Source organism: Providencia sp. PROV032, assembly GCF_028484875.1.
GTDB lineage: Bacteria > Pseudomonadota > Gammaproteobacteria > Enterobacterales > Enterobacteriaceae > Providencia > Providencia rettgeri_E.
Map to the genome: position 1 here is coordinate 57672 of NZ_JAMPSX010000011.1, position 57671 is coordinate 115342.

Annotated in this window: 43 protein-coding genes (2 of these 43 cut by a window edge); 11 read left to right on the forward strand and 32 right to left on the reverse strand. The window is 42.0% G+C overall.

Annotated features, from left to right (window positions below; all coding sequences use genetic code 11):
* The 3 genes from uriH to PSF42_RS10140 form a co-directional block, all read right to left on the reverse strand.
* Positions 1 to 117, reverse strand: partial view of a uridine-preferring nucleoside hydrolase UriH gene (gene uriH / locus PSF42_RS10130; protein ID WP_272679951.1) — the beginning only. It extends 819 nt beyond the left edge of the window; 117 of the gene's 936 nt are visible here — the first part of the coding sequence; its start codon is at positions 115 to 117; the stop codon falls past the left edge of the window.
* 97 nt (positions 118 to 214) lie between these two features.
* The gene (locus tag PSF42_RS10135) at positions 215 to 2374 is read right to left on the reverse strand and encodes an ornithine decarboxylase (protein ID WP_272679952.1); all 2160 of its coding nucleotides are present in this window, start codon (positions 2372 to 2374) and stop codon (positions 215 to 217) included.
* A 272-nt stretch (positions 2375 to 2646) separates the two neighbouring features.
* On the reverse strand, positions 2647 to 3666 hold the full coding sequence (locus PSF42_RS10140; protein ID WP_125892859.1) for a mechanosensitive ion channel family protein: 1020 nt from the start codon (positions 3664 to 3666) through the stop codon (positions 2647 to 2649).
* 143 nt (positions 3667 to 3809) lie between these two features.
* Here PSF42_RS10140 and PSF42_RS10145 point away from each other — a divergent pair, with 143 nt between their 5' ends.
* Positions 3810 to 4217, forward strand: a complete 408-nt coding sequence (locus tag PSF42_RS10145) for a DUF2750 domain-containing protein (RefSeq protein WP_272679953.1) — start codon at positions 3810 to 3812, stop codon at positions 4215 to 4217.
* 32 nt (positions 4218 to 4249) lie between these two features.
* On the opposite strand, the gene PSF42_RS10150 is transcribed toward PSF42_RS10145, so the two are convergent.
* The 3 genes from PSF42_RS10150 to rbsK form a co-directional block, all read right to left on the reverse strand.
* The gene (locus PSF42_RS10150; RefSeq protein WP_272679954.1) at positions 4250 to 5266 is read right to left on the reverse strand and encodes an aldose 1-epimerase family protein; all 1017 of its coding nucleotides are present in this window, start codon (positions 5264 to 5266) and stop codon (positions 4250 to 4252) included.
* Positions 5267 to 5329: 63 nt separating this feature from the next.
* Positions 5330 to 6637, reverse strand: a complete 1308-nt coding sequence (gene fucP, locus PSF42_RS10155) for an L-fucose:H+ symporter permease (protein ID WP_272679955.1) — start codon at positions 6635 to 6637, stop codon at positions 5330 to 5332.
* 108 nt (positions 6638 to 6745) lie between these two features.
* Complete coding sequence (rbsK, locus tag PSF42_RS10160; RefSeq protein WP_272679956.1) at positions 6746 to 7675, reverse strand: ribokinase; 930 nt, start codon at positions 7673 to 7675, stop codon at positions 6746 to 6748.
* 168 nt (positions 7676 to 7843) lie between these two features.
* Between rbsK and deoC the strand changes: the two genes are divergently transcribed.
* Both deoC and deoR read left to right on the forward strand, forming a co-directional pair.
* Positions 7844 to 8512 carry a deoxyribose-phosphate aldolase gene (deoC, locus tag PSF42_RS10165; RefSeq protein ID WP_140172627.1) on the forward strand — a complete coding sequence of 223 codons (669 nt, stop codon included), beginning with the start codon at positions 7844 to 7846 and terminating at the stop codon, positions 8510 to 8512.
* Between the two features lie 55 nt (positions 8513 to 8567).
* Complete coding sequence (deoR, locus tag PSF42_RS10170) at positions 8568 to 9347, forward strand: DNA-binding transcriptional repressor DeoR (RefSeq protein ID WP_125892869.1); 780 nt, start codon at positions 8568 to 8570, stop codon at positions 9345 to 9347.
* A 42-nt stretch (positions 9348 to 9389) separates the two neighbouring features.
* On the opposite strand, the gene rnz is transcribed toward deoR, so the two are convergent.
* Positions 9390 to 10304: a ribonuclease Z gene (rnz, locus tag PSF42_RS10175; protein WP_272679957.1), complete on the reverse strand. Its 915-nt coding sequence runs from the start codon at positions 10302 to 10304 to the stop codon at positions 9390 to 9392.
* 234 nt (positions 10305 to 10538) lie between these two features.
* On the opposite strand from rnz, the gene PSF42_RS10180 reads away from it, so the two are divergent.
* The 3 genes from PSF42_RS10180 (at position 10539) to PSF42_RS10190 (ending at position 26958) form a co-directional block, all read left to right on the forward strand.
* A complete protein-coding gene (locus PSF42_RS10180) occupies positions 10539 to 12719 on the forward strand; it encodes an inverse autotransporter beta domain-containing protein (protein ID WP_272679958.1) in 2181 nt (726 codons plus the stop codon).
* Between the two features lie 281 nt (positions 12720 to 13000).
* Positions 13001 to 25786 (forward strand): invasin domain 3-containing protein, encoded by a 12786-nt coding sequence (locus tag PSF42_RS10185; protein WP_272679959.1) that lies wholly within the window; start codon positions 13001 to 13003, stop codon positions 25784 to 25786.
* Positions 25783 to 26958, forward strand: coding sequence for a hypothetical protein (locus tag PSF42_RS10190; protein WP_272679960.1), 1176 nt, complete (start codon positions 25783 to 25785; stop codon positions 26956 to 26958). Before PSF42_RS10185 ends, PSF42_RS10190 begins: the two co-directional genes overlap by 4 nt.
* 66 nt (positions 26959 to 27024) lie before the next feature.
* On the opposite strand, the gene rtcR is transcribed toward PSF42_RS10190, so the two are convergent.
* Positions 27025 to 28614 (reverse strand): RNA repair transcriptional activator RtcR, encoded by a 1590-nt coding sequence (gene rtcR / locus PSF42_RS10195; RefSeq protein WP_272679961.1) that lies wholly within the window; start codon positions 28612 to 28614, stop codon positions 27025 to 27027.
* Positions 28615 to 29109: 495 nt separating this feature from the next.
* Between rtcR and PSF42_RS10200 the strand changes: the two genes are divergently transcribed.
* From PSF42_RS10200 to PSF42_RS10210, 3 genes are read left to right on the forward strand one after another with little or no spacing between them, the layout of a single operon-like run.
* A complete protein-coding gene (locus PSF42_RS10200; protein WP_272679962.1) occupies positions 29110 to 30228 on the forward strand; it encodes a slipin family protein in 1119 nt (372 codons plus the stop codon).
* Between the two features lie 3 nt (positions 30229 to 30231).
* Positions 30232 to 31458: an RtcB family protein gene (locus tag PSF42_RS10205; RefSeq protein WP_125892882.1), complete on the forward strand. Its 1227-nt coding sequence runs from the start codon at positions 30232 to 30234 to the stop codon at positions 31456 to 31458.
* A gap of 24 nt (positions 31459 to 31482) precedes the next feature.
* Positions 31483 to 32277, forward strand: coding sequence for a nucleotidyltransferase domain-containing protein (locus PSF42_RS10210; RefSeq protein WP_272679963.1), 795 nt, complete (start codon positions 31483 to 31485; stop codon positions 32275 to 32277).
* 101 nt (positions 32278 to 32378) lie between these two features.
* Here PSF42_RS10210 and PSF42_RS10215 read toward each other — a convergent pair whose 3' ends face one another.
* From PSF42_RS10215 to PSF42_RS10245, 7 genes are all read right to left on the reverse strand, one after another.
* A complete protein-coding gene (locus PSF42_RS10215) occupies positions 32379 to 32672 on the reverse strand; it encodes a type II toxin-antitoxin system RelE/ParE family toxin (RefSeq protein ID WP_125892886.1) in 294 nt (97 codons plus the stop codon).
* 2 nt (positions 32673 to 32674) lie between these two features.
* The gene (locus tag PSF42_RS10220; RefSeq protein ID WP_125892888.1) at positions 32675 to 32944 is read right to left on the reverse strand and encodes a type II toxin-antitoxin system Phd/YefM family antitoxin; all 270 of its coding nucleotides are present in this window, start codon (positions 32942 to 32944) and stop codon (positions 32675 to 32677) included.
* Positions 32945 to 33124: 180 nt separating this feature from the next.
* A complete protein-coding gene (locus PSF42_RS10225) occupies positions 33125 to 33547 on the reverse strand; it encodes a DoxX family protein (protein ID WP_125892890.1) in 423 nt (140 codons plus the stop codon).
* A gap of 203 nt (positions 33548 to 33750) precedes the next feature.
* Positions 33751 to 34323 carry a molecular chaperone TorD family protein gene (locus tag PSF42_RS10230; protein ID WP_125892892.1) on the reverse strand — a complete coding sequence of 191 codons (573 nt, stop codon included), beginning with the start codon at positions 34321 to 34323 and terminating at the stop codon, positions 33751 to 33753.
* Positions 34324 to 34360: 37 nt separating this feature from the next.
* Positions 34361 to 35257 (reverse strand): dimethyl sulfoxide reductase anchor subunit family protein, encoded by an 897-nt coding sequence (locus tag PSF42_RS10235; RefSeq protein ID WP_272679964.1) that lies wholly within the window; start codon positions 35255 to 35257, stop codon positions 34361 to 34363.
* Entirely contained in the window at positions 35254 to 35892 is a 639-nt protein-coding gene (locus PSF42_RS10240) for a DMSO/selenate family reductase complex B subunit (protein WP_248467536.1), read from the reverse strand. Before PSF42_RS10240 ends, PSF42_RS10235 begins: the two co-directional genes overlap by 4 nt.
* Positions 35889 to 38306: a DMSO/selenate family reductase complex A subunit gene (locus PSF42_RS10245; RefSeq protein WP_272679965.1), complete on the reverse strand. Its 2418-nt coding sequence runs from the start codon at positions 38304 to 38306 to the stop codon at positions 35889 to 35891. The genes PSF42_RS10240 and PSF42_RS10245 overlap by 4 nt, the downstream gene beginning before the upstream one ends.
* A 192-nt stretch (positions 38307 to 38498) precedes the next feature.
* On the opposite strand from PSF42_RS10245, the gene PSF42_RS10250 reads away from it, so the two are divergent.
* Complete coding sequence (locus PSF42_RS10250; RefSeq protein ID WP_272679966.1) at positions 38499 to 39272, forward strand: AraC family transcriptional regulator; 774 nt, start codon at positions 38499 to 38501, stop codon at positions 39270 to 39272.
* Positions 39273 to 39296: 24 nt separating this feature from the next.
* On the opposite strand, the gene PSF42_RS10255 is transcribed toward PSF42_RS10250, so the two are convergent.
* The 9 genes from PSF42_RS10255 to PSF42_RS10295 all read right to left on the reverse strand — a co-directional run bounded on the left by PSF42_RS10255 (position 39297) and on the right by PSF42_RS10295 (position 47075).
* Complete coding sequence (locus PSF42_RS10255) at positions 39297 to 40307, reverse strand: adhesin (RefSeq protein ID WP_272679967.1); 1011 nt, start codon at positions 40305 to 40307, stop codon at positions 39297 to 39299.
* A 160-nt stretch (positions 40308 to 40467) separates the two neighbouring features.
* Positions 40468 to 41001 (reverse strand): fimbrial protein, encoded by a 534-nt coding sequence (locus PSF42_RS10260; RefSeq protein WP_272679968.1) that lies wholly within the window; start codon positions 40999 to 41001, stop codon positions 40468 to 40470.
* A complete protein-coding gene (locus PSF42_RS10265) occupies positions 41001 to 41516 on the reverse strand; it encodes a fimbrial protein (RefSeq protein WP_272679969.1) in 516 nt (171 codons plus the stop codon). The genes PSF42_RS10260 and PSF42_RS10265 overlap by 1 nt, the downstream gene beginning before the upstream one ends.
* Positions 41509 to 41919, reverse strand: coding sequence for a hypothetical protein (locus tag PSF42_RS10270; protein WP_272679970.1), 411 nt, complete (start codon positions 41917 to 41919; stop codon positions 41509 to 41511). The genes PSF42_RS10265 and PSF42_RS10270 overlap by 8 nt, the downstream gene beginning before the upstream one ends.
* Positions 41920 to 41966: 47 nt before the next feature.
* Entirely contained in the window at positions 41967 to 42671 is a 705-nt protein-coding gene (locus tag PSF42_RS10275; RefSeq protein WP_248468410.1) for a fimbrial biogenesis chaperone, read from the reverse strand.
* 47 nt (positions 42672 to 42718) lie between these two features.
* On the reverse strand, positions 42719 to 45271 hold the full coding sequence (locus PSF42_RS10280; RefSeq protein ID WP_272679971.1) for a fimbria/pilus outer membrane usher protein: 2553 nt from the start codon (positions 45269 to 45271) through the stop codon (positions 42719 to 42721).
* Between the two features lie 88 nt (positions 45272 to 45359).
* Positions 45360 to 45962, reverse strand: a complete 603-nt coding sequence (locus PSF42_RS10285; protein WP_254879812.1) for a fimbrial protein — start codon at positions 45960 to 45962, stop codon at positions 45360 to 45362.
* A gap of 37 nt (positions 45963 to 45999) precedes the next feature.
* The gene (locus PSF42_RS10290; RefSeq protein WP_125892978.1) at positions 46000 to 46515 is read right to left on the reverse strand and encodes a fimbrial protein; all 516 of its coding nucleotides are present in this window, start codon (positions 46513 to 46515) and stop codon (positions 46000 to 46002) included.
* A gap of 230 nt (positions 46516 to 46745) precedes the next feature.
* Positions 46746 to 47075 carry a helix-turn-helix domain-containing protein gene (locus PSF42_RS10295; RefSeq protein ID WP_248467529.1) on the reverse strand — a complete coding sequence of 110 codons (330 nt, stop codon included), beginning with the start codon at positions 47073 to 47075 and terminating at the stop codon, positions 46746 to 46748.
* 625 nt (positions 47076 to 47700) lie between these two features.
* On the opposite strand from PSF42_RS10295, the gene PSF42_RS10300 reads away from it, so the two are divergent.
* Complete coding sequence (locus PSF42_RS10300; protein ID WP_125892915.1) at positions 47701 to 48321, forward strand: flavin reductase family protein; 621 nt, start codon at positions 47701 to 47703, stop codon at positions 48319 to 48321.
* 55 nt (positions 48322 to 48376) lie between these two features.
* Here the strand turns inward: PSF42_RS10300 and PSF42_RS10305 are convergent, their stop codons facing one another.
* The 8 genes from PSF42_RS10305 to PSF42_RS10340 all read right to left on the reverse strand — a co-directional run.
* On the reverse strand, positions 48377 to 48889 hold the full coding sequence (locus tag PSF42_RS10305; RefSeq protein ID WP_272679972.1) for an AAA family ATPase: 513 nt from the start codon (positions 48887 to 48889) through the stop codon (positions 48377 to 48379).
* A gap of 252 nt (positions 48890 to 49141) precedes the next feature.
* Positions 49142 to 50788, reverse strand: coding sequence for a Na+/H+ antiporter (locus PSF42_RS10310; protein WP_248467528.1), 1647 nt, complete (start codon positions 50786 to 50788; stop codon positions 49142 to 49144).
* Between the two features lie 302 nt (positions 50789 to 51090).
* Positions 51091 to 51603 (reverse strand): MarR family winged helix-turn-helix transcriptional regulator, encoded by a 513-nt coding sequence (locus PSF42_RS10315; protein ID WP_272679973.1) that lies wholly within the window; start codon positions 51601 to 51603, stop codon positions 51091 to 51093.
* A 79-nt stretch (positions 51604 to 51682) separates the two neighbouring features.
* Positions 51683 to 52438 carry a maleate cis-trans isomerase family protein gene (locus PSF42_RS10320; protein WP_272679974.1) on the reverse strand — a complete coding sequence of 252 codons (756 nt, stop codon included), beginning with the start codon at positions 52436 to 52438 and terminating at the stop codon, positions 51683 to 51685.
* Positions 52435 to 53466 (reverse strand): carbon-nitrogen hydrolase family protein, encoded by a 1032-nt coding sequence (locus PSF42_RS10325; protein WP_272679975.1) that lies wholly within the window; start codon positions 53464 to 53466, stop codon positions 52435 to 52437. The genes PSF42_RS10320 and PSF42_RS10325 overlap by 4 nt, the downstream gene beginning before the upstream one ends.
* A 9-nt stretch (positions 53467 to 53475) precedes the next feature.
* Complete coding sequence (locus PSF42_RS10330) at positions 53476 to 54387, reverse strand: fumarylacetoacetate hydrolase family protein (protein WP_125892927.1); 912 nt, start codon at positions 54385 to 54387, stop codon at positions 53476 to 53478.
* A 99-nt stretch (positions 54388 to 54486) separates the two neighbouring features.
* Positions 54487 to 55614: a cupin domain-containing protein gene (locus PSF42_RS10335; protein WP_125892929.1), complete on the reverse strand. Its 1128-nt coding sequence runs from the start codon at positions 55612 to 55614 to the stop codon at positions 54487 to 54489.
* A 29-nt stretch (positions 55615 to 55643) separates the two neighbouring features.
* Positions 55644 to 57671, reverse strand: the 3' portion of a protein-coding gene (locus tag PSF42_RS10340; protein ID WP_272679976.1) for a bifunctional salicylyl-CoA 5-hydroxylase/oxidoreductase. It continues 270 nt past the right edge of the window; the window shows 2028 of its 2298 coding nt (coding positions 271–2298); the start codon falls outside the window, past its right edge — the gene reads right to left on this strand; its stop codon occupies positions 55644 to 55646.

Sequence of the window (57671 nt, forward strand, 5' to 3'; positions counted from 1 at the left end):
ATTGCCGGCAACCGTTGTTACCGCCAATAATTCAATGTCAGGGTTACCATAGGCCAGTAATAACGCGATAGCATCGTCATGGCCGGGATCACAATCGAGGATTATTTTTTTGCTCATACCTTACCTTCTTAAATTGGAGTCAGAAATGGCACTGACCCCAATTTAGCGAGCTAGCAAGGCAAAATCTATGCTTAATATCTGAATACTTGGAAATTTATTTCAAAACATGCGCATAGACACGTTTTTTCTCACCTTCATTTTTCGAAATATACACACCTTGTAGCTCAGGCGCAAAGCCCGGTAATGCATTAATCCCCGTTTCTAGTGCCTTGAAATAGCGCAGTACTGGGCCTGACCACACTTCCCCTGGCACCACACACAATACACCCGGTGGGTACGGTAGCGCACCTTCAACAGCAATACGTCCTTCTAATTCATCTAACGGCAATAATTCACAGTTACCACGAATAAATTCTAAATGCGCTTGCTGAGGCGCCATTTTCACTTCAGGGAAGTGATTTTTACGGAACATCTCTTTTTGCAGCTGTTTAATGTTGTCATTAACGCTGAGCTGATGCATTTCTTGGCACAGGCGACGTAATGTGTAGCCTTGGTAATGTGCCTGATAACGTTGATAAACCGATGGCAAAACCTCTTCCAATAGTGCGTCTTCATCCAGTAACTGTTCGAAACGGACTAAATGAGAGACTAACAGCTCCAGTTTTTCACGGGTTTCTGCGGGAGTTAACAAAAACAAAATTGAATTTAAGTCGCACTTCTCAGGGATCACACCGTGTTCACGTAAAAAATGCGCCAAAATCGTCGCAGGAACGCCAAAAGCGTCATATTCGCCACTTTCGACATCAATACCCGGGGTTGTTAGCATCAATTTGCAAGGGTCAACGAAGTATTGGTCCTGTGAATACCCCTCAAACGCATGCCAACGCTCTTGCGGTATGAAATTAAAGAAGCGCTGCTGCGCAGCGATTTGCTCCGTTGGGTATTCATGCCATGCCTTGCCATCCACCATTTCAGGGACAAAAGGCTTAAAATAACGGCAATGCTGAAGTATCCATTTTCTTACCTCAATCCCCACTTTCACACAGTCCATCCACATCATTTTTCCTGCATCACCTTGGTGAATACGTGCATTCACATCTAAAGAGGCAAATAAGGGATAAAATGGGCTGGTAGAGGCGTGCATCATAAAAGCATTGTTGAGTTTTTTGTGTGAAACAAAACGCTCTTGTCCTTTGATGTGGTTATCTTTTTTATGGATTTGTGAGGCTTGAGAAAAACCAGCCAATTGCTTATGAACCGACTGAGTCACCATAATCCCAGGGTCGTTTTCATTTAATTCAAGTAGCAATGGCGAGCACTGGCGCATCATTGGAATAAATTGTTCATAGCCCACCCACGCAGAATCAAATAAAATGTAATCACATAAATGACCTATTTTATCAACGACTTGCCTTGCGTTATACACTGTACCGTCATAAGTCCCTAGCTGGATCACCGCTAAGCGGAATGGCCGCTTGGCCTGAGCTTTTTCCGGCATCACTTCTTGGATAAGCCCACGTAAATAATGATCATCAAAACAGTGCGCATCAATTCCTCCGATAAAGCCAAAAGGATTACGTGCCGTTTCAAGGTAAACTGGTGTGGCTCCCGCCTGTATCAGCGCCCCATGGTGGTTTGATTTATGATTATTACGATCGAACAAAACCAAATCACCCGGTGTTAATAGCGCATTTAGCACCACTTTGTTGGATGATGAGGTGCCATTTAACACAAAATACGTTTTGTCCGCATTGAACACTTTCGCGGCGAATTTTTGTGCCTCTTTCGCGGCACCTTCGTGGATCAATAAATCGCCCATTGCCACATCGGCATTGCATAAATCGGTACGGAACAGGTTTTCGCCATAAAATTGATAAAATTGTTCCCCTGTCGGGTGGCGACGGAAAAATTGGCCGCCTTGATGCCCCGGACAGGCAAAAGTCACATTATGACCCGCAGCATAATCCATCATTCGAGCAAAAAATGGCGGTAATAACTGTTTAAGATACTGATCCGCAGCATCGAGCAATTGACGGCTATTTTCTTCACGAGCAGCGGGCGCTGGCGGTAATAACGCTGTTAAATAAGGTGGTAAGTTTCCATCGGTTGGCAGCTGTTTATCACTGATGATAAACAGCGGAATACTTAGCTGGCTCTCAACGACTCTTTCCCACAGGCCTTGGTTGGCATCTTGTTCAGATAGCACAACAGCAGCAATATTGTTTAACTGTGCATCGCGAATATCTACCCACTGAAATTGATTAGTGAAATAGATTGCGACCCCCTGGCTACATGCCACATTGATTTTGTTCATAGCAGTCTGGCTCTTAGTTAGCTGAGGAAAAGAGGCGGACAATATACTTGATAGATCAGGGAATTGAAATGATTAGCATGGGCAGAAAAGATAGCCAGATTTGGAAAGTTGAATATATTTTATAAGCCACTGGTTAATAGCATAAAAATTCTATCTCATCACAACCCACCCCTCCATATTTCAGGCCATCATAAAGATAATAAAAAGATAAATTAACCAATTAACCTGGTGATCACCACCAATTAATCGGCCAATTTATCCGTAATGGGACGTTAGTTGTTTTTTTCTACATACAAAGTCTGTGATGGGAATGCAAAGTCCGCATCGTGGCGTTTAACTATCTCAATGATCTTCAAATACACCGCTTGCTGAGCGGCTAACCATTCAGCCCAAACTGTTGTTTTGGTAAAGCAATACACCATAATATTTAACGAAGAATCGGCAAACGTATCGAAATAAACTAATAAAGTTTGGCTGGTATCGATATTGGCATCTTGTTGCAACATCGTGCGGATATCGTCGACAATCGCCCCAATTTTGTCTGAATCTTCATAACGTAAACCAATTTCAGTTTTGATGCGTCGGTTAGTCATGCGCCCCGGATTTTCCACACTAATAGAAGAAAAAACCGAGTTAGGAATGTATAACGGGCGGTGATCAAACGTAATAATCTTGGTGATCCGCCAGCCAATTTCAACCACCGTGCCTTCAATATTTCTATCCGGTGAACTGACCCAATCACCAATATTAAAGGGCCGGTCAAAATAGAGCATTAACCCTGAGAAAAAGTTACTTAAGATATCTTTGCCGGCCATACCGATAGCAATACCGCCAATCCCACCAAATGCCATCAAACCAGACAAGCTCATCCCAAAATGCTCACCAAACAGCAGCACCATAATGACAAATATTGCGGTTTTAAATACGCGGGCGACAATACGAGCCGAAGTGGGGTCGCTGCCTTTTTTAATCTGTGTTTTTTCTAGTCGGTTCGCCAACTGGAACAGTTTTCTCATTAAAATCAATGCAATCAATGAGATAGTGACAAAATTAACCAAAGAGGTTGAAATAAACGTTAAATCAAAATCCGTTGCTGCCATATCGACATATTGAGCAATAACAATAACTACGCCACACAGCACTAGGGTTTGAACCACATGGATCAAAATACTTTTGCGCTTATGTTTATGTTTACGTCGTTTATGTACAATCTCAAAAGCTAAATAGATTGCGAGAAAAGCGGCAATCAGTGTCATGCCAATCGCATATTTTTCAAGTAGTGCTTCTATCATTTCTAACCGCCCTAAAATTTACCTGATAGGCTTTATTTTTATTTGTTTTACTGTGTATTATTTCTCGTTATCTTATTATTAAGATAACAATTATAAAGATAATTTTCCCAATAATTATCAGTTACTTTTTAGATTATCCAATAATGAATAAAAAGCTATTTTCCCCAAACGACAAAGAAATACACAATGTTTATGCGCTTAGGCCGCACCAGCAGTATGGCTATTTTGTCAGTAAAATCGCTGACTGGGAGCAGGTATGGAGCCTCGGCGATGGGCAAAACCTCGTTACCGCATGGAATGATGAAAACTGCCTCTTTCTGCCCCTATGGCCGGCCAGAGCGTATGTTGAGTTATGTTTAACGGGTGAATGGGCGAATTTTACGCCAATGTCATTTACGCTTGAACACTTGATGACAGAAATGCTACCTGATATGCATGACGCAAATATTAAGGTTGCTTTGATGATGCAATCTGATGGGAAAAAAACACTGATTTATGATGCTGCGGCGCTTCTCGCTGATTTGGAAGAAGAATGTCAGCAATATGAGTAAAAGGCAGCAATGCTGCCTTTTTGAGATAAAAACTACTTTTCAACACCGGTAGTAACAGTAAATTCACGGGTTTGCCCCGCCTCCAACCAAATCAGTGTTTGGCTATTTTTTGCCGCTAAGAAACCTTCTGGACGACACGTTGCAGGGAGGACAAATGCGCCAACTTTTTGGTCACCATTATACAAAATCCAACGGGTCGCATAATTTAGTTCATTAGATTTAAAACGAGTGACAAACGTATCCCCTGAGGGTGAAACCATTCTAAACTCAGGCGTTGCGGTATATTGGCTAAGATCATCCATAAAAAAGACAATTTCAGGGTCACACATTTGTGGCTGATTAAGCTGATTTAATGTGACTTTACCGGATTTCAGCGCTTCATTAAATTCGAGCCATTTTTCAGTTGGCTGAACATGCCCTGGTATTGATTCACGCAATTTAATCGCATTTTCAGGGATATTTTGCGTCAGTGTTGCATTCTCCACGTAAGCATAATTCATATGGCACATATATTGGAGAGGCATAGGCACCGAGGCTAAATTGGTGACTGACATATGAATATCAAATAATGCGCTATCTGAGTTTAATTGCACTGACGGTGTCGCACGATAATGATGACCAAAACCCATCACATACTCATATTCACCGACAACTTTTAAACTTTCGCCTGTCAGTTCAAGCCAAGCGCTATCCATTGCTGCACAAGGCATTTCTCCATGTAATGGGTGAGAATCTTCTGGGGAAGGACAGCCATTGCTGATTAAGCCTGAGTGAAAAGCAAAACAACCATAGGTTTCAACGACCGTTGGAACACGTTTTGGCGCTGAAAACATGTTTTCCATTTTCAGATTTTGGCCACAAAATTCTGCATCCCAAATCATTTGCCCTAAAAAAGGTAAAATCGTTAAATACCCGTGTTGATTTTCAATTCGTAGCCCTTCCACGCCAGTTTGGTAACGAAATGCAGTGGCCGTAAATTGGTTATTTTTTAAAATAAGCGTCGGGGTTTCCGTAAATAAGCTTTTGTGAAGAGGTATCAATGTATTCATTTTCATACTCACGGTTTAATGAGGTAAATGGAATTGGGTAGCTCACACTACCCAATTTAGGCACTATTTCGCGGCTTGTTTCGCTTTAAAACGGCGTTCACCAATAAAGTAAATACCGACATACACGAAGCACAACATGGAAACAAGGAATGAAAGTTGTAATGAGTGAAGCATATCTGCAACATAGCCTTGAACCGCAGGAACAACCGCAGCACCGACAATCGCCATGACAATGACCGCTCCAGCCATTTCAGTGTGCTCATTATCAACAGTATCCAAAGTACCTGCATAAATGGTTGCCCAGCAAGGTCCAAACAAAATACTCACCATGACCGCTGCATAGACCGCGGTGAAATTCGGAATAAATGCAACATACATCAGGAACAGTGCACCAATCACCGAATAGATAATTAGGACTTTCTCTGCATTAAATCGGGTCATTAGAATATTGGCGATAAACTTACCAATAAAGAAACAGGCAAAGCTGTACACCATGAAATTCGAGGCATCACGCTCGTTAATATCCCCCAACTCTAGCGCGAGGCGAATGGTAAATGACCACACAGCCACTTGCATTCCGACATATAAGAACTGGGCGATAATTCCTTTTCTAAAGCGGCTATTTTTCGCTAAATATTTTAAGGTTTCTAACGCCGTAGGACGCTTATGATCTTGCGTTTCTGCCACTTTACATTTAGGAAACTTGGTAATAAGGAATAAAATCATTACCACCACCAATACCATAATCATGTAACGGTAAGGTTCGAGGGTATTTTCCAACATGGCTAAACGGAATTCATGGATTTGTTCCGCATTCATTCCCGCCATTTGGTTTTGTAAACTCTCTCCTTCGGAAAATACCAGATATTTACCCAGTAAGATCCCACCAGCTGCGCCAATTGGGTAGAAAGTTTGGCTAATATTTAAACGCAATGTGGCGTACTGTTTAGGGCCTATCATTGAGCTGTAAGTATTCGCTGCGGTTTCAAGGAAGCTTAAACCAATCGCAATGGCGAAAATAGCAGCCAAGAACATGGTGTAAGTCGCCATATGAGATGCCGGGAAGAACATACTGCAACCCGCGATGTATAGGATCAGCCCGACCATAATGGCATATTTATAACTGGTTTTTTTGATCACTAACGACGCAGGGATAGCGATTAAGAAATAACCTCCATAGAATGCGCTTTGTACTAAAGCAGAGGCGAAGTTGCTGAGTTCAAAGACACTTTTAAACTGTGTGATTAAAATATCATTTAATGCTGCTGCGCATCCCCACAATGGGAACAGGCACGATAGTAGGATAAATTGGAATAGAGGTGTCTTACTCAGGTAGCCATCCGGTAACTGAGTGATGTTCTTAATGTTCATAGTAACCCTTATATTTTTATAATTTATACCCGATGAGTGGCTATGTGGCTCTGATGACCACTTAATTTTTCAAAGGGTATATAGCTACGTTGGACTATTATTATTTAGCTATTCATTAGCTGTGTTGATTTGTACAAATTCATTAAATTGCTCAACACTTGGATAAGAAGATTGAGTGCCTTTCCCTGTTACACTGAAAGCCGAAAACATCACAGCTTTTTTCAGTGCTTCTTCAATATTCCCCGTATGGACATAGTAATGAGAGAAACAGCCGATAAAGGCATCCCCTGCACCACTGGTGTCAATCGCATTCACTTTAATTGCGGGTATGTGTAACTCGCTGTCGCGGGTCATCCATAACGCCCCTTTTTCCCCTAATGTCACGATGACGTTTTTTAACCCTTTATCCAGTAAAGACTGCGCAGCACGACGAATGTTATCCATCGTGTCGACTGGCATATTGGTTAAAATTTCGAGTTCAGTTTCATTCGGGACAAAAAAATCACATCGGCAAGCAAAATCCAGATCGAGAGTACGCTGTGCAGGCGCTGGGTTAAGCAACACAGGGATCCCATGTTTATTACCGAATGAAATTGCGTGATAAACGGTCTCAAGTTGGACTTCTAATTGCAGAACGATCAATTTACATTTTTTCAGATTTTCCGCTGCGCGATCGATATCTTCAGGGGATAAAAACTTATTCGCCCCTTTGACGATCAAAATACTATTTGATGAATTTTGATTAACAAAAATTGGCGCAACACCACTGGAGGTACAAGGTACTTTTTCCACATAACGGGTGTTAATGCCATAAGACTCTAGATTGCGGATCGTATTATCTGCAAAAATATCATTACCGACTTTGGTTAGCATGATCACTTTTGAATTTAACTTAGCAGCAGCAACCGCTTGGTTCGCACCTTTACCACCGCAACCAATTTTGAAAGCTGGCGCTTCTAACGTTTCGCCTTCTTTTGGCATTTGATCGATGTAAGTGATCAAATCAACCATGTTTGAACCAATAACTGCTATATCCATAATGTCCCTCGTGTTAAATAAATCACATAATGATATGATGGTAACATTATCATGTTGCAAAAATATCATTTGTGATTAGGATCTCGAATAACGAATGATCAAGTGTTATATCTACCACATTTCCTCATTCTTTGTTGTCTATCCCACATTTATATAGGAAAGTTGAAAATGCAAGACTTAGCAAAATATATTGATCACACTTTACTTGCTGCGAATGCGACTGTCAGCGATATTACTAAACTGTGTACAGAAGCTGCAGAGCACCATTTTGCATCTGTCTGTGTGAACACAGGTTATGTTCCTTTAGCCAGCGAACTTTTAAAAAACAGCGACGTTAAAGTTTGCTGTGTGGTAGGCTTTCCACTAGGGGCATGCTTAACAGAAGCCAAAGCATTTGAAGCCGCAGAAGCTGTACGCCGTGGTGCTGATGAAGTCGATATGGTGATCAACATTGGCATGCTCAAAAGTGGCGACTTAGACTTTGTCCGTCGTGATATCGAAGCTGTATTTGCCGCCTGCGGTAAAGCAACATTAAAAGTTATTTTAGAAAATTGCCTGTTAACTGATGAAGAAATTACCCAAGTTTGTGAAATTTGCCGCACAATTAAAGTCGGTTTTGTGAAAACTTCAACAGGTTTCAGTACAATGGGGGCAACTGAACACCATGTCGCCCTGATGCGTAAAGTCGTTGGCGATGAAGTCGGTGTAAAAGCCTCCGGTGGTGTACGTGACCGCGAAACAGCAATTAAAATGATTGAAGCGGGTGCAAACCGTGTAGGTGCAAGTGCGAGTGTTGCCATTGTCACAGGCAATAACACCAAACCAAGTGACTATTAAGTCAATGGGCGCGGTCTAACCGCGCCAATTTTGTATCTCATAAAAGGATTGTAGGGTGATAGAAACTAAACAAAAAGAACGCCTTCGCCGTTTAAGTGAATGTTTAAAACGCTCAGGACGCATTCATTTAAAAGAAGCAGCTAGAATACTCGAAGTCTCAGAAATGACTATTCGACGAGACCTAAGCGCTGACACCGAAGGCCCCATCCCAATGTCGCTCCTTGGCGGCTATATTGTTTCTGTTACCCAACCTGCCAATTTAGTTACCCAAGAGCCGCATGCGGATGTTTTTACGCCAGATCAAACTGAAGAATTATATATTCCTAATCTTGCAGCAAGCATGGTAACTGAAGATGATGTCATCTTCTTTGATAATGGCATTGAAATGGCCACCTTGATTTCACTCATCCCCGAAGAGATTAATTTCACTGGTATTTGTTACTCTCATAACGTTTTTCTCGCCCTTAGCCAGAAAAAAAATGCGACCGCGCTACTGTGTGGCGGGGAGTATCGCCCTAAAAGTGACTCTTTTTACAACCCTTCACTCCCTTCATTACTGGATTCAATCAACCCCAAAAAAGCCTTTATTTCAGCGGCCGGTGTACATGGGAATTTTGGTGTAACTTGCTATAATCTCGATGATTTACCCATGAAGAAAAAAGCCATGGAGAAATCCATCCGTAAGATTTTATTAGCGCCCTATAACCTGTTTGATGAAGTCGCTACCGCTAATATGGGGGAATTATCACAATTTGATGTGATTGTCACAAACCGGCAGCTTTCTGATGAATATGAAACATATTGCCGTAATGGCTTTGTGAAAGTGATTTATTAAAATCGCCGATAGATTTAGCGGACAATATCTTGCCCGCTAACATTAAATCTTCACGGTTAAATAGTCTTCTGCGATTTCTGTTGCGGGGAACACCGATTGGCACTCTGCAAGCAATCTCGGTATATCTTCACTCAGGTAGCGACCACTCAAATGAGTGGCAATAAATCGTTTGACTCCCGCTTCACGTGCTAACTCCGCCGCTTGTACCGTAGTCGAGTGCCCACGCTCATTGGCTTTTTCGGCAAATTCAGCCTCTAAGGTCGTTTCGTGGATCATCACATCCGCATTTCTCGCGAGTGCCAGCGCTTGTTCCGTCGGTTGCGTATCACCAAAAATCGCAATAACCTTGCCGGGGATCCGCTCACCTAAGTAATCAGCGCCATTGATTGTTCGCCCATCATCAAGAACTATCGTTTCCCCCGCTTTAAGCGCTTGCATCCAAGGGCCTCGGGGAATATTGTCACTGGCTAATTTTGCTGCATCTAATGCACCACTCTTTGGGTATTCTTCAATACGATAGCCGTAGCACTCAACACGGTGGTCAAGGGCATAAGCCGTCACAATCAGCTCCCCATCGTCAAATAACTGCCCAGCTTCAATTTCAACGATTTCCAACGGGTAGGTCATATAAGACATACTCACGGCTAGCACCGTTTCAATGTATTGCTTTAACCCTTTTGGGCCATAAACCGTCAGTGGGTCTGTCGCCCCGCCCATTGAGCGGCTACATAACAAACCGGGCAGGCCAAAAATGTGGTCGCCGTGTAAATGGGTAATAAATATTTTCTCAATTTTTGGCGTTTTAAATGGGCTATTTAAAATGCGATGCTGTGTTCCTTCGCCACAATCAAATAACCAATAGCTTTTACGAATACCGACTAAATTTAATATCATACTGGTGACATTGCGCTCTTTTGTCGGCACGCCAGCACTGGTTCCTAAAAATGTTAGCTCCATAACTTCCTCATCTAATTTGTTGTTTTTATTATGGTAAGATTTTTTCCAATAAAAAAATCATTTATTTTAATCTGTATAGTATTCCGTATTTTTTGATTATCAACCAAAGCCCGTTATTCCAAATATTTCCAATATATAAATCTCACTTCCGCATTCATCCAATCAATTCACAAGCACTGACCACTGCCTGCCCTGAAAATAGCCATGTTAATATTGATATCAGGAATATGTTCGATGAATCCCCCTTCGTCAAAATTGAAACCGAAACAACCGAACCGTTTGCTACTTTCAATGGCAATTTGGTCTACGGCAATAGTACCAATGATGCCAAGCTATGCCCAAATCGTCCATTTAGACGATTTACCGACACTCGGTAGTCAAGCCATTCAATTTGAAGGAACCCAACCCAAAGCCCAACCTGAAGATAGTACAGAACGTTTTTTAGCGGAATATGGGCAAAATGCCGCAAACTTTGCTTCTGAAGAAAAAAATACCCAAAATCTGGCGGATATGGCACAAGAGTACGCTCGCCATAAAGCCGCAAATATGGCGACGGATGAAATAACACATTGGTTATCCAAAGCCGGTAATGCCAGACTCAATATTAACCTAGATAAAAAATTGTCAATTAAGACCTCTCAATTAGATTGGTTAGTCCCTTGGTATGAACAGCAAAATTTGTTGTTATTTTCTCAGCACAGTATTCACCGTACTGATGGCCGGCTACAAACCAACAACGGTATCGGTTTACGTTATTTCCAAAAAAGTAGCATGATGGGGGCAAATGCTTTCTTTGATCATGATTTGTCCCATTATCATTCTCGCTTAGGGTTTGGTGTGGAATATGCTCAAGATTATGTTCGAATGAGTGCGAATAGCTATTTGGGGCTATCGACTTGGCGTAGTGCATCCGAATTAGCCTATGATTATAACTCGCGACCCGCTAACGGTTGGGATATTCAACTTGAAGGCTGGCTACCCACGTATGCGAATTTAGGTGCGAACCTAAAACTAGAACAATATTACGGTGATGACGTCGCTTTATTTGGCAAAAATGCGCGCCAAAAAGACCCAATGGCGGCTACCGTCGGCGTCAATTGGTCTCCATTTCCCCTGCTCGCGATAAATGCGGAGCATAAAATAGGTAATAGTGGGACAAATGAAACAAGTGCAAAAGTGGCGTTTAATTGGTTACTAGGAAGAAGCTTAGCCCAACATCTTGATGCTTCCGCGATAGAAGCTACTCGCCATATTTCCAGTAACCGCTATGATTTTGTTAACCGTAATAACAATATTGTGTTGGAGTACCGAAAAAAAACGTTAATTTCACTCTCATTACCAAAAGTTATTCAGGGTGTGACAGGAGAAGAGCTTTCTATTATCCGCAATTTAACCACGAAATACCCGCTAGAAAAAATAGTGATAGAAGCCCCTGAATTGATCGCCGCTGGGGGGGAAATTCACCTTAATGGCACAGAAAGCTCGGTAAAATTACCATCTTACAAAATTGCTAACAACGCATTAAAAAACCAACGGCTCAACTTCTATCGTTTAACCGTAACGGCTTATGACACCCATGGAAATGTTTCTCCACAAGCGGAAACGTTAATTGAAGTTACCAATACAGGTGCTCTCACCATCACCCATAAAAATACCGTAAAAAGAAATAATGCCGTCGCTAACGGTAAAGACGCAAATACATTCACCGTAGTAATTAAAGATACTCTTGGCAACCTAGTACCCAATGCAAAAGTCAATTTCACATTGCCTGCAAGTCTTAATTCTATTGATCAAAAAAATATGGGGTATTATTCATTACTTAATCACTTTATGTGGAAAGCCCAAGCGACAAAATCTGTTTATGAACAACCCTATAGCATCGTTGCCAATAGTAAAGGTGAAGCCACTATTCAATTTACTAGTTTAGTATCAGGAAGCTATGCCATAAAGGCAAATACGGACCATGGTGTAGAAATTAATGAAATATATAACTTTAAACCCGATATTAGCCAGTCATTTATTGGTAGCATTGATATCATCCAAGATAATGCAGTCGCAGATGGGATCAGTAAAAACAAAATTAAACTGCATATTGTGAATAATAGCCGACAAAGCATCGCTGGGGCACGGGTTCATTTTGAAGCACCAAATGGCGTTATCTCACCAACTAAATTGACTGATGAATATGGAAATACAGAATTAGAAATCAGCAGCTTAGCCGAAGGTTCCATGGATATCATTGCTACCTTAAATGGCGATAGTCGAACAATACAAGTTAATTTTCTAAGGAATGCATCTGCGATAAATATTCAGCCAAGCACAGGGACTCTTTTCAAATCGCCAGTAAATGAACAAAACAGCCATCCACGCACCCCACTAGGTTTGCTAAGGCAGCTATTTCAAAAAATGGGATAATACTGCTAACAATAAAATAGACTTAATTTAGTTGTTTTTACAGTATTAAAATTGCCCCTTATGGGGCTTCTTAAATTCAACTAAGGTTTATTCCCAATCGATAAAAATACTTTAATGTAGGCGAGGAAACTATTTTTTAGTATTACCAATAAAAGCCGTCCATTCCGGTTTTTTCCACCTTGTAAATTCTGCTTCTGTTTAAGTCAAACTAATTCACAAGCTCTTACCACTATAAGCATTCAACAATAACCCAGTTAATATTGAAACTAGGAATAAATTGAATGAACCCCGCTATGTCAACCACAAAGCCAACAATGAGACATAAAATCTCAAATGGTTTTGTGCTCTTTACTGCAATATGGTCTTCGGCCATTATGCCGGTTATGCCAAGCTATGCAAAAATGCTCACGCCTGATGACCTACCTATATTGGGTAGCGACCACTTACTAACAGATGATAATAAGGCTGAGAAGTTTGTTGCTGAATATAGCCAAAGCGCTGCGCGCTTTATCTCTGATAAGAAAAAAGCGGCAGATCTTGCTGATATGGCACAAGACTTCGCCCGCAGTAAAGCGACAAATGCGGCAACAGATGAAATACATCGTTGGTTATCCAAAGCTGGTAATGCCAAATTCAGTGTTGACGTAGATAAAAAATTATCCATTAAAAATACCCAATTAGATTGGTTAGTTCCTTGGTATGACAGTACCGATTTATTATTGTTTACCCAACATAATCTTCATCGTACTGATGGCCGCTTACAGACCAATAATGGTATTGGGGTTCGTCGCTTTACCCCAGAGAGCATGATGGGCATCAATGCCTTTTTTGACCATGATTTATCTCGCTACCACTCTCGCCTAGGGTTTGGGGCCGAGTACGCACAAGACTTCTTAAAACTGAGTGCCAATACTTATTTGCGTACATCAGCATGGCGTAGTGCGCCTGAATTAAAGAATGACTACAATGCCCGCCCGGCTAATGGATGGGATTTACACGCTGAGGGCTGGTTGCCCTCTTACCCAAATATTGGCGGAAACCTTAAATTTGAGCAGTATTTTGGCGACGATGTCGCCCTATTTGGCAAAGATAAGCGCCAGAAAGACCCTCTTGCCACAACGGTTGGCATAAACTGGACTCCATTCTCACTGGTAACTTTAAGCGCAGAACAAAAAATCAGTGGTGGATTAAGTGAAACTAATGCCAAAGTCCAGTTTACTTGGGCACTGGGTAAGAGCCTCGCAGAACAGCTTGACCCAAGTAAAGTGGGCGATGCTCGTCGTTTAATGGGCAGTCGCTATGATTTTGTGAATCGTAATAACAATATCGTACTGGAATACCAAAAGAAAACCCTGATAACCCTATCCTTACCCTCAATAATCCAAGGAAAAACAGGGGAATTATTACCTTTAATTAATACCCTCAATACCAAATATCCGTTAGATCAATTGGCTGTACAAGCGCCTGAATTTTTAGCTGCTGGGGGCGAAATAATCCTCGACGGTACGTCTACAAGAGTCAAATTGCCGTCTTATAAAGTGGCAATGACCGAACAAGAAAGGAAGAAAATCAACCTTTACCGATTCACGGTAACAGCCTTTGACAGTAAAGGAAATGTTTCACCACAAGCCACAACTTTGGTTGAAGTTACAAACTCAGGCATATTATCAATTAACCCAAGTGAGGTTATCAAGCAAGGAAATGCGATTGCTAACGGCCAAGATATTAATACATTAACGATTACGGCCAGAGATAGTTTTAATAATATCGCGCCAGACTCAACAGTGACATTTATTCTCCCTGCGGGACTTAAATTCGTCACACAAAAAGCCACCTCTTCAAGAATGGCATTTAGCAATTTATTCAAAAAAATGCAGGCGGCAAAATCAACTGACAAACAAAAATATAAAATTGTCACCAATATAAAAGGGGAAGCTTCGATTCAATTCACCACTTTAGCTACGGGTGAACACCGAATTCAGGTAGTGCCAAATGGTGGTGCTCCTATTGAAACCACTTTTTTCTTTATTGCCGATACGCACCAAGCACATATTAATCATTTCAATGTTCTTAGTGATAATGCGATTGCCGATGGTAAATCTAAAAATAAAATTCAATTCCATGTTACTGATAATAATGCACATCCCATTAAAGGGGCTGTATTGCAACTTGAGGCAAAAAATGCAACAGCCAAACAATTGAGCCCAACCGATGAACAAGGTAATACTGATGTCGAAGTAAAAAGCCAAGTCGCAGGGCCTGCCAAAATAACAGCAACACTGAATGAGCAAAGTGTCACGGTAGAAACCCATTTTGTATTTGGCCAATTAGCCCATGTCACGATTGTCGACCTTGCGCAAGCCGCTGCTGGCACAGACAGCACTATCACCATTTCACTGACTGATACAAACAACAACCCTATTTCTGGCGCTGATGGTTCTGTCATCGTGAACATCGATGGCAAACCAACACCAATTACGATCACTGAAAGCCATCCTGGTAGTGGTATCTACACCGGAAAATTACCGGGACAACATACTGGTACGCCAAGTATCACCGTCACCATTGATGGGCAAACCTCCTCTCCAGAAACGTTAATTGTTGAGCCGCCAAAACCAATTTCCCCAAACAACTCAAACGGCACAGGCCAAAAAGGGGAGAAAGGCGTTATTGAAAATATCGTCGTCACGCCAAACCGAACCCACGGTTTACAATCGGGAGATACTCTTGACGTCACTGTCACCATTACTGATGCATTTAATAATGGACTTACGGGTTTAAATACCAATGACATCGATATTGGTCAACATAAAGGCGATAAGCTGATATGGACAGATAATGGCGACGGGTCTTACACCACCACGTTGCCATTAACGGAGATCGGTACCAATGATTTAACCGCTTCTATTAATGGCACCACTAGCTTAAAAACTGATATTCAGGTCGGTAATGCCACTGGGACTATCCATGTTGATAAAGTCAAAATCATTAAAGTAGAAAAGCCTGCGGCAGGTATAGATAGCACTATAACCTTCGAGTTAACAGATAAACATAGCAACCCCGTTGTTGGTGAAACAGACGTGATTGTCAATATTGATGGCCAACCACATACTTTACCAGTGACAGAAACATCTCCAGGTATTTATGACGTCATTATTCAGGGTCAACTCGCAGGCAACCATATTGTTTCTGTAATCGTTAACGGGAAAGGATCACCAAAAGAACCACTTATTGTTGATAAACCACGGCCTGTTAAACCTAAAAACCCAAGCGGTACAGGGCAAAAAGGCGAACTAGGTGTTGTCGATAATATTGTTATCACGACAGGCGATACTAGCCATCTGCAATCTGGCGATAAACTTAAGGTCGTCGTATCCATTACAGATGCCTTTAACAACGGCTTGTTAGGCTTAGACACCAATAATATCAATATTGGTAAACACAAAGGCGATACATTGGTATGGGCTGACAACAGTGATGGCTCTTACACCACCACCTTGCCACTAACCAGCGTCGGCAATAATGACCTCACCGTTTCCATCAATGGTACTAAGAGCCCGCAAAAACAAGTCCAAGTTAGCAATGCCAAAGGAAAAGACAAAGTCAGTAAAGTTGAAATTATTCAAACAGAAAAACCCGCCGCAGGTTCAACCAGCACACTAACCGTTCAATTAACCGATAACAACGGTAACTCAGTAGTCGGTGAAACTGAAATGACCGTGAATATTGATGGCACCCCACACACCTTGCCAGCAAAAGAAGGGAAGCCCGGTATTTATGAGGTCACGCTGCCAGCACTGCAAGCAGGTAATCATCAAATTACTGCCGTGATAAATGGCCAAAGTTCCCCTAAAGATACTTTAGAAGTGAAAAAACCGACCCCAATTAGCCCGAATAATTCGAACGGTACAGGCCAACAAGGTGAGAAAGGTGTTATCGACAAAGTCGCAATCACACTTGATCACACTCACCGTTTTGAATCCGGTAATCCTCTTGAAATCACGGTTGCGGTAACTGATGCCTTTGGTAACGGCTTAGCTGGCTTAAATACTGATAACATCGATATCGGTAAACACAAAGGAAATACCTTAAGCTGGGTAGATAATGGTGATGGCTCTTATACCACGACCTTGATCTTAACCGACGTTGGTAGCAATGATTTAACGGCCTCCATCAATGGTATCAACAGCCCACATACAGAAGTTCAGGTCAATAATGCCATAGGGACATCCCATGTTGATAAGGTAAAAATCACCAAAACAGAGATACCAGCGGCAGGCACAAATAGCATTGTGACAATCGAATTAAGTGATAAACATAGCAACCCAGTTGTCGGTGAAACTGAAATTACCGTCAATATTGATGGACAAGCCCATAAGCTTCCGGCAAAAGAAGGAAAACCGGGTATTTATGAGGTCACCTTACCAGCACTGCAAGCGGGTAATCACAACATTAGCGCAAATGTGAATAGTCAAAGTTCAACTGACGCTATCTTAGTGGTAAAAAAACCAATCCCAATTAAGTCAAAAAAACCAGACGGAACAGGTACCAAAGGGGAAAAAGGCGTAGTCAATAGTATTGCGATGACAACAGGCAATACCAGTAACTTACAGTCTGGCGATCAACTTGAAATCACCGTGACCATCACCGATGCCTTTAATAACGGTTTAATTGAGCTCAATACCAACAACATTACCCTTGACGGGTATAGCGGCAATCCAGTCTGGACGGACAATGGCGATGGTTCTTATACCGCCACCCTCACATTAACTGAAATAGGTTCGAAAGACTTCGCCGCATCAATTAACGGCCATAAAACCCCCGTCAAATCGATCCAAGTTAACCCTGCCAAAGGGAAAGACAAAGTCAGTAACGTTGGCATCATTCAAACAGAAAAACCTGCCGCAGGTTCAACCAGCATATTGACCGTTCAATTAACTGATAGCAACGGCAACCCGGTGGCCGGTGAACAGGAAATGGTTATTGACATTGATGGCTTCCAGCACACCCTGCCCGCAAAAGAAGGGAAACCGGGTATTTATGAAATCACACTGCCAGCGCTGCAAGCGGGTGTTCATAAAATTACTGCCACGGTGAACGGCCAAAGCTCCGCTAAAGATACTTTGGAGGTGAAAAAACCGACCCCAATTCGCTCGAACAACTCAAGTGGAACGGGTAATCGAGGTGAACGAGGCGTTATCAATAACATTACCATGACAACAGGTGATATCTCACGTCTGCAATCAGGTGACAAACTGGATATCACTGTCGCCATCTTTGATGTATTTAATAACCCGTTAACGGCTCTCGACACCAGTAATATCATTTTGGATGGATATAAGGCAAGCTCGCTGAAATGGTTAGATAAAGGTGATGGCGCTTACACGACTTCGTTGCTGTTAACACAAACTGGCTCTAATGACTTATTCGCCTCTATTAACGGCTATAAGTCACAATCGATTTCCATTACAGTAAGTAATACGACTGATATCAATAAAATTGCAAATATCGAGCTGGAGCCTATTTCCCCGAGTGAAGCAGGTGAAAACCAAACTATCACAGTGAAAGTCACCGACAAATATCAGCACCCCGTCACCATGATTAGTAGCATGATAACGGCAAATATCGACGGCCAGTCAACACCGATTGTTTTAACAGAGTCACTCACTCAAGAAGGTACTTATACAGGAACGTTACCTGCACAAAATACAGGTAAATATACCGTTAAAGTGACGGCGAATAATAAAACGGCATCAAAACTTTGGACAGTTAAAACCCCTGCAACCATCGCCGTGAAAGACAAAAATGGAAGTGGTATAAGAAATCAGCGTGGCGTCATTAAAACTGTTACATTGGCTTCATCAGCGGTTAACGACCTAAAATCAGGGCAGTCATTACAATTAACGGTGACACTTAAAGATGTATTTGGTAACCCCCTTGAAGGGCTCAGTGGCGCGGGTATTCAGTTAAATCATCGACAACCTAGCAGTCGCTCTGTGACTTGGATAGACCTCCGCAACGGCGACTACACGGCTCTTTTGCCTCTCACCAAAATTGGCCAAGATACTTTAACCGTGAAAGTGAACAAAATAACCACTTCCCCACTAAATATTAACGTGGGAAGTGCTATTGGAACCTCACAAATCAAGCAAGTTAAAATTACAGATATCACTAAACCCGCTGCAGGTGAAATGAGTTTCATCACACTATCAATTACTGATACCAATGACCAACCCATTACAGGGATAGATAGTAACGCAGTCATCTCTATTGATGGCGCCGAAGAACTGTTTAAGATCACTGAAACATCCAATAACAAAGGAACCTATATTGGCATGCTTTCTGGCCAACAATCAGGTGTTCATAAAGTTATTGCCGCTGTTGGTGGTGTTAAATCCACAGAGTCAACCTTAATCGTTAGCACTCCCTCTCCAATTGCTATCAATCATGGTGGTAAACCACATTATCGCGGCGTCGTTAATCGTGCAATATTCGCCATTTCCCCAAATAACAACCTAAAATCTGGCGGTGCGTTAAAGCTAAGCGCGACATTGGAAGATGCCTTTGGTAACCCATTAACTGGCGTTGATTTAGCGCAATCTCTCACCCATAAACAAGCAGGTAAAGCCACTTGGATAGCACAAAAAGATGGAAGCTATACGGCTAACTTAGTTCTAACGCAATTAGGACAAGATCACTTATTTATCACTGTAAATAATATACAAAGCCCAACCATTGTTATTGATGTCAAACCACAGTTAGGTAATAACGCGATCCATAAAATCGATATTAACGATATCACCAGCGCAGCCGCTGGTGCAGAAAGCACCTTCACGGTGGTATTGGCCGATGCTCAAGGTAACGTAATCGACGGTATCCAAAGTGTTGAGGCCACCATCGGTAAGCAAAAACCAGAAAACATTAATGTCACTCAACAAGCAGATGGCCGCTACATAGGGAAATTATCTGGGCAACAAAGTGGGTCTTATGACGTGGTTATTAGCGCCAATCAACAAAATTCGGCTAAAAAAACATTCGTCGTGACAAAACCTGATACAGTTACTGCGACCGCAAATGGAAGTGGCAAAAAAGAGCAGCGTGGCGTCGTTAGCCATGTTGAACTGAAAAGCGCATCAGTAAGTTCGGTATCGGGTCATCATTTACAATTAACTGTCGAGCTAAAAGATAGCTTTAATAACCCATTAAAAGGTGTCTCCAGCAACCACATTGCACTAGCGCACAAGCAGGCAGGTCATGTGGTTTGGACTGACCATAACAATGGCCAGTACACCGCGACCTTGCCACTAAAGGTACTGGGAAGCGATGTATTAACCAGCACCGTTAACGGCATCAATAGTTCGGCAGTAAACATTACCGTGGAAAATACTGCTGATATTAAACAGGTGAGCAAACTAATCGTCACAACGATTACACCATCCGCAGCAGGAACAGAACAGCAAATTACCGTACAAGCCGTTGATGCCAATAACCATGGTGTGACTCAAATTGAGAATAACATCAACGTTACCCTCAATGACAAGCCACTTAATTTAACATTTGTTGAATCTAAAACCATTAAGGGCACTTACACTGCAACCTTACCAGCCCAAAAAACCGGTAACTATACCGTCAAGATCAGTGCCAATAAGCAGGAAACTCAACAAATTTGGCAGGTTACTGCCGCCAAAACGATCCAAGCAACAAAAACTGATGGCTCAGGTGTTCAAGGCCAAGCCGGTGTGGTGAATACCGTTGCGCTCGCTGCGACAAACGCACCAAACTTTAAATCCGCTGACACAGTAAAACTCACGCTAACCTTAAAAGATGCGTTTGATAATGCGCTTAGCAATATTGATGTTAAAAACATCACATTAGTGCATAACCAAACCGGTAAAGTGACTTGGGTTGATCACCATAATGGCACCTACACCGCTGATTTACTGTTAACGACATTGGGCAAAGATAGCTTAGTGGCAACGGTTAACCTGATAAAAAGTGCGCCAGTTGGTATTAATGTTGAAAAAACAGTTGGAAATAGCCATATCCATCAGATTGATATTGTTAATATCGCCAGCCCGCAAGCCGGTGCAGAAGGCACCTTTACAGTATCTTTGAACGATATCAACAGTAACGTAGTCATGGGGATCACTGAAGTCACGGTGAATATTGAGAAACAACAGCCGCTAAATATTGCCGTCACTCAACAAGCAGATGGCCGCTACACAGGGAAATTACCGGGTCAACAAAGTGGATCTTATTCGGTTGCTATCACCGCGAATAAAAAAACATCCTCCACCAAAACGCTTACCGTGACAAAACCTGATACAGTCACTGCGACCTCAAATGGAAGTGGCAAAAAAGACCAGCGCGGCGTCGTTAGCCAAGTTGAACTGACCACGGCAGCAACACGTTTCGTATCCGGCGACAACTTACTACTCATGGTTACCTTAAAAGACCATTTTAATAACCCACTGAAAGGCGTCTTCAGCAACCACATTGCACTGAAGCACAAGCAGGTAGGTCATGTGGTTTGGACTGACCATAACAATGGCCAATACACTGCGACCCTGCCATTAAAGGTATTGGGAAATGATGCATTAGTCGCCACCGTTAACGGCACCAATAGTTCATCAGCAAACATAACCGTGACAAATTCCACTGATATCAAGCAAGTTAATCAACTGGTTATTGCCGCTATCGCCCCATCGGCAGCTGGCTCAGAGCAAACCATTAGCGTACAAGCCGTTGATGGCAATCGTCATGGTGTGACACACATTGCGGATGACATCAAAATTACGCTCAATGATAAGCCACTCAACTTAACATTTGTTGAATCTCAAACAGATAAAGGCACTTATATCGCCACTTTACCTGCACAAAAAACAGGAAACTATCTGATTAAAGTGACGGCCAATAAGCAGAAAACTCAACAAACTTGGCAAGTTACTGCCGCCAAAACGATCCAAACAACAAAAACCGATGGCTCAGGTGTTCAAGGCCAAGCCGGTGTGGTGAATACCGTTGCGCTAGCTGCGACAAACGCACCAAACTTTAAATCCGGTGATACAGTAAAACTCACACTAACCTTAAAAGATGCGTTTGATAATGCGCTTAGCGGTATTGATGTTAAAAACATCACATTAACGCATAACCAAATCGGTAAAGTGACTTGGGTTGATCACCATAATGGCACCTATACCGCTAATTTAGCTTTAAAAACACTCGGGAAAGATGCGTTAATAGCCACCGTAAACAATATTAGCAGCCAAACTATCGATATTGAGGTGATAAACAGTAAAGGGGCCAATGAGGTCAAAAACGTAGACGTCATCCACATTTTACCGGTAGGAGCAGGAGCTGATAATACAGTCATCGTCTCTTTGACTGACAAAAATGGGCACCCAGTATCCAATATCACCAACTTGTCCGTTATCATCGATCAGCAAAAACCGTTTTCCATGTCAGTGGGTCAAGCCCCTAGTGGTAATTATGTTGGAACATTACCCGGCCAACAAAGCGGTCACCATAATATTGTGGTGTCTATTCCTACAACGAATGTCGTATCAAACAAAAAGCCATTTGATGTTAGCAACCCTGCACCAATTGCGGCTGCCGCTAGCAATGGTGGTGGAAAAAAAGGCCAACACAAAGTCGTCAATGAGGTGCAGTTTATCGTTGCCCCAACCGCTAACCTCAAAGCTGGCAATAAAGTCACACTCACCATCACGTTGAAAGATGCCTTTGGTAATGGGTTAACAGAAGTCTCCAGCAACAGTATCGCTATCGCTCATCAACAGTCAGGCTCTGTCATATGGAAAGACAATGCGGATGGTACTTATACCGCTGACTTATTATTGAGTAAGTTAGGCACCGATACTTTAAAAGCCACAGCCAATGGCATTAGCCAATCACAGGTTATCGATGTTGAAGCGCCACAGGGTAAACCTGCCGTGAAGCATGTGGCATTAAAGGCGGCCAACCGGACGTTTAGGGTAGGTGAAACTGCCGAATTGCAATTAACATTAACTGATAGCCATGGCAATGGTGTTGAAAAGGTACAAACCAACGACATTCAATTAGAGCATAACCATACACCAGTCCCTAAACTGACCTGGTTAGAGAAAGGGGCTGGTATTTACACCACTACACTCCCATTACATCAACAAGGAAAAAACACCTTTGTTAGCCGAGTTAATCAACATGCCAATACCCCACTGGCGATTCATGTCAGCGCGCTAACTGGCTCTGCACAAGTAAAAACGGTTGGGCTAAAAGTCAGTACGAACCAATTAGCGGTGGGAAGTAACACAGAGCTAACACTAACATTAGCAGACCAATGGAATAATGGTGTTGAAGGGGTCATGGCGAAAGATATCACCATAAATGATGCGCATATTAAGAAAAACATTACAGGTTTAAATTGGCAATCAAAAGGGAATGGTACCTATACTGCATCAATAACGGTCGCAATTGCAGGAGTTCACTCCCTAAAAGCAACTGTTAACCTAACACAAAGTAATAATGTACTGATTAACGCACTACCATCAACCAACCAAAACCAGATAAATAAAGTTCAACTGACAACAAACTTAAGTGATATTACTGCGGGCAACAAAGCCACATTATCGCTAAAAGTAACTGATATGAATAACAATCCAGTTATTCACCTCAATAATAATACGATCACACTGACCGCCAATAATAATAAAATACCCGCTATTTGGGATGAAGATAACCATGACTTAGGTATCTATACCACCAGCATCATACTTAGTGACGTGAAAACATATCGTCTGATAGCGGGTATTGGTCAGTTCACAGATACAACAAATATCACGGTCAATTCGCCATCAGGCAAAGATGCCGTGAAAACCATCACTATTTCACCAATAATCAACAGTGATGCAGGGCAACCATCATCACTATCTATTGGCTTAACTGACCAATATAAAAATCCTGTTAAGAATATCAACAGTAGCGATATTACAGTGACAATTAATGGACAAAAGCAAAACATTATATTTATGGAAAAAAATGTATTAAATAAATATACCGCTCAACTCCCTGCAACCAAAGCAGGCCGTTACAAAATCAAAGTAGACATTAACGGACAGTCAGAAACGGCTGAATGGGTCGTCAATCCACCAATAGAAATCCCAATCACATCTTATGATAAAGACCGTTTACGAGGCTCATTAGAGGCTATTTCGATTACCCACAGCGCGAAAACGTCCACAGTCAATTCTGGAGATAAAGTCACTCTCACTGTAGGGCTAAAAGATAAGTTTGATAACAAGCTGACTGGTGCTGCGAGTTCATTGAAATTATTAACTGATTTACATTCAGGCTCTGCATGGAAAGAGCTAAATGGTGGACTATATACTCAAGAACTCACCATGAATAAGCTACATAAGCAGTCTATTCAAGTCGTAGTAGATAAACTACTCAGCGATAAACTTGAGCTAACCGTTGCTCCAGCTAAAGGCGTAAAGCATGTCCATAAAGCCACCCTTGAAACCCATGAAGGTACTATTGAAGCAGGTAAAGAAGTGCAATTAACGTTAGCCTTAACGGATATCGTTGATAACGGTGTTATTAATATCGATACAGGGGCTATTCAGCTCACCAATAATGGAAAACTAGCCAACGTTACATGGGCTAATCCACAAGATGGCGTATATACTACCAAGCAGCAATTAAGCACTGTTGGTGATTATCAGTTTAAAGCCACCATAAATAACCGCCCAAGCCGTATACAAACCGTGGAAGCAACCTATCCAAGTGGAAAAGATGTGGTGAAATCCGCAAAAATGACCACAAACCTCAATACATTTGATGCAGGTAAAAAAGTTGAATTAACGTTAGAACTGAAAGACCAATATGGCAATTTGGTTACTGGCATCAATGGGGCTGATATTGCATTAAAAGATAGCCATACCGCAGAAACTATCGATAGCAACAATATTGCTTGGAATATGGGATCAGCTGGCGTGTATAAAGCCACCTTGCCATTAACCAAAGTCGGTAAACATACCTTAACGGCGACGGTGAATAAGCAAGATGCCGATACCAAGGAAATCATGGTGAAAGCATTGAAAGGGGCTAGCAATGTTAGCGAAATTAAATTAACCACTGCCGCAGCTTCAATGAGTGCAGGCGAAAACACCACATTAACCCTAATCATGCTCGATAGTTACGGTAATGAAGTGGCTGATATCACGACAAAAGATATTATATTCAAAAATACCGACAGCACGATTTACACTAAAGCACCATGGGTGAAAGCATCTTCACACGGTAGTTTCTATACGGCTCAGGTCACGTTAGAGAAAGTTAAAAAGCACACATTATCGGTTGAGGTAAATAAACAGGTAAAAAATATCGAAATTGATGTAAAACCGCAAGAAGGTGCCAAAAATGTCGCGAAAGTAGAGTTAAATGCACCAAAAACAGTGGCAATTAATGCTGACGCCGAGCTTCAACTCAGCTTAAAAGATAAATTCGGTAATGGCGTTGTTGCGGTTAATATTTCTGATATCACACTGGAACATTTAAATACATTAATACCAATAGCTTGGGTTGAAGGCAATGAGGGTAAGTACACATCCAGCTTAGCGCTAACTAAGGCCAAAGCACATCCACTAACCGCCAAGGTTAATGGACACTCTTCAGATACCACTATCACGGTTGACAGCCCGAAAGGTGTTAAACATGTGGCTAAGATCAGTATGACATCTTCAATAACCGCTGATAGTTCAGGGAAATTAACTACTCAGCCAGGGCAAGAGTTCAAGTTAACATTCACATTAACTGACCAATATTACAATGGCGTCACTGGATTAAAAGAAACAGATATCAACTTAACTAATACTCAAAAACCAAGTTCAGTGCTAATAACGGCATGGCGAGAAAATACACAGAAGAAAGGGGAATATAGTGCCACTGTATCACTGACTCAAACAGCACAACATGCTCTGACAGCAAAAGTGAATGTCGTTTCTGATACCACACAGATATCAGTTACCCCATTCAGTCACCCTGATTACGTTGCATCCCCGTTGAATTGAAACTTGCTCAAACAAATATCAACATCGGTGAAAATGTTAGATTTGAGTTAAAAGCCAAGGATAAGTATGGTAATGACGTATTTGTTAATGACAGCGATATTGCAATACATAATAAAAATCAAAAATCATCATCTATTAAAGAAAAGTGGGATATAACAAGCGATACTTTCACTCGCCAATATAAAGGAACGCTCAGTTTTACAAAACCTGGGGAGTATATAATTTCAGCAGGTGCAGGCAGTGCCAATAGTCGCCCTGAAGTGATCACTATTGAAGCTGGCGCACCTGTATTTGCTCCAGGGAAAAGCTCACTCACTGCGAGTACCTATGAAACAAGCACAACTGATATCAAAACTACTACGATACAGCTAACGCTTAAAGATGATAATGGTCATTTGATTACAGGGAAAAAACCAACAATAGTAATCACATCAAACGTAAGGTCTGGGTGGATACCAGCGGATATGCTAGAAACATCGGCAGGAACATATACTTTTGAGTACAAAAACACGCCTCATTCAGAGATTATTGACATCAAATTATTCAGTGACTCAATTGATTATAAGGGCAATAGTCAAATTATTCAGATTGTCAATTACAGCAAAATATCAATTACACCGTTAGGTACTAAGGAAACCTATGCGGTTGATAGGCAATTCCCTTCTACCGGATTTACTGGGGCACAATTTGCCATCACCCCTTCACTAGGCAGTGCTTCTAACTATAACTGGGAGGTTGACCAAAATTGGTTATCCATTGATAGCAAAGGTGTTGTAACACTGAATACCCCCCCGGAAGGCAGAAACACTGCAAAAGTCACCATCACAGGAAGACCTAAAACGACGAATAGCAAGAATATGGTGTATACCTTTAACATGAATAAGTGGTTCAGCGCTGGGCCAAAATTGGCCTTTAATCCTGCGAGAAGATATTGTACTAATTCTCAAAGAATGGCCACAGCAGAAGATCTAAAACATAGCAAGATCTCGTTATTCACCCAGTGGCCAGAGAAAACCATTAACGACAACATAAAACTAAACCAAATAGCAACACAAAACTGGATTTGGGTAATGACCAAGCACATAACCTTATACAATTTACAATCGCATACCTACCTAGACAGTCCTTTTAATGCCGGTGAGCGTGGTATTGTGTGTGTTAAGGAGTATTAATTGTAATTAGGTTTAGATTATTGTTATTTTTTATCCTATCAGCCCCCTCATGGGGGCTTTTTATTATCAATTCCCTTTCCTCCCCTTCACGCCATCCCAATCCAACCCAAACTTGGCGAGATATTTTCGCAGCCTATCTGCATCATTGGGCTGTTTTTTCTGCTGCCGTGAAACGGCAAATAACTCACGCCCTGCCTCGGAAAGGGAAGCTGAACGGCGACACACTTCAAGTACCGTTGCCAACTGTTGCTTATCGAATAAATCAATCTCACCAATTTGCTCTGGTAATGTATTGGTTGATTTTGACTGCCATTGGCTTTGCAAACGGCCAATTTCCTCTTCGGCTACCGCTTTGGTGATACGTCCTCGTTCGGCGAAGGTCGCCATTCGGCTAATCGAGGCGCCCAGTTCGCGGAAATTACCACGCCACAGGGCCTGCGGGGAACAAGCAAACTTCACATACACACTGCGGGCTTCGCTATCAAAGCGGATTTGGCTTTGCTGATCTTGGCAAAACTTAGCTAATTCATAATCGATATTCGGTTCGATATCTTCACGCCGTTCTTTTAACCCCGGTAAGGTAAATGTCCACATATTGATACGGGCGTATAAATCTTCGCGAAACTTGCCTTCCTCGACTTGCTCTGCGAGGTTACGATGCGTCCCTGCGATCAGTTGAAAATCACTGTGGATTTCATTATCTGCACCAAAAGGAAAAAAGCGTTTTTCTTCGATAGCTTTCAGTAGCATCGCTTGCTCATCAAGGCCTAGCTCCGCAATTTCATCAAGAAATAAAATACCGCCATCCGCTTCTTTTAATAAACCACCTCGTGCATTTAACGCCCCAGTAAAGGCCCCTTTTATATGGCCAAATAGCGTCGACATCGCATTATCACCGCGCAAGGTGGCACAGTTGACCTCAACAAATCGCCCTTTGACTTGATGGCGGCTTTCGCGCAATTGATAAATACGGCGTGCGAGAAAGGATTTACCCGCTCCGGTAGGGCCATTGAGCAAAATCGGTGCTTTAGAACGTAACGCAACACGCTCAATTTGCTCAATCATCGTGTTAAACGCGGCATTACGGGTCGCTATCCCTGATTTTAAAAACGAAATCTGTTGCTGCTGCTCTTTTTGGAAGCGGCTGGTGATATGGGTATAACGACTTAAATCAAGATCAATCACGGTATGAATGCCAATAGGGTCTTTTTCTCGCCCTTTCTGGCTCGGTGACGTTTGAATTAATTTGGCAGGTAAATAATGGGCTTCCGTTAATAAAAACCAACAAATTTGTACCACATGGGTACCCGTAGTGATGTGTACCAGATACTCTTCGTTATCAGTATCAAATTGATAATGCGAAGAAAAATCCAACAATGCGGTATACACCTCTTCGAAATCCCACGGGTCTGCAATATCCACTTCATAAAGCACCACTTCGGTATTGGGAGAAGCTTGTTCAATATCCTCTTTCACCCGGTGCGCCATGGCATAGTCATTCACCTGATGCAGCAGTTCAAAACGACCAATATCCAAACCAGGCTGTTGGCAAAGCCCAACCGTTGGCCGCCATTTTGTCCAGCGATTCGCTTTTTTACCTCGTCTATCAAGTACAGTACCTAATACGCCTATCACAACCTTATTTTTTTCGCTCATATTATTTATATATATTTATAAACTACGATATAAAAAGATAATAAATAGCATAGTTCATTTACCACGCTAATGTTACCCATTTTCTCTTAAAGTTATTTTTTAATTATTTATCAAATAGATAAAAATATTTATTTCATTGTTAAAAAAGTTGGCACGCTTCTCGCAATACTATACTCATCCACTGCCGGAGATTGTCTGAACTTCGCGTTCAACCGGTACAGACATGGTGGCTTAGCCACTGCATGGTCTGTATACCGCCGTCAGGAAGATGTTCCGTGATAACTGGTTCATGCAGGTTCGATTCCTGCTATCACTCAAACTTATGTCTCCAAACATAAATAAAAAGCCGTAGCAGTTAAACGGCACACCGCCACCCGAGAACTTAATTGGGTAGCGAGCAGAAATTTAGACAGCTCGATAAAGCGCTCTACTTTTCCCCTCGCCACTTCATCATGTTCTTCGCTGGCGGATAACAAAAATAACAAGGATAAAATAATGAAAAAAATAAATATCGCTCAAGGACAAATCGCATTGATCTCTAAAAATGGGGATTTTAAACAATTACTGACCGCGGGTGAGCACCGTTTAAACGATTGGTTTAATCAATTAACTGTGACATTGTTCACGCTCGATAATGAGCCCATTGATGAAAAACTGGCTGAGCATTTACGCCAATTTCACCCTGTTTGGGTTGATGAGCACTGTATTGACATTGCTTTAGCTGATGATGAGATTGGATTTATTTATCTACATAATATTTTGACCGAAATATTACCACCAGCAACCCGTCGGTTATCTTGGAAAAATGGCAATAACTTAAAAGTAGAACTGCAATCGCTAGAAGATAGTGTGATTGACTCTACATTCATGCCACGTTTGATGGGTAAAAAACGTATCAAAGGTAGTGAATGGGTACTGATTAGCCAAGTGCCTGCATGGCATGTCGGAATGCTAAAAATTGATGGTGAGATACAAGATTTATTACAACCGGGCACTTACGGTTATTGGAAAATCAACCACAAACCGGAAGTTGAGATAATAGACACGCGTTTACAGTCATTAGAAATCAGCGGGCAAGAGATTTTAACCAAAGACAAAGTTACACTGCGGATCAATCTGTGCGCTAACTGGCGCTATCACGATGTTTTGCTGGCGTTCTCAAAATTGAGTCAGCCTATAGAACATTTATACCGTGAATTACAGTTTTCCATACGAGAAATCGTAGGGACTCGAACCTTAGATGAACTATTAGAAAACAAACAATTCGTTGATGAGCTGATGTTAGCTCAAGTCGCGCAATGTGTGGCTGAATTTGGCTTAGAAATCGGTAGTATCGGTGTAAAAGACATCATTTTACCGGGGGATATGCGTACCATTTTATCCCAAGTTGTCGAAGCTGAAAAATCGGCACAAGCAAACGTGATCCGCCGTCGCGAAGAAACCGCCGCGACTCGCTCACTGCTAAATACCGCAAAAGTGATGGAAAACAACCCTGTCGCACTGCGTTTAAAAGAGCTTGAGACCTTAGAAAGCATCGCACATCGAATCGACCAAATTTCTGTTTACGGCGGTCTAGACCAAGTATTAAACGGATTAGTAAAAATTAAGGAATAAATAATGATAAATAATAAATTCAACGAATTAATTCAAGAAAATGGCGTACCGGTAAAAATGTGGACCAACGGTGTCCCCGTTGACCCGAAAGCGGTAACCCAGCTACAAAATACGGCCAAAATGCCGTTCATTTTTAAACACCTTGCTGTGATGCCTGACGTACATGTCGGGAAAGGTTCAACCATTGGGAGCGTGATCCCAACCAAAGGGGCGATTATCCCTGCGGCTGTGGGGGTGGATATTGGTTGTGGAATGATTGCCGTGCGAACCTCCTTAACCGCATCAGATTTGCCAGATAGCTTACAAAACATCCGTTTTGCTATTGAAGCGGCCGTCCCGCACGGTCGAACCACACATCGACATGGACGTGATAAAGGGGCTTGGCATCGTACACCGGATATTGTCGATACCCACTGGGCGCACTTGGATGAAGAATTTAAACGTATTTGTGATAAATACCCAAAACTGCGTCAGACGAACCATTACAACCACTTAGGGACATTGGGAACCGGAAATCATTTCATTGAATTATGTTTGGATGAGCAAGACCGTGTGTGGGTAATGTTACATAGCGGCTCACGCGGAGTGGGGAATGCGATTGGTAACTTGTTTATCACGTTAGCGCAAAAAGACATGCAACAGCATATCGCTAATTTGCCCGATAGAGATCTGGCTTACTTTGAAGAAGGTAGCGTGCATTTTAATGACTATATGGAAGCGGTCGGTTGGGCGCAGGACTTTGCCCGCCATAACCGTGAAGTGATGATGCACCGCGTATTAGAGGCGCTGTCACGGGAAATTCCAAAACCATTTACGACCCAACAAGAGGCCGTAAATTGTCACCATAACTATGTGCAAAAAGAGCAGCACTTTGGTGAAGAAGTACTGGTAACCCGAAAAGGCGCAGTATCCGCTCGAAAAGGCCAAATGGGGATCATACCGGGATCTATGGGTGCCAAAAGTTTTATCGTGCGCGGTTTAGGTGACGAAGAGAGTTTTTGCTCCTGTAGCCACGGCGCAGGACGTGTAATGAGCCGAACTGAAGCCAAAAAGCGTTTCTCCGTCAGCGACCAAAAGATGGCTACCGCCCATGTGGAATGCCGAAAAGACAGTGATGTGATTGACGAAATACCGATGGCGTACAAAGACATCGATGCCGTTATGGCCGCGCAATCATCACTGGTAGAAATTGTTCATACCCTACGCCAAGTGGTGTGCGTGAAGGGGTAAGCATAAATAGTAACAGGAGAAAGCATGGAAACTGACCATGAAAGTGTATCCGTGCTAATGAGAGAACGGATAGGAAAAACACTCAAAGAAATAGAAGAAACTCATCACGTTAAAATACTGTTTGCGTGTGAGTCCGGAAGTCGCGGTTGGGGCTTTGCCTCCCGCGATAGCGACTATGATGTTCGATTTATCTATGTTCACAAACTTGATTGGTACCTAACACTGGATAAAAAACGCGATGTGATAGAAAAGCCAATTGATGATGAGTTAGATGTATCAGGTTGGGAGCTATCTAAGGCACTGAAATTAATGCGAAACTCAAACCCTGCATTAATCGAGTGGTTGCACTCGCCAATTGTGTATTATAAAGATGAGGCATTTTTTGCTCAACTGGAGCAACTGGCAGCACAATTTTATTCGCCATTAAAGTCACGTTATCACTATTTATCAATAAGTAAGCGCAATTTACATACTGATTTTAAAGGTGAGCGCGTTAAATTAAAAAAATATCTTTATTTATTACGGGCGGTATTAGCTTTACGTTGGATAGAAGCAAGCAAGAGTATGCCACCAATGGCATTTTCTGAATTAGTCGCGGCCACAGTCACTGATAGCAAAGTTCTTGCAGAGATAGATGAATTGCTGGTTATTAAGCATCATGCGGTTGAAACCGATTATGGCGCGAGGCGAGCCGCTATTGATAGGCTCGTTCTGGAAGCTGTCGCCAATGCAGAGCGAATGCAATTTCCGGAGCCAGCTTGCCGTGACAGCCGATTATTGGATGACTTTTTCCGTAAAACGGTGTTAGAAAATAATTAACTAATATTTTTCAAAAAAATAGACCATCAGAAAAATTTTGACGGTCTATTTCTTTAATAATATTAAATAATTAACAATAAAACTTATTGCCACCCGGCTTTTTATAAATGAGAGTTTGGATCCTGTGTATGATGCAATACCGCTAGCACTTCAATGCCTTCAAGCGCTTTTCGATAATAAATGATGTGACTTTCAACAGGGAAGCTAAAAACGCCCAAATATAAATCTTCACTACGGTCACGGCCAAGAGATGGCTGGTTCGCGAGTATATCCGTCATTGTCACACGTAATGAATTCGCATAAGCCTCAGCAACATTAGCTCCCCACCTGCGCAGAGAATACAGCTGAATTGAGCGGATATGTCCTTTCGCTTTATGAGTAAACTTAACGCTCATCCTTAAGCCTTATTTTCAAGTTCGTCCATAGCTAACGGGGCAAATACATCATCAATGCTATGAAGTTCACCGCGTTCTGCTTGCGCAATAGATTCAGCCAAAACCGCTTTTAAAGCCTGTAATTTTAACTGCATTAGCTGGTCATATTCATCTGGAGAGATAACAACAGCAACGCGCTTCCCATGCTTACTTATTTCAACAGGTGCACGCTGAACTTTCATCAACAAATCACCAAATTGATTTTTAGCAACTTGTGCGGGGATCGTTTCCATACATCACCTACAATATAAAATGGCTTGATTAGCTATTATAGCTAAAATAGCTTAAATAACCAGCAATCCAAAAAATCACGTGTCTTGAACTTCCCGTAGTTTGGGCAAAAAAATAGACCATCAGAATATTTTTGATGGTCTTTTTTCAAAGGCAATGTCAAACACGAAAGAAAAACTAATTTATCGCCAGTTCGGGTTTTTGATAATGGAATATTTACCCGCACCTAAAAATGCTAATGCAATGCCACCTAAGAAGAAATACACAATACTTTCAATCGCCCATGCGCCAGTTTTATCGAGCAAGAATGTTTTATCTAGCCCAATCATCAGCCATGCAACCACCATAGTGAAGGCAACTAATAATGCAGATGGCCGAGTTAAAATCCCTAAAATAATCAAAATAGGGGCAACCACTTCGCCTAAAATGGTTCCATAAGCGATAAACTCAGGTAACCCATAAGAAGCTAATAGCGCTTTAATGCCACTCGCCCCTGTCATTAATTTGCTCATGCCATGAAACAGCATGAGCCCACCCACTGCAAGCCGTAATAACAACCTGCCTGCATCTTCATGGGACAACAAACGATTTAATAAATTGACCACTTTATACCCCCTCTATGGATATCCAAAAGCATCATCAAGTAGTATGGCTTAAAAATGCATTATGGCTCATAAAGGTAAAGTAAGAATCATTTTAATTTGCATTTATTATAACTAAATCAATTTTCATTTAATTAAAATTTGTTAACTTTTCACCCATTCAAATATTACGTTTAATTAACCATTTAACCATCAAAAATACTGAATTAATATGATAAACATGACCTCACAGTAACCAGTGTTAATTCCGTTAATGCGTTATAAAATGGGCTACATGTTGTTCGATTTAATTGCTGGTAAAATTGCGGTAACCAATTCCCCAAGTGATCATTCAACAGCTCTTTTAATGCAGCCTCCCTGACTTGTGAAGCCAAAACTGCTGCTTGGAATAACATTAAACCAACATGGTCAGAGGGTTCTGGATAACGCGTCTGAATTTTTAAACGCTCTCGTTTTAAAAACTCACTCAAGGCCACCGTGGAGGAGCCCTGCAATACCCCTTCAGGGTCGAGATATACCGAGCCCCATGGCGGGGCTGGTAATGCTTCGGGACCAATAAACAAATCTGTCCATTGAGTGTGGAGTGACGCAGCATCGATGTTTAGCGACGCCGAGATACGCTCACTAAGCTGCGCACTGATCTTACAAGGCCATTGCGATGCAAAGTCATTTAACTTGAAAAAGCTTATCGCATAACGGCTTGCATCGTCATTTGGTGAAAATAAATAGCACGTGCCTAAGATATTAAACGCCGCTGCGTAGTGTGAAAAATGGATCATGAAAAAGATAATTTCCTAAGCAATATGCTGTTATTTATCAATGGATCGTATAAAAACAGTAGCGCAGCATAAATTCAGCAATCATGGCAGCCGCACACCCCACCACTAAATATCCTTTGCTGCTCGAAGACATAACCCCACTCGCACTCTGTCGCATATGGCGAAATAATCCATACCCCAATACAATCACCGACAATATTCCAACAACCCAGCTTGTAATACGCAGCGACCAAATCCCTTGGTAAGCACCGATAGAGTCGATAGGAAATGTAATCGATTCATTATTATAGCTCGTGCTAACTAAGTAGCTTTCATAGGCTGGTTGATAAGCTAAACGGACTAACAAGCTAATACCAATCACGGCCCACAGTATCCATAACCCACGCGTTGAGACTTGAGCTGCTGGCGATCCTGTATGAAAACGCAATAACAAATTAGTTAATAAATAATACCCAGCGGCTCCCGCTGTAAGCATAGTACCGTAGAACATCAAATAAGTATTATCATTCATCCACGTTAACATTGATGTATAACGATAGATTGAAGCCATGGCATATACATCACACAGCCCAGCGATAATCGCTAAACCAAGTAACAGATATGACAGCTCCTTTTTGAACCAGAGCCATAGAAAGGTCAGCCCAAGAAAAGCAAAATAGGTCGCAGTGAAAACCACTTCACGACTTAACCATGATGAAAAAATATTCAACAAGGAATTAGGCGCATTCAAAGGAACCCCTAAGTGGGTAATTGAAGACAACAAACCAATACCCGCGAAAACACAGGCGACAAACACATACCGCAACAAAAATTGTGCATTAACTTTACTGCCCAACGCCGCTGATAATTTTTTTGCGAAAAGCGCTAACATCACACTCAACCCAATGGATGTTTGCATTAAAAATGTGAATAACAATAGTGGCCATTCATTCATTTGACTTCTCCTTGAGAGTTTTGAGTGCGGCCGGCCCCTTGGTGCGGGTGGATCACTAAATTTGGATGCGTAATCGATGAGTCCGGTAATCCACGAACATCCGCCAGCTCGCCATAACGTTCTCTTAATTCATCTATCGGGCCAAACTGAATGGCCCCTAATGGACACGTGGCGACGCAGACGGGTTGCTCACCTTTGAGTTGTAGGTCGATACAAAAATCACATTTCGACATTTGTTTGGTTTCAGGGTTCATTTGCGGTGCACCATAGGGACAAGACCACGCGCAAGTTCCACACCCCACACATTTGTCTGTGTTGACCATTACGATACCGTCCCCTTCACGTTTGTGCATGGCTGTCGTTGGACAGTTTTTCACACACATTGGGTCGGCACAGTGGTTGCATGAAATGGATAACGTATAGGCAAAGACGTTATTCACCAGCCCTCCAGTGCCGTTTTCGATAAACTCACCGCCTGCGACTTCATATACACGACGATACTTGCGACCCACATCGAGGTTATTTTTGTCTTTGCACGCCACTTGGCAGGCTTTACAACCTGAGCAGCGTGCAGAGTCGATATAAAAACCAAGCTGTTTGCTGCTTACCGCGGGATAAACGTGAAATTGACTCATGCTTTGCTTACCTCCACCAATAAGGTTTGATGGGCATTTCCGTGTGCCATTGCTGTGCTACGGGCTGATGTTAAAACGTTAGCGCAACCGCCTTGGTCAACGCCATTTTCGTCAGGTTGCCACCATGCTCCGGCCTGTAAAGCCACCACGCCAGGCATAATCCGCTGGGTGATTTTGACGGGGACCATGGTGATACCGCGGTCGTTATTCACTTTGACTCGCTCTCCATCTGTAATATTTCGTCGCTTGGCATCAATGGGGTTGATCCACAACTCTTGGCGCTGCACTTCTTGTAGCCACGGGTTCGCAAATTGCGTTGAATTGGCACGATTACGGCCTTTCCAAGTAATTAATTGCAATGGATAACGTGAAACTAGCTCGTCTTCTGGCCCTTCAATGGCGGGTACATAATGAGATAGCGCAGGGATCTCCACATCATTACGCTCATAGAGGCGCTGAGAGAAAATCTCAATTTTTCCAGATGGCGTTTCAAATGGGTTATTATCGATGTCGTTGATATTTTTCTCAAAAGCGACATGACCAACATGGGGTTTATGTTTTAACAAATGGCGACGTTTAACCAGCAACTCATCAAACGTTGGAATGCCGTCTTCTGGGCGCTTTTGGTGGGCATCGTTAACCAAATGCTCAATCCACTCTTTCTCTGTTCGACCTTCACTGAATGTCTCACCAACCCCAAGTTTATCCGCAACCTCTCGTAACCATTCATAGTCACTACGGCGCTCAAATTCAGGTTCAATCACTTTCTCAGACAAAATAATGTAGTTACCCGTTCCCCATGTGCCCCCCACATTCCAACGCTCTAAGAAACTGGTTTCAGGCAATAAAATATCGGCATACTTGGCGCTGGGTGTCATGTATAAGTCGCTATAAACGATAAACTCGACTTTATTTTCATCTTCCAGAACATTAGCCGCATGCAAAATATCGGGGTTCTGGTTAGTCATATAGTTACCCGCCAACGAAAAAATCATTTTGATTTCCGTATCGAGTTTTTCTGCGTTTTTTAAACCATTATTTGGGGTCACAAGGTCTTTGTTTTCACAAGCTTGTACCCAATTGGTAATATTGATTTTCGCTTTAACGGGGTTTTCAAATAGGCTCGGGCCCGCTAACGTTTTACGTAAATCTGGGGTGACTGCCATACCATAGCCCGCAGCCCACCCCCCTTTCACGCCTACATTTCCGGTGATGGTGGCTAATAGCGTGGCACCTCTTGCAGAGCGTTCACCACAGATATGGCGCTGGGGGCCCCAACCTTGCATTAAGGCCGCAGGTTTTGTATTGGCATATTCACGAGCCAGTTGACGAATGGTATCCGCGGGGACTTTAGTGATGGGTTCCGCCCATTCAGGGGTTTTCACGATCCCATCTTTTTTCCCCATTAAATAAGCGATTAATGACTCATTTTCAGGGATGCCTTCAGGCATCTGGTGCTCATCAAACCCCAAGGTGTATTTATCGATAAAGGCCTGATCATGAAGACCTTCGCTGATGATCACATACATCATGGCATCCATCATCGCGTTATCTGTGGTCGGCAAAATAGGGATCCACTGGTCGGCTAATGACGATGCGGTATCCGAATAACGAGGGTCAACCACAATGAATTTGGTGCCATTTTTTTTCATTTTTTGGAAATAATGATTAGTATGGCCAAAAATGGTTTCGTTCGGGTTATGTCCCCATAAGATCACCAATGGCGTATCTTCGAGTGTGTCTAGCGTGCTACCGCTGGCCGACGTACCATAAGTATAAGGCGTGACCGCCATGGTATTGCCGTTGCTCACTGAATGGTAATTTTCCAGAAAGCCCCCGGTGATATTAAATAGCCGGCGTAGCATATTGGCACCGGAGAAAATGCCCCCCGTTACCCCAGTACTAAGGCTAACAAAGCGCGATGCAGGGCCATATTGTTCGTTAATTCGCTGCATGTTGTCGGCAATCAGTGTTGTCGCCTCTTCCCAGCTAATGCGTTCAAAGCGCCCTTCACCACGCTTACCCACGCGTTTCATTGGGTATTTCAATCGATTCGGGTGATAAACGAATTTGCGATAGCTGCGGCCACGCACGCAAGCACGCATGATTGGCATCTCTTCGTCTAAATCGGCATCTGGACGGGTACTAATTCGTGTCACCACACCTTCTTTAACATGTGCTCGAATATCACACTTGCCACCGCAGTCAAAACTACTGCAGGTCGAGACCACTCGCTCACCGTTATTTTGCAGCGTTGTGGTTGGAATGATATTCGGGTTTTCTGGTGTCGATGCGACCGTGTTTGTGGCAATAAATGGGACAGCCATGAGTGCAGAGCTGCCTTGAATAAACCGACGACGGGTTAGGGGGTCAATCAAACTCTTGCTATCCGCCTGATCGTGATAATTTTCCATGATAACTCTACCTCTGGCATACATTAGGTTGCCGCGCTAGAGTAATCATTTCCCTGCTTGCCAACTTTCGAAAAACCGCCAAACACATTGGAATTTCAGCCAACCATGGAAAACATGTGGTTATATCAATAAAAATTGCCTATATTCAGAAAATAGATGATAACCTTTGAATCTCAGCCAAGATAAATTCCTATGCGAAATATTCCCCTGAAAACGGTCGATGCAACTCCACGTGATGTGTTAGCTATCGGCACTGACTACCTACCAAACGTGTTGCTTGATTCACACGTTCACCGCCGTGCCCAGTTTCTATATGGTGCGACAGGCTTGATTGAAGTGAGTACAGCAGATGGCGAATGGGTCATACCACCTGATAGTGGTGTTTGGATCCCCTGTAATACGCCTCATGAAACACGCATGTTGAATGTCAGTACGCGTAGCTTATACATTGAGCCCAAAGCCGCTCCACGTAGGGGAAACAAATGTGAAGTGCTCAGGGTTTCCCCCTTACTTCGTCAGCTATTGCTTGAAGCGGTTGATACCCCAATTGAATATGATTTAAATGGCCGTGATGGTGTGATGTACCAGTTGATTTTGCATGAAATTGCACAAGCAGAACCCCTGCCTTTCTACGCCCCAATCCCACGGGATGAACATTTAGCCCAATTGTGCCGGGAATTCCTAAAAGCCCCACAAATCACCTCATTACCACAGGAATGGGCGGCAAAACTGCACAAAAGTGAGCGTTCATTTAGCCGTTTTTTTGGTGCTCAAACAGGGTTATCTTTCTCTGACTGGCGCCAGCAAGCTTGTTTATTAAGTGCGATTACCCACATTTCTGCGGGTAAATCCATTACCGAGGTCGCATTCGATTTAGGCTACAATAGCGTTGGGTCTTTTTCGACCATGTTTAAAAAATGGTTAGGGCAAAGTCCATCCAGCTTTATTCAGAGAATTGGTGGATAATATCTAACCATTCACAAACTCCATTTAATCAAATGTGGCGATTAACCATGCAGACCCTTGATAGCTTCCTGCGTCTGCATTGCTGCCTTGAATACGACTACGTATCTGAATAGTACGATCTGACTGAATCCCCACACGAATGTCTGTGCCTGTCGCCCCGGTTTGCTCATCCACAATGTCTAATTGACTGTAAATTGTTCTATTTGAAGCATCTTTCATCGGCAAACGTTTTTGTGGATCACCATCTGTGGCATAGTCTAACCGTAACCTTACCTTCGTTAAGGCAGCAAATTTGCACGTGTATCTGATACTTTCCGTCACCAAGCTATCGTAATGAATACTACTTAATTGTCCGTGTCGCAAATTGACTGTGCTAGCCTGCCCTGAGCTCGTTTGCGTGGAGCACATTGCTTTCACATTTAACTGGGAAGCGGCAAGACGCATTGGCACTGTTGATTCAGATAAAGGCCAGCTCTCAAAGGGAGGCGCTGTTTTAGGTTCAGTAAAAGCGCGAACATAGCCCGCTAAATCCATTGCAGGAATAACCAGTTTTCCATCAATAATTTGCTCATTAATAAAAAATGTAATAGTAACCGGAAATTGACTGGTAAACTCTTGAGCAGACCTAACAAGCCCCACATAAGCATATGAGCACATTCCTGCATCAATATTTATCCAATTTATTATCGGAGTTTCCACCGTCATCACTAAATTGTTATTGATCCGGTAGGTCGTTTTTCCGTCAATCGTGACTCCCGCAGAAGCCACATACATAAACAAACGATGAAATGCCTGTGACGAATGAATTCTTGTATTACTGCTTCCCCATCGTCTCCCAACACAGTCAACTAAGCCAGACACGCTCACTTGAGCACTAGTACCGTCAATAACAATAGGGTTTCCTACACGATAATAATTTTTGCCATCAGAGCCAACTCGTGCAATGGGTTCAATAACACTATTGCTATCGATCCGAATTGAATAACCTGAATTGGAATTTTGTATTCGGGGTGCATAGTCTGCATGAGCTTTCATTCCATACAAACTAAGAATGACTACCAAAAAATACATTAATAAGCTAGATGGTTGTTTAAAGAACTCTCTCCTCAAAAATAAGGGAAATGGTATTTTCACCATAGAGCAAGAAACCAACTGAAATAGGATTTGAAAATTAGACATAACCGATATTACCGCCTTAATAGTAAGTGACCGAAATCATGGCAATAGCACTAAATTTTCCAGCACGGAGTTGGCTCGCTGGTAGGGTACTAACGAGGTCAGCTTGTAAAATAATTCGCTGCAAAGTGGCATCTATTTGCTCTGGGAATATTTGCTGAATTTGATTAACTTCAAGTGGATGAGCCACACCACCAGTTATATTGTTGATATTAATACCAAGGCCATCAGTATCCGTTGATAAAATGTTTTTTCCTTGATAGACCATCGTGTTACTGTTTTTGGGGTTAATCATAATACCGAGCGCTTTATTCCAATTACAGCCAGTTAAATACAAAGGAAATGTATGGGATTGGGAAATATCATCAGAATTATGCGGTATATTAATCACCCCAAAATGGATTTTTAACGGCGTGCTGTTGTCTTCACTACGAAGATGACAGGCAGGGTCGACTAGCGTCGCACTAACATCAATTAAAACATCTGATTTAGCTATAAAAGAGAAGCATAAAAAACACAAAATAAATTTAGATAACCAATTGATTGTATTCATCACTCATACTCCAATGAAAAAGTCGCTGAGCTTGAAAAAAAGCCTTGTTTTGCCTCATTCAACGGGTTTTTACGGGCAAACACCCCAAATTCCAATTGTTGAGTCCCATCGGCAACCGTAACAGGCTCGACCTCAATTGATTGTTCCCAAACCACAAGTGTTCTTTGCTTATCAACCACCCCCAGCAGTACACCACTATCTCCATCTGTTCCAAGGTAACTTTGCCCCTCGACACTAACGCGCTTTGGGCTCTTCCAAGTAATCTTTATCATCTTATTGAGGTCAGACTGACTACATTTTTCAATCGTGATAAAAAAGGGGGTGATATCACTGGTAATGTTATTATTAATCGACTTCAACCGTATATTTTCAATTTTCACCTGCTTATTGATGGAATCAGCCGCTAACTGACAGGTTTTGTTGACTAAAATGCCGCTAAATTCCACATCTAGGCTTTCCTTACTCCAACCAAAGATAGGAAATACAAGGCTTAAAAGTAAAATTGCCTTACTCATAAACCACCTCCAACCGTAATAAATTCGATTTATGCATTGAAGCTGGTGGGTGAATAAAATTATTACCGTTGAATAAATTCATTTTTTCTATGGTCGTCACATTTCCATTCTGCACATCATAGAAGCGTATTTGTGCGGGCGTTGTTTGCGTTTTATCCGCAGAAAATGCACCGCCTGCGCCACATTGAGTCAATATCACCGTTGAAGTTGATATTTTTAAGTGGCAAGGCGAATTGAATAACCGAGCGCTCACTTCTAACCATCCACTATTTGAATCTTCATAATGCGATTCATTCACTGCAGTATGATTTAAAAACTCGCTCGCCGAAGCCATCCCGCCTATCGCGCCACTGATGACCATGCCGCTGATGAAAAATAGACCGATAAGCATATGTTTTATCAATGCATTACTCCTTCTATTATTAATGCTAGGCATATTTCCCGACTTAACTAACGTTCATCAACCACAGTGCAAACCTTTTGCTGACAACGAAAAGCCAAAGTCGGTTTTCCGCCATAGTCGTTGATATAGGTTAAATGTGGCTTTGTCAGCGGCTGGGAAACAAATTCTTGGGTGGATTTCGGCGGCACCATCACCACCTCAAATTGACTTTGTTCAGACTGCTTTTGGTTATTACCCAAACCAATAACCGTCAAATTGAAAGGTGTTGAATTATTGAGTTGATACCCTTTATTGGTTTTCATTAGTGTGACCTTATGTGCCCAGTTTGTTTCTGACTCGGCTAAAATGGACGGGGGCCGATAAAAAAGCTTCACCCGCGATTGCAAAGCAATTTGTAAGGTATTCGCATCATGAGATTTAGGCGGGACTTCTCGTAAATTAAAATAAAATACGGATTCCCTATCTTGCGGTAACTGACTAAGCAAAGGCGTCAAACTCAAACGAACTAAGCTTTGACTCCTCGGCTCGACACGCTGTAGAGGTGGCGTGGCTAATAACGCTCCTTTTATTAACTTGTTACCTTGCGGGTCTTCAATCCAACTTTGCGCGAGATATGCTTCTTCTGGATTATCATTGGTTATCTTGATATTGATCGATTTCGCATCCCCAGGGAAAATGATCCGAGTGCGATCCAAGGTCACTGCGGCATCAGTATTAAAAGACAATATTGGTATGACAAACAGAACTCTCATAATCCATTGATAATAGATATCTAACTTCCACATAATTAGCCTCATAATCATTTACTTGATGATGAATTAACTGAACGGAGCGCTTTGACTGAAGAGCATGGCAGCAATAACAAATCCGTAAGCCCATTTAATTTTTCAGGTAGAGATAACTCACACTGTGACTGGTTATTCCAATACAACGACAACTTTTCTTGAGGTGAAACCCCCACTAACCACGTCACACCACCTTCACCCACAAGCCCCAATTCTTGATTATTTTTATTACGTACACTGGCGCCAAAAGGCGGGTGCTTCCCATCCGACTGAACAAAGACAGCGAATAACTTTTCGCCTTTCATCACCGATAAACTGCGATAACCGATGGCACCTTTGGTTAACGTAATATCCGTTGAGGGATCGAGGCTTTCTATATCATCGGGTAACTGGCTGGTATTGATTGAAGCGGTAGATTTTCGATAACTATTCACATTGGGAATAACGGCCAATCCAAATGCATTGGTTTTAGTTACACCATTTTCGAGAGGAACCCCGCTCACCCCCGGTGTTTCAATCATAAGTCGTGTATCACCGTGCGCTGAGCGGTGTAAGGCCGCCCCTTTAGAGGTTAATGTGAGCCCACCATTTATTGATCCACCAATACTGTGGTACTGATCAGGTACATAGCTCGCATTTAGAGATGTACTTGCTTGAGAGATATCTCGTGAATAGAAACCACTCAAACTGACTTGGTTATCTATATTTTGCCCATGGTTATAACCAACGTTGATATTAAAATTATCCTGCTCCCCATAACCGCTATATCCAACCTGATGATTAAATTGGTTATTCCCCGCTGAGCGTGAGTAGAGTTCAGAGAATGTGACACTATGTCCACGAAATAACGGTACAGTGAGATACAGATTAATGGCATCATCTTCATTACCATTGTCTCGCTCTGTACGGCTCGCTGATAATGATAAATTTGCCGCATTTTGGGACAAAAGAGGGAAGTTTAAAGGCGCATTAACGTATAAACCGTATTGTGTTTGTGAGTCATGTTGCCAATACGTACTATATTGATAATTAAGAGAAATGTTGAAATCATCGAAATATTTATTTAAATATAATTGATAATTTTCTTTTGCCGCCTGAACACTATAACCAACTCTGTCTTCATCCATAAACTGCGTCAATGTTCGGTATTCTTTGTCAGCAAATCGGTAACCTGCAAAGGTAATGTCAGTACGTAAATCATCGAAAGATTTTGCATAATTAACGCGATAAGAACGTCCTTGGCGTCTTTTATCTGAAAAATCGGCAAAAGATTGTGTGATATCAAAAGAAACCGCACCGATTGAAAAAAGATCTCGCCCTATTCCTAGCGCTGCACTTTGGTAATAACCATTAAGCTGGGTGCCTCCATATAATGACCATGCATTTGAAACACCATATGATAATTCACCACTTACAACAGGCTCCCCTGTTAAATGCCGATTGTCATAACGCGTCTTTCCCATAGCAGCCTTATAGATAACGCGTCCGGGACGTGTTAAATAAGGCAACGAGGCCGTACTGATACTAAACTTACTCTCTTCCCCATTTTCTTCGCGGACGGTCACATCTAAGACACCACGAATGCCGCTATCAAGAGTTTGAATACGAAATGGGCCGGGAGGAACTGCCGTTTCAGAAATAATGCGTTCTTGGCTGCGAACAATCACAATTGCATTCGTATTTGCAACACCAATAATTTCCGGTGCATACCCAACTAATTTAGGCGGCAGCATGCGATCATCGCTTTCTAAAGAAAAACCGGTATATTGCCAAGATTCAAAAATATCCGAATAAAAATAATTTTCCCCCAACGTAAAGATTGAGGCACTCTCTTTCAAGGAGGTAAACGCATAAAGGCGAGTAAAATCAAAGTTATGTTTCTCTTGAGGGTAATCGCCCCGCTGCTTCTGATAAGATGTACTGTAATCACCCCGTAGGCGCCAAGCCCCCCAATTTACCCCAGTGACCCCATTACTTGATAAATAGATTTGCCGATGACTATCCGTTTCTTTGGTTGCAGAAATGTTCGCATTGTAATCAATAAATACACCACCTATTCCTTCCTCCCATAAATTAGCGGGTACCCAGTAAGGGTCGCGATATTCCATCCATATTTGTGGAACCGTCATTTTCAGCGACAATGTACTGAGCTCGATGGTTGTTTGAACCCCTGCTAACGCAGAAAAATCAAGACATTTTCCATTATGGGAAAGTGTCACTTTTTCCATCGCCGAACGCTTTAAACCTATTAATTCAAGGACATCTGGTGGAATACAGATGGTTTGTGTGACTTGAGTTGATTCACCTGCGATTGGCTTATTTTCATAAACGGAGATATCACGGGGTGCCCCTAAACGTTGCCCATTAACAAAGAGAGTAAAGACATAATTTCCTGGTAGCGTATACCCAGCTACTGAAAACTGGCTCATATCAATATTCTGAATATCATCCGCATCTAAAACATCTGTATTAAATTCAGAGGCAAATACTTTGCATCCCATAAGACTCGATAACAGAAAAGCAATACGCCAAGCCTGCTTCAATTTCGCGTTAATTTTGAACACCATGCTCTATACCATCCTCGCTATACCAGATTAAATGCAATAAGAGTGCATCTTCAAAATGAAGCGCATAAAAACGTATTCTTCGTGCGTGTTATTGGTAATCGATGAAAAAGCGGATCAGTCCGTAATAACGACCTGCTTGGATAGGTTGTCCAGTTAATTCCAGACGTAGGAAATAACGAAGGAAAAGGCTGTAGCCAGATTTATCTTGATGCAATACATTGTCAGATAATAAATAATCCTTATTAGGCTGTAATCGTCTTTTTGAATTATCTAATACCGAAATACCCACCCCTTCAGAAGCACCTTGCAATATAAAAGCATCAATGTATTGCGCACTTTGGCCAACAAAGCGTATCTTCCATGTTTTTAGATCAATGGTTGAATAAACACTACCACAGTCTTGTAGCTCAATAATAAAAGGTTGATCATGCATTTCTCGTTGCACGTTATTCGACACAGAAGCGAGAGCCAAAGAAGAAAAATCAATAGTTTGATAGCGGTTTTGCAATGATATTGAACACGGCGCATCAATGACGCTACCTTTAAGTAACGTTATTGCACTGACGTTGTAGGGTTTAATACTTTTGCTGTCTGCATATGAATGAATACTAAAAATAAGCATGGCCAACAGTACTGTTATATCCATAGCCCTTTGATAACTGACCACGACACCCCCTCTACTGGCTCTCATTTAACCACCAGCCAATACTGGCGGTTAAACTGTTTAGTTATTGATAAGTAATACGAAAGTTTGTTACCGCACTGAACTTACCTTCCGATACACTTTTCGTCGTATCAACAGCCTTTGCTAACGCTTTGAAAGACAGCACGTTATCTCCCTTCTTATTAATAATGCGTGAGAACACATCTTTCGCTTTTCCAAATTCAAATCCATCAATACCAATTCCCACATTGTTGGTATTGCCTGCAGAAGTAGAAAGCAAAGTATTCGTTGCATCCGCATAACTTTGGCCTGTAAACACTAACTCCATTGATTTAACAGCAATGGGTTTTCCTGCTGCATCGGTATCAAAATCAGCGAAATCACATCCCGTAAATTCAATATTAAATTTCACTTCAGCTACACGACCATTTTCCAACGCTCTACGAGATAACTGCCCAAAATCAATAAGTTGCTTGAGGGAAGATTGCGCTATATTACAAGGTGTACTCACAACGACACCTTCGAAATCAACTGTGCCTGTATTGTCTGCTGCAGAGTTTGTTGATAAAAAAGTTGTCATCAATGCAGTGAAAATAAATAACCGAGATGATTTTGATAACTGGGGGGAAATATTTAATTTGGGTAATCGCATATATCTTTCCTTTCAATTAAAAAATTAAATTACAAAAAATACACCATTAAAAAATTAATAGCGTAAGTCTAATTTCCATATTTAATCCAATTAAAGAAGACACAAAACTAAGAGCTGTAATATATGTAAATTACTATTTCAATAAAAACCATTGAAAATCATCTAATTTTCATTTTTCCATAATAGTAGAAAAATGATCTTTCGATGAGATAAAAAATTTCATCTTGTGTTCTTATATCTGCAATTTCACTTGAATGGTTAACTAATACTTTGAAAAAAAACTCTAACCAATTTTTTTCTAATACATTCAAAAAGACATTTAATATTTCAATATTAATACCTGTTTCTCCTCTTTCATAACGAGAAACTTGCTGTTGACTTATTTTTAATATTTTCGCTAATTGGTATCCTGTTAGTGACTTATCAATTCTAGCTTGCCTTAAAAATAACCCAACATCTCGACGTAATAATGCATTTGTTTTTATCATATTAATTCCAACAAACAACACCTTCATATAATAAATTAAAAAACAAAATCTGAATTTAAACCATAATTGTTTTAATGTAAAAAAGTGGATATATCCAATCACAGATAGAAGCAATTGAATTTAAATATAGGTTTATTAATTAATTCTGTAAACACGTTTATATCGATCGAACATATATAATTTGATAGTTATTTTCTATTAAATTATATAACGTCTATCATATAATTTATAAAATAAATAAAAAAACCTAATAAATTAATCACTTAAACAACATAACAACGGAGATAGTAGCAAGGTGAATAAATTAAATTAAAAATATTAACGTGCTGGGTAAAATAAATTCAAAAGAATAAAACAATTCAAACAATTAAAACAAATAAATCCACTACTTTTACACAAAAATAGGGTTAAATGATAAATCCAACATAAACAACTACATTTAAAATAAAGTAATCATCAATTACTATTTAAATTATTATTATTATCTTAAGTTATCTATCTTAGTGCTAAATAAAAATAACGTATCCACTGACTGCATTCTTTATACATTAATCGCATTTTTTATCTAAACACCTAACATCTAGTTAAAATATCCGCTAGAGTAACGTTAAAAAGGACTCCAAAAATGATAACGAAATTTTACAGTTACCGGCCACAACAAGGTCACGGGCTACCCCATGATCCTATCCCATCACTTATTGGCCCTAGGCCGATTGGTTGGATATCAACCCAAGATAGCAAAGGCAGAACCAATCTAGCTCCCTATAGTTTTTTCAATATTTTCAATTACTCACCACCTATATTAGCCTTTTCTAGCGTTGGAAAAAAAGATTCAGTAACTAATGCCATTGAAACAGGGGAATTTGTGTATAACCTCGCAACCCTTGCACTTGGCGAGCACGTAAATATGAGTAGTGCCACACTGGCACATGGTGAAAGCGAATTTGCATTAACAGGGCTGTCGACTCTACCTTCTACATTAGTTTCTCCCCCTCGCGTTGCTCAAACCCCCGTTTCAATGGAATGTGTTGTCACACAATACCAACAATTGAAACGTGCTGATGGCCAGTTATTGGATACTTGGATGGTGATGGGAGAAGTTGTTATGGTGCATATTGATGAGTCCGCATTGAATGATGGGTTATATGATTGTGCTGGCCAGAAGCCATTATTACGTGCTGGAGGACCCGCCGATTATTATTGGATAGAACAGCAGCAAAATTTAAAAATGTATCGCCCTAAATGACTATAAATCTGAGTAATAATTATCCTCCGAGGTTTATTACTCAGAGCCGTTATTTTTATGGGTAAAATTTGCAGATTAACTGTTCGCGACTTTCTGGATAAGAAAAATGAGCCGTAATTAAATCAAACTGCGTTTCAGAGGTTTGAAAGGGGTTTTCCCTTGCTAAATTACGCGCTGCAAGTCTTGCTTTACATTCGTCATTACTTACCTGCAATACATGAAATACATAAGGGACATCAGATGACTGTGCTAGTGACGCTAACCATTGCCGCTGCATTGGTGTATTCGCAGGAAAATCCATCACAATGTTATTCCCAACCTGTATTAATTGCTTAATATGGCCTTCTAATACTTGCTTCACTAAAGTACTTTTTTCAACATAGTGAGCCAGTTCAATAATTTCATTAGGATAAAGGGCAGCAAGCCACTCATCTTCACAGAGCAAAATAGTACGGGGGGAGTTAGCCAGTTGTTTTGCTAATGTCGATTTCCCTGAAGCAATTTTGCCACAAAGAAAATGCAAACGAGGCGGGTTTTTTAATAATGGTGAGGCTTCTGTTAAATTCATAAATAGCTCCTTACTGAAGAATTAACCAGATAAGGGCAAAAAACCCGCCTTATCTGGCGGGTTTAGGATGTAGCTTATCCCCACCACTAAGTGATGGTAATAATAATGCTTAAGCTAACAGTGCCTTGTAACATATAAATTTCCTAAATAGAATTATTACTAGCTTACCTGCAATCTATACAAACCGTCAAACCTACTTGAATGACATTCATAAAAAAATGACCTAAATAAATTCAGGTCATTTTTCTCTAACTAATGTTTACCATTTTTATGGTGATTAAGCGTTTCTTCTTTTAAATCAAGTTCATCACGTAAACGGTGATATACCCTTTCATTGATATTTTTGCTTTTACGCATTTGATATAACGCGTCCCGTTTCGCTTTTAACGCTGATTTGGACATCTCACGTTCCATATCAATCATTTTGTGTAAATCATAGACATCTGATTCAGTTTCATCTGAATTATCGAGTCGTCTACCATAGATTTCTAACAATTGAGCCCCAACCTCAGTACGCATGGCAATTTCATCCATATCATCCGATGGGTGGTTCATCAGGTCACGTAAATGCGCCATCGCCGCTTCATTTAAAGCCAATCGCGCTCGGATTTCGTCATTATCATAAGGTAAGTCTTGTACCAGCCCTTTCGTTAAAATAGGCAGTGCAATACTGGCAATCAGCAATGAACATAAAATCACGCCCATCGCCAAGAAAATGGCTAAATCTCGATTCGGAAATAATGAGCCATCAGGCATCAATAAAGGTAACGTGAGAATACCCGCTAATGTAATCGCTCCGCGCACACCCGCTGTCGCCATTACCGCCATCATACGAATATGCATGACATCCGCTTCTTTACCGCGACGGCGATTATGGAATACCGTTAGCGTCATTGAGATCCACACCCAACTAAAGCGCAAAATAGCCAATGCGACCGTAATCACCACCACATAAACAAATAACATCCAAGGGTGGCTAGCACCTGCGGATTCGGCAACTTCAGGCATATTTGTCCACATACCCGGTAACTGCTCGCCTAACAGGATAAAAATCATCCCGTTCAACGCAGTTTGTACCGTATCCCACACCGCTTTACTTTGCATACGTGTAGCGGCTTGCATGCGCCCTGCAATTTTTTCATAGTGCATGGCAATACCAGCAACCACCGCCGCTAAAATACCAGAGACATGTAGATGTTCAGCTAACAAATAAGCCGTAAATGGCATCAATAAGCTGATCATAATCTGAATAGCAGGTTCTTCCCCTGTACGCTTAACCAATAATTGATTTAACCAACCAATTGCCCAAGCGACCAGCAGACCAATTAAAATTCCGCCAAATGCCACAAATACAAATTGCCCAGCCGCTGAGACAAGGGAAAATGTGCCTGTTAACGCAGCGACCACCGCAAAACTGAAACACACCAAACCCGTTGCATCATTCAGCAATGATTCCCCCTCTAGAATATGCGCCATCCGCGATGGCAATGGGGAATTGACGGTCATGGCAGATACGGAAACAGGATCTGTAGGCGACAAAATAGCCGCCAGCGCAAAAGCGACGGCCAAAGAAATGGCTGGAATGAGCCAATGTATAAAGAAGCCCATACCAATAACCGTGACCACCACGAGACCGATAGCTAACGACATGATCGGCTTAATTTCTTGAAATAAGGCTTCTTTAGGAATACGCCAGCCATCAAGAAACAATAAAGGAGGAATAAATAAAAACAAAAATAGGTGAGGTTCAAACTCAACCGTAAAGCCGTATAAAGATAATCCTGCCCCCAATGCTATCTGTATCAAGGGTAATGGAATAATATCTTTGAGCAATCGTGATATAAAAACGCTCACAATAACGGCTAATAAAAAAACGAGTACAAGTGTCACTACTGACATTGATTGCTCCATGTTTAGCTAATCATTAATTATCAGTTATGCAGTAAATAGATAAATTGAATCAATGTAAAGTGGCAATTAATCAATCGATACAAAAATAATAAAATTAATAAATAGCTTATCTATCATCAGGTTGCGAAAAACCACCACTGACTTAAATACCCATAAAAAACTTATTTATCTATTTGATAAATAAATAGTTAAGCGCAATATCAATAATAAGCTGTGTATTGCCATCAAAAATAGGACCAAACCATCATTAATCGACTACTTTGTTGTTTCTTTGGATAAATTTTGACTGCCTAATTTTTCCTTTTTACCGTTTTTGCATTATTTTTATCCGACGTGCTTTTATCAGCTGTATTGGTGTTTTCTATACTGTACCGCTCAACAAGTTCTTGTAGTACTTGCTTAAGTAGCTTACTTTTACGCAACCCCAAAGGGGCTAAAACGGCTTCTTCGTGTTGCTGAGCTGCAACAAGTAAACCATCGACCAGTGACATTCCACTTGATGTCACACTAACAAGTGTTATGCGCTTATCACTTCCATTATGGTTACTGTGGCGAACCACGTGCCCCTGCTGCTCTAACCGTTGTAGTACGCGAGTAATTGTCGGTTGTTTACTGACCGTTTTTTGTGAGAGCTCAGTGATCCCCATCGAGCCATTGCCTGCTAGGGTGGATAACACTCGCCACTCTAAGACTGACAACCCTTTTTTTTCAACAATAGCATGAAATTCCGATGATACTAACATCCAAGCCTGCCCCAACAGGGCAGGCAAGTAATTATCAACAAAAACCTTTGAGTTTCTCATTCGCTCCCCTTGATAAACTCTTGAATTATTGCATTTGGTTACAACCGATCAAGAGTAGCAGAAGTCGGCGATAATTCAGCTAAAACTTTCCACTCAACAGGGAACCAAACCCATCAACACGCGTTTCTAAACCCAGCTTTTTTAACATCATATAAGTCGTTGCCACCGAAGAAGACAGTACCGGTAAACCTATTCTGTCTTCAATTAATTGTATTGAAGGTAGTGAAGGCATTTGTACACATGCAGAAGCCACAATTGCATCTACTTGGGTGTTTAGTTTTTTCGTAATTTCCACTGGGGCTAATGGGTTTTGCCGACCCACGTCTAAATTATCGGGGATTTCCAATGAAATACTATCTACCACTTCAATGCCTTCACTTTCAATATAATCAATCACTAACTGCGTCAACGGCTTCATATACGGCGTTAGAATAGACACTTTTTTAGCACCCATCGCATGTAGGCCATCAACTAATGCTCCAGCACTCGTCACGACAGGTGCTGGATGGCCATTATCTACCGTACGTTGAAATAAACGTTTTTCCGAAATGCGATGGTAACCTTTCCCCATGCTCATAATCGCAACTAAACAGGCATACCCCAGTACATCAACCGCAGCATCTGACAGCTCAATAGCACAGCGGTCACTATCGGAGTCCATTTTTGCCAACTCCTCTTTGGTCACTTTTTGCATGCGCATACGGCTTGAATGAAAGGTAAAGCGCTCCGAAAACAGCGCTTCTCTAGCTCGTAATATGGCCGGAATTTCTGTTTCCATCGTGGTATTTGATGATGGGACAATCTGCCCAATACGATATGTACGTGCTAAATTCATACCTCATTCTCCCCAAATGACTCACTTGATTCTGGAAATGCGTTTAAGGCTTCACTGTCTTGTCCATTACCGTGAAAACGTGCTGCCGTTAATGGCCGGCGGTTTACTTGTAAATCGAAGATATCAAAACGGTTATAATGGCCTGTAATATCATGCATTTGTCGTGGCTGAATACAGCGATTCAAATCAATTTCACCATAAACAATGCCTTCTTTGTCAATCAAAGGTTGGCCTACAACCCGCCCATCAGGCCCGATGATCCCTGAGAAAGCACTATTTGGTCGAGCCAGTAACTCACGGGCTTCTGGATGGGTTACAGACATTGCATCAATAATTTCTTCTGACACGGTCGAACACGAAACAACCGTAAAAACTTTACCTTCGAAACAGTGGGCTGAAGCGCGTAAACGGATCGCCTCAGCCATGTCGTAATCTTTTGGTGCAACGGGTAAGGCGATATAGCTCGCAATATGGACTAGTTCGCCTTGCGCCAATAAAGTAAAACGGGCCAATGTATTGGTATTTTCCCCACACGCTAACGCCCCAAGTGGCCCAATACTGGTCTGGTGCACTTTTAATGAAGAGGCATCTCCATTTGCCCACGTTAATTTTTCTGCCCATGTTGGGACTAATTTACGATGACGCCCCAGAATCCTTCCTTCATCAGAAATTGTCACTAACGTATTATATAACGTAGCAACGCCATTAGGATTTCGCTCATTCACACCAATCACAACATTGATGTGATGGCGTGCGGCAGCTTGAGCAATTTTTTGTATTTCAGGTCCTGGAACTTCAATGGCAGATTTGCACAGTTTTTCAAACCATGGGCTGCCATCTATCGGGTTCATCACCCAACTCCAATAAGGGTAACCAGAAATAAAAACCTCTGGAAATGCGACCAATTTCGCCCCGTTATCAGCCGCTTCCTCAATTAAATGACAAACTTTATCTACCGTCGCATTGGTATCGAGAAACACCGGAGCGGCTTGTACCGCAGCGGCTTTAAATGTCTGCAAATTAAGCATATTTCCCCCTTAAACGGCGACAACTGGATGGCGCAGTTCACCAATATTCTCAACATATGCTTCAATCACATCTCCCGGCCATACCCATTCTTGTGGTGTTCTCCCCGCTCCGACCCCTTCAGGAGTACCTGTGGCAATAATGTCACCGGGTTCTAATGTGATCCCTTGGCTAATATCTTCAATCAATGTATTCACATTAAATAGCATATGACGTGTATTTGAGGATTGTTTGGTTACACCATTCACCTTCAAGCTTAAATCTAAAGTATGAGGATCTGGGATCTCATCAGCCGTCACAATGCAAGGTCCAAATGGCGCATAGGTATCTTGCCCTTTTGAGTAAATCCATTGCCCTGCACGACGACAATCACGCGCACTCATATCAATCATCAAGCTGTAACCAAACACATAGTTAAGTGCATCTTTTGCCGCAACACTTTTCGCACGCGTACCGATAATCACTGCCAACTCAACTTCCCAGTCTAATTGTTGGGTAATTTTAGCGTTATGTTCAATGGCATCTCCCGGTCCAATCACTGTGGTTGGCGGCTTAGAAAAAATAACAGGTTGTTTTGGTAGCTCTTTTGAAGTGTCTAATGTGCGGCTGGATTCCGCCACATGTTCAACATAGTTCAAGCCAATACCAAAAATATTTTTACGCGGGCGAGGGATCGGCGCCAAAATTTTCACATTTTGTACCGGCCACGCAGTCCCTGCGGGGAATTGCCCTTGATATGTATTCAGGAGTTCTGTACCAACACGCACACCTTGTGGACCTAAATCGATAAAATCCAACATGTTGTCAGGCAAGTACAACCCTTGCTCTTGTGCCAAAAGGGCTAAATCCACTACTTGTTGATTAACAACTGCTCCTAAACGAGCTGCCGCGGTCACATCAGAACGATAAGTTATTAAGCGCATTCTCTTTCTCCTTGAATGAGGTGGCTGCCTCACTCACTTCTTCACGTAAATTGGAATAGTAAAATAATTAAACTAATCAATAAGAAACATAGTATTCACCTAGATAATGACTTTCTGGTGACCATCATTTTCTACTAGAGCCTCTTCATAATAGAGTCCCAAAGAGTGCATTACGGGTAAGTCATTAAAGCAAAACAGACATGCATCTTCGGTTTGTGAAGTATTCACATGTTCATGGAACATCCACGATGGCACGCAGAAAATGTCACGCTCTTGCCAATCAAAACGTTGTCCATTAATCACGGAGTACCCTTGCCCTTTCGCCACTTGATAAATAAAACTCCCCGTATGGCGATGAGCTTTACCCACAAATCCTGGACGTAGCAATTGCATGCTTGCCCCAATAGTTGGCATTACCGGACCACCCGTAAGAGGGTTAGTGTAGTGCATCAAAATATCATCAAATACTGAGCCATCCGCTACTTTCGCCGCACGGCATAATGCCTCGTAGGTTGGCCCCCATTGGTATTTAAATAATGGTGAGTAAGGTTTATTCCACCCAATATCGTGAGGGCGTAATGCAGTTCCCCCCCACATACCCACGGGGTAATCGATAGGCCGTGTTTGCACTTGATGTAAGTCAGGATGCACTTTGTAAAACCCAGCTTCCATGGCGTTGACTAAGGGGATATCTAACCCGTCTTGCCAGATACAAGGTAAGCCATCCTCCGCAACACCGTGTTCATGCCATGTCCCATTCGGCGTCAGTACAAAGTCGTTGGCTTCTAGCATCATTTTTTGCCCTTCGACAATAGTGTATGCCCCACGCCCTTCCATAATAAACCGCAATGCAGAGGACGAATGGGCATGAGCCGAAGCGGCCTCTCCCGGGTGCATGACTTGTAGACCTGAATATAACCAACCGACTGCAGCAGCGACATCTTGGCGGCCTGGGTTATTTAGATAAATCACGCGACGCCCCGCTTTTTCGGGTGTCACTAGTTCAACTGAGCGCAACACATGTTCGCGTAAGTCACGGTAGCGCCATAACACAGGCACTGAGCTTGATTTCGGTTGCCACGGTTCAATCTTGTTTGCAACCGTCCATAATGCACCTGTCTTCAACGCATCTAGTTCTTGGTAATAGGCCACTAGCTCAGGGGTGTCTGCCACATCGGCACGCCCTGCCACATTTTCTCGATATTGGTCATGGGAGTGTGTACTCATGCTGTTTTCCTCTTTGTTTGCCAAAGCCTTTAACGCGATTTCAAGGTTTGAACGAGTTGCTGACGCCCATATTCATACGATGCCGGCCAACGAGTTTCCCACCCATAACGCGCACATTCATGTAAGACCCATGCAGGGTCTGAAAGTAATGGTCGAGATAAAGCGCATAAATCTGCCCGTCCAGCGGCAATAATGCTGTTGACTTGGTCTGCATCAGTAATAGCCCCTACCGCAATAACGGGTATTCCTGCTTCATTACGAATACGATCTGCCATGGGGGTTTGGTACATCCGACCGTAGACTGGTTGCTGTTGCGGTGACACTTCACCAGAAGAGCAATCAATCATATCGGCTCCCGCTTGCTTCATTGCTCGGCCAATTTCCACCGCTTCATCAACTGTCGTCCCACCATCCACCCAGTCCGTCGATGAAATACGAACAGTCAAAGGTTTTGACCACACTTGACGCACTGCACTAATGACGGCTAACGGAAAACGTAAGCGGTTTTCCAACGTTCCACCGTAGTTATCTGTACGCTGATTAGTTAATGGTGAAATAAAGCTCGACAGTAAATAACCATGCCCTGCTTGCAGTTCAAGCCAGTCAAAACCCGCCATTTCCGCTCGTTTTGCTGCAGCAACAAATTGGCCAATCACCGTAGTCATTTGCGCTTCGGATAGCGCTACTGGAGTTTGTGAAATATTCGGTAAATAAGGCAACGCTGAAGCAGAAACTAACGGCCAGTTATCTGCATCCATTGGGTGATTTTCGTTTTCCCACCCTCGCTGAGTTGAACCACGACGCCCCGCATGGCCTAGTTGGATACCAATTTTGGCATCCGTTTTTTGATGAACAAAATCAGTCACACGTTGCCAAGCAATGACTTGCTCATCATTCCAAATACCGACACAGCCTTTTGTCACACGAGCATCGGGGGCTATAGCCGTCATTTCAGTCATCACTAGGCCCACACCGCCTAATGCACGGCTACCCAAATGTACCAAATGAAAATCATCGGGTACGCCCTGATTAGCGCAATACAATAGTGTCGGTGATGCAACCACACGATTGTGAAGAGTGATACCTCGAACGTGATAAGGCGTCAGCATAGGCGGCATTTTTGCCGTTGAAGTGACACCAGCTCGTGCCGCAAACCACTGCTCGTAGTTCTCTAACCAAGCGGCATCCCGAACTCGCAAGTTTTCATGGGATATACGCTGTGAGCGCGTTAATAGAGAATAAGCAAATTGCTCTGGTGCCAAGTTTTCATAACGACAAACATTTTCGAACCATTCTGTCGAATTGCGTGCCGCATTCTGAATTTTCAGTACTTCGACACTGCGTACCTTCTGGTAATGCGCCAACCCTTTACGTAAATCACCTTCTGCTGTTTTTAAACTTTCACACAACTCAATCGCATCTTCTAATGCAAGCTTGGTTCCCGAACCAATAGAAAAATGGGCGGTATGAGCGGCATCTCCCATTAGAACCACAGGAACGTCTTTGCCTTGTGCGGGCTGCGTCCAATGCACCCAATTTTCACAGATGACTCGAGGGAAGCGGATCCAAATTGCGGCACCACGTAGATGCGCTGCGTTAGCAATCAGCTTTTCGCCATCAAGCCACGGCGCAAACAATTTTTCACAATAAGCGATACCATCCTCTTGAGACATTTGGTCAATACCGGCTTTAAGCCAAGTTTCTTCCGTCGTCTCAACAATAAAGGTCGATAACCCTTCTTGAAATTGATAGGCATGAACTTGAAACCAGCCATGCTCATTTTCAGCGAATAAGAAGGTAAAGGCGTCAAAAATCTTCTTTGTACCTAGCCAAACAAAACGGCAACGACGGGGGTCAATATCCGGTTTAAATACATTTTCATAACGTGTACGTACCGCACTATTTATGCCATCAGAAGCAATAAGCAAATCCGCTTGGTACTCTTGAGCAATCGCTTGGTCATCCGTTACTTGGGTTTCGAATACCAGCTCCACCCCCAACTCCACACAACGGTCTTGTAATATATTGAGTAATTTTTTACGCCCAATACCGATAAA

What these genes read in the sequence shown, in the direction of transcription:
- PSF42_RS10245 (WP_272679965.1), bottom strand. Translation starts at nt 38,306, where the DNA reads ATGGAAAATTATCACGATCAGGCGGATAGCAAGAGTTTGATTGACCCC.
- rbsK (WP_272679956.1), bottom strand. Translation starts at nt 7,675, where the DNA reads ATGGATATAGCAGTTATTGGTTCAAACATGGTTGATTTGATCACTTAC.
- PSF42_RS10335 (WP_125892929.1), bottom strand. Translation starts at nt 55,614, where the DNA reads ATGAGTACACACTCCCATGACCAATATCGAGAAAATGTGGCAGGGCGT.
- deoC (WP_140172627.1), top strand. Translation starts at nt 7,844, where the DNA reads ATGCAAGACTTAGCAAAATATATTGATCACACTTTACTTGCTGCGAAT.
- PSF42_RS10140 (WP_125892859.1), bottom strand. Translation starts at nt 3,666, where the DNA reads ATGATAGAAGCACTACTTGAAAAATATGCGATTGGCATGACACTGATT.
- PSF42_RS10330 (WP_125892927.1), bottom strand. Translation starts at nt 54,387, where the DNA reads ATGCGCTTAATAACTTATCGTTCTGATGTGACCGCGGCAGCTCGTTTA.
- PSF42_RS10320 (WP_272679974.1), bottom strand. Translation starts at nt 52,438, where the DNA reads ATGAATTTAGCACGTACATATCGTATTGGGCAGATTGTCCCATCATCA.
- fucP (WP_272679955.1), bottom strand. Translation starts at nt 6,637, where the DNA reads ATGAACATTAAGAACATCACTCAGTTACCGGATGGCTACCTGAGTAAG.
- PSF42_RS10135 (WP_272679952.1), bottom strand. Translation starts at nt 2,374, where the DNA reads ATGAACAAAATCAATGTGGCATGTAGCCAGGGGGTCGCAATCTATTTC.
- PSF42_RS10150 (WP_272679954.1), bottom strand. Translation starts at nt 5,266, where the DNA reads ATGAATACATTGATACCTCTTCACAAAAGCTTATTTACGGAAACCCCG.
- PSF42_RS10185 (WP_272679959.1), top strand. Translation starts at nt 13,001, where the DNA reads ATGAACCCCGCTATGTCAACCACAAAGCCAACAATGAGACATAAAATC.
- PSF42_RS10295 (WP_248467529.1), bottom strand. Translation starts at nt 47,075, where the DNA reads ATGATAAAAACAAATGCATTATTACGTCGAGATGTTGGGTTATTTTTA.
- PSF42_RS10305 (WP_272679972.1), bottom strand. Translation starts at nt 48,889, where the DNA reads ATGAATTTAACAGAAGCCTCACCATTATTAAAAAACCCGCCTCGTTTG.
- PSF42_RS10265 (WP_272679969.1), bottom strand. Translation starts at nt 41,516, where the DNA reads ATGAGTAAGGCAATTTTACTTTTAAGCCTTGTATTTCCTATCTTTGGT.
- PSF42_RS10145 (WP_272679953.1), top strand. Translation starts at nt 3,810, where the DNA reads ATGAATAAAAAGCTATTTTCCCCAAACGACAAAGAAATACACAATGTT.
- PSF42_RS10200 (WP_272679962.1), top strand. Translation starts at nt 29,110, where the DNA reads ATGAAAAAAATAAATATCGCTCAAGGACAAATCGCATTGATCTCTAAA.
- PSF42_RS10325 (WP_272679975.1), bottom strand. Translation starts at nt 53,466, where the DNA reads ATGCTTAATTTGCAGACATTTAAAGCCGCTGCGGTACAAGCCGCTCCG.
- PSF42_RS10315 (WP_272679973.1), bottom strand. Translation starts at nt 51,603, where the DNA reads ATGAGAAACTCAAAGGTTTTTGTTGATAATTACTTGCCTGCCCTGTTG.
- rtcR (WP_272679961.1), bottom strand. Translation starts at nt 28,614, where the DNA reads ATGAGCGAAAAAAATAAGGTTGTGATAGGCGTATTAGGTACTGTACTT.
- PSF42_RS10180 (WP_272679958.1), top strand. Translation starts at nt 10,539, where the DNA reads ATGAATCCCCCTTCGTCAAAATTGAAACCGAAACAACCGAACCGTTTG.
- rnz (WP_272679957.1), bottom strand. Translation starts at nt 10,304, where the DNA reads ATGGAGCTAACATTTTTAGGAACCAGTGCTGGCGTGCCGACAAAAGAG.
- PSF42_RS10205 (WP_125892882.1), top strand. Translation starts at nt 30,232, where the DNA reads ATGATAAATAATAAATTCAACGAATTAATTCAAGAAAATGGCGTACCG.
- PSF42_RS10220 (WP_125892888.1), bottom strand. Translation starts at nt 32,944, where the DNA reads ATGGAAACGATCCCCGCACAAGTTGCTAAAAATCAATTTGGTGATTTG.
- PSF42_RS10240 (WP_248467536.1), bottom strand. Translation starts at nt 35,892, where the DNA reads ATGAGTCAATTTCACGTTTATCCCGCGGTAAGCAGCAAACAGCTTGGT.
- PSF42_RS10290 (WP_125892978.1), bottom strand. Translation starts at nt 46,515, where the DNA reads ATGACAACTTTTTTATCAACAAACTCTGCAGCAGACAATACAGGCACA.
- PSF42_RS10300 (WP_125892915.1), top strand. Translation starts at nt 47,701, where the DNA reads ATGATAACGAAATTTTACAGTTACCGGCCACAACAAGGTCACGGGCTA.
- PSF42_RS10275 (WP_248468410.1), bottom strand. Translation starts at nt 42,671, where the DNA reads ATGAGAGTTCTGTTTGTCATACCAATATTGTCTTTTAATACTGATGCC.
- PSF42_RS10280 (WP_272679971.1), bottom strand. Translation starts at nt 45,271, where the DNA reads ATGGTGTTCAAAATTAACGCGAAATTGAAGCAGGCTTGGCGTATTGCT.
- PSF42_RS10235 (WP_272679964.1), bottom strand. Translation starts at nt 35,257, where the DNA reads ATGAATGAATGGCCACTATTGTTATTCACATTTTTAATGCAAACATCC.
- PSF42_RS10310 (WP_248467528.1), bottom strand. Translation starts at nt 50,788, where the DNA reads ATGTCAGTAGTGACACTTGTACTCGTTTTTTTATTAGCCGTTATTGTG.
- PSF42_RS10250 (WP_272679966.1), top strand. Translation starts at nt 38,499, where the DNA reads ATGCGAAATATTCCCCTGAAAACGGTCGATGCAACTCCACGTGATGTG.
- PSF42_RS10230 (WP_125892892.1), bottom strand. Translation starts at nt 34,323, where the DNA reads ATGATCCATTTTTCACACTACGCAGCGGCGTTTAATATCTTAGGCACG.
- PSF42_RS10255 (WP_272679967.1), bottom strand. Translation starts at nt 40,307, where the DNA reads ATGAAAGCTCATGCAGACTATGCACCCCGAATACAAAATTCCAATTCA.
- PSF42_RS10210 (WP_272679963.1), top strand. Translation starts at nt 31,483, where the DNA reads ATGGAAACTGACCATGAAAGTGTATCCGTGCTAATGAGAGAACGGATA.
- PSF42_RS10215 (WP_125892886.1), bottom strand. Translation starts at nt 32,672, where the DNA reads ATGAGCGTTAAGTTTACTCATAAAGCGAAAGGACATATCCGCTCAATT.
- PSF42_RS10285 (WP_254879812.1), bottom strand. Translation starts at nt 45,962, where the DNA reads ATGAGAGCCAGTAGAGGGGGTGTCGTGGTCAGTTATCAAAGGGCTATG.
- PSF42_RS10260 (WP_272679968.1), bottom strand. Translation starts at nt 41,001, where the DNA reads ATGAATACAATCAATTGGTTATCTAAATTTATTTTGTGTTTTTTATGC.